Source organism: Streptomyces sp. CNT360 (genome assembly GCF_000424785.1).
On sequence record NZ_AUKO01000021.1, the window covers coordinates 57,672 to 111,583 of the forward strand.

Annotated in this window: 60 protein-coding genes and 1 pseudogene (2 of these 61 cut by a window edge); 10 read left to right on the top strand and 51 right to left on the bottom strand. The window is 71.4% G+C overall.

The window, feature by feature from the left end; genetic code table 11:
* A protein-coding gene (gene dprE1 / locus H297_RS0119040; RefSeq protein WP_027738360.1) for a decaprenylphosphoryl-beta-D-ribose oxidase crosses the window boundary here: on the bottom strand, window positions 1-78 show its start. It extends 1,374 nt beyond the left edge of the window; only the first 78 of its 1,452 coding nucleotides appear in the window; it begins with the start codon at window positions 76-78; the stop codon falls past the left edge of the window.
* A 168-nt stretch (window positions 79-246) separates the two neighbouring features.
* Here dprE1 and H297_RS0119045 point away from each other — a divergent pair, with 168 nt between their 5' ends.
* The 3 genes from H297_RS0119045 to H297_RS37200 are packed head-to-tail and all read left to right on the top strand — an operon-like array spanning window position 247 to window position 2,363.
* Window positions 247-729, top strand: coding sequence for a phosphatase PAP2 family protein (locus H297_RS0119045; RefSeq protein ID WP_037794717.1), 483 nt, complete (start codon window positions 247-249; stop codon window positions 727-729).
* Complete coding sequence (locus tag H297_RS37195; RefSeq protein WP_078514306.1) at window positions 722-1,753, top strand: decaprenyl-phosphate phosphoribosyltransferase; 1,032 nt, start codon at window positions 722-724, stop codon at window positions 1,751-1,753. Before H297_RS0119045 ends, H297_RS37195 begins: the two co-directional genes overlap by 8 nt.
* Window positions 1,754-1,757: 4 nt before the next feature.
* Window positions 1,758-2,363, top strand: a complete 606-nt coding sequence (locus H297_RS37200; protein WP_486589573.1) for a GtrA family protein — start codon at window positions 1,758-1,760, stop codon at window positions 2,361-2,363.
* Here H297_RS37200 and H297_RS0119060 read toward each other — a convergent pair.
* From H297_RS0119060 to H297_RS0119110, 11 genes are all read right to left on the bottom strand, one after another.
* On the bottom strand, window positions 2,341-3,303 hold the full coding sequence (locus tag H297_RS0119060; RefSeq protein WP_027738362.1) for a carbohydrate ABC transporter permease: 963 nt from the start codon (window positions 3,301-3,303) through the stop codon (window positions 2,341-2,343). The genes H297_RS37200 and H297_RS0119060 overlap by 23 nt on opposite strands.
* Window positions 3,300-4,835, bottom strand: coding sequence for a carbohydrate ABC transporter permease (locus H297_RS0119065; RefSeq protein ID WP_078514308.1), 1,536 nt, complete (start codon window positions 4,833-4,835; stop codon window positions 3,300-3,302). Before H297_RS0119065 ends, H297_RS0119060 begins: the two co-directional genes overlap by 4 nt.
* 140 nt (window positions 4,836-4,975) lie before the next feature.
* Entirely contained in the window at window positions 4,976-6,325 is a 1,350-nt protein-coding gene (locus H297_RS0119070; protein WP_027738364.1) for an ABC transporter substrate-binding protein, read from the bottom strand.
* A gap of 1,062 nt (window positions 6,326-7,387) precedes the next feature.
* Window positions 7,388-11,815 carry an FHA domain-containing protein gene (locus H297_RS37205; protein ID WP_051351986.1) on the bottom strand — a complete coding sequence of 1,476 codons (4,428 nt, stop codon included), beginning with the start codon at window positions 11,813-11,815 and terminating at the stop codon, window positions 7,388-7,390.
* Between the two features lie 1,166 nt (window positions 11,816-12,981).
* Window positions 12,982-13,413: an NUDIX domain-containing protein gene (locus H297_RS0119080; protein ID WP_027738365.1), complete on the bottom strand. Its 432-nt coding sequence runs from the start codon at window positions 13,411-13,413 to the stop codon at window positions 12,982-12,984.
* Window positions 13,410-14,609, bottom strand: a complete 1,200-nt coding sequence (gene tgmC, locus H297_RS0119085; RefSeq protein WP_027738366.1) for an ATP-grasp peptide maturase system methyltransferase — start codon at window positions 14,607-14,609, stop codon at window positions 13,410-13,412. The genes H297_RS0119080 and tgmC overlap by 4 nt, the downstream gene beginning before the upstream one ends.
* Window positions 14,606-15,544: an ATP-grasp ribosomal peptide maturase gene (tgmB, locus tag H297_RS0119090; RefSeq protein ID WP_486589574.1), complete on the bottom strand. Its 939-nt coding sequence runs from the start codon at window positions 15,542-15,544 to the stop codon at window positions 14,606-14,608. Before tgmB ends, tgmC begins: the two co-directional genes overlap by 4 nt.
* Window positions 15,545-15,567: 23 nt before the next feature.
* A complete protein-coding gene (gene tgmA / locus H297_RS0119095) occupies window positions 15,568-15,861 on the bottom strand; it encodes a putative ATP-grasp-modified RiPP (RefSeq protein ID WP_027738368.1) in 294 nt (97 codons plus the stop codon).
* An 86-nt stretch (window positions 15,862-15,947) separates the two neighbouring features.
* Window positions 15,948-16,409: a hypothetical protein gene (locus H297_RS37210; RefSeq protein WP_051351987.1), complete on the bottom strand. Its 462-nt coding sequence runs from the start codon at window positions 16,407-16,409 to the stop codon at window positions 15,948-15,950.
* A 111-nt stretch (window positions 16,410-16,520) separates the two neighbouring features.
* Window positions 16,521-16,925: a hypothetical protein gene (locus tag H297_RS0119105; protein ID WP_486589575.1), complete on the bottom strand. Its 405-nt coding sequence runs from the start codon at window positions 16,923-16,925 to the stop codon at window positions 16,521-16,523.
* Window positions 16,926-17,020: 95 nt separating this feature from the next.
* Window positions 17,021-17,452 (bottom strand): ATP-binding protein, encoded by a 432-nt coding sequence (locus H297_RS0119110; protein ID WP_037794718.1) that lies wholly within the window; start codon window positions 17,450-17,452, stop codon window positions 17,021-17,023.
* A gap of 158 nt (window positions 17,453-17,610) precedes the next feature.
* Between H297_RS0119110 and H297_RS37215 the strand changes: the two genes are divergently transcribed.
* Both H297_RS37215 and H297_RS0119120 read left to right on the top strand, forming a co-directional pair.
* Window positions 17,611-18,882 carry a helix-turn-helix domain-containing protein gene (locus H297_RS37215; protein ID WP_027738371.1) on the top strand — a complete coding sequence of 424 codons (1,272 nt, stop codon included), beginning with the start codon at window positions 17,611-17,613 and terminating at the stop codon, window positions 18,880-18,882.
* 18 nt (window positions 18,883-18,900) lie between these two features.
* A complete protein-coding gene (locus H297_RS0119120; RefSeq protein WP_027738372.1) occupies window positions 18,901-19,377 on the top strand; it encodes a hypothetical protein in 477 nt (158 codons plus the stop codon).
* A gap of 182 nt (window positions 19,378-19,559) precedes the next feature.
* Here the strand turns inward: H297_RS0119120 and H297_RS41835 are convergent, their stop codons facing one another.
* Together H297_RS41835 and H297_RS0119125 are read right to left on the bottom strand one after the other, a co-directional pair.
* A complete protein-coding gene (locus H297_RS41835; RefSeq protein WP_078514310.1) occupies window positions 19,560-20,261 on the bottom strand; it encodes a very short patch repair endonuclease in 702 nt (233 codons plus the stop codon).
* A gap of 74 nt (window positions 20,262-20,335) precedes the next feature.
* A complete protein-coding gene (locus H297_RS0119125) occupies window positions 20,336-21,628 on the bottom strand; it encodes a DNA cytosine methyltransferase (protein WP_027738373.1) in 1,293 nt (430 codons plus the stop codon).
* A gap of 88 nt (window positions 21,629-21,716) precedes the next feature.
* Here H297_RS0119125 and H297_RS37220 point away from each other — a divergent pair, with 88 nt between their 5' ends.
* Window positions 21,717-22,508, top strand: a complete 792-nt coding sequence (locus H297_RS37220; RefSeq protein ID WP_051351988.1) for a GIY-YIG nuclease family protein — start codon at window positions 21,717-21,719, stop codon at window positions 22,506-22,508.
* A 72-nt stretch (window positions 22,509-22,580) separates the two neighbouring features.
* On the opposite strand, the gene H297_RS0119135 is transcribed toward H297_RS37220, so the two are convergent.
* The 25 genes from H297_RS0119135 to H297_RS0119255 all read right to left on the bottom strand — a co-directional run bounded on the left by H297_RS0119135 (window position 22,581) and on the right by H297_RS0119255 (window position 44,128).
* The gene (locus tag H297_RS0119135; protein WP_027738374.1) at window positions 22,581-23,243 is read right to left on the bottom strand and encodes a hypothetical protein; all 663 of its coding nucleotides are present in this window, start codon (window positions 23,241-23,243) and stop codon (window positions 22,581-22,583) included.
* Window positions 23,240-23,572 (bottom strand): hypothetical protein, encoded by a 333-nt coding sequence (locus tag H297_RS0119140; protein ID WP_027738375.1) that lies wholly within the window; start codon window positions 23,570-23,572, stop codon window positions 23,240-23,242. The genes H297_RS0119135 and H297_RS0119140 overlap by 4 nt, the downstream gene beginning before the upstream one ends.
* A gap of 35 nt (window positions 23,573-23,607) precedes the next feature.
* Complete coding sequence (locus H297_RS37225) at window positions 23,608-23,859, bottom strand: holin (RefSeq protein WP_037794722.1); 252 nt, start codon at window positions 23,857-23,859, stop codon at window positions 23,608-23,610.
* A 46-nt stretch (window positions 23,860-23,905) separates the two neighbouring features.
* Window positions 23,906-24,733 (bottom strand): N-acetylmuramoyl-L-alanine amidase, encoded by an 828-nt coding sequence (locus tag H297_RS0119150; protein WP_027738376.1) that lies wholly within the window; start codon window positions 24,731-24,733, stop codon window positions 23,906-23,908.
* A gap of 79 nt (window positions 24,734-24,812) precedes the next feature.
* The gene (locus tag H297_RS40335; protein ID WP_051351989.1) at window positions 24,813-26,837 is read right to left on the bottom strand and encodes a right-handed parallel beta-helix repeat-containing protein; all 2,025 of its coding nucleotides are present in this window, start codon (window positions 26,835-26,837) and stop codon (window positions 24,813-24,815) included.
* Window positions 26,838-26,846: 9 nt separating this feature from the next.
* Window positions 26,847-27,464: a hypothetical protein gene (locus H297_RS0119160; protein ID WP_486589576.1), complete on the bottom strand. Its 618-nt coding sequence runs from the start codon at window positions 27,462-27,464 to the stop codon at window positions 26,847-26,849.
* Between the two features lie 13 nt (window positions 27,465-27,477).
* A complete protein-coding gene (locus tag H297_RS0119165; protein ID WP_027738378.1) occupies window positions 27,478-28,404 on the bottom strand; it encodes a hypothetical protein in 927 nt (308 codons plus the stop codon).
* A gap of 1 nt (window position 28,405) precedes the next feature.
* Entirely contained in the window at window positions 28,406-29,551 is a 1,146-nt protein-coding gene (locus H297_RS0119170) for a hypothetical protein (RefSeq protein ID WP_027738379.1), read from the bottom strand.
* The gene (locus H297_RS0119175; RefSeq protein ID WP_027738380.1) at window positions 29,551-30,441 is read right to left on the bottom strand and encodes a hypothetical protein; all 891 of its coding nucleotides are present in this window, start codon (window positions 30,439-30,441) and stop codon (window positions 29,551-29,553) included. Before H297_RS0119175 ends, H297_RS0119170 begins: the two co-directional genes overlap by 1 nt.
* A gap of 4 nt (window positions 30,442-30,445) precedes the next feature.
* Complete coding sequence (locus tag H297_RS0119180) at window positions 30,446-34,006, bottom strand: phage tail tape measure protein (protein ID WP_027738381.1); 3,561 nt, start codon at window positions 34,004-34,006, stop codon at window positions 30,446-30,448.
* Window positions 34,007-34,012: 6 nt separating this feature from the next.
* The gene (locus H297_RS0119185) at window positions 34,013-34,441 is read right to left on the bottom strand and encodes a hypothetical protein (protein ID WP_027738382.1); all 429 of its coding nucleotides are present in this window, start codon (window positions 34,439-34,441) and stop codon (window positions 34,013-34,015) included.
* Window positions 34,442-34,485: 44 nt separating this feature from the next.
* A complete protein-coding gene (locus H297_RS0119190; protein ID WP_027738383.1) occupies window positions 34,486-34,809 on the bottom strand; it encodes a hypothetical protein in 324 nt (107 codons plus the stop codon).
* A 103-nt stretch (window positions 34,810-34,912) separates the two neighbouring features.
* Window positions 34,913-35,584, bottom strand: a complete 672-nt coding sequence (locus H297_RS0119195; protein ID WP_027738384.1) for a phage tail tube protein — start codon at window positions 35,582-35,584, stop codon at window positions 34,913-34,915.
* Between the two features lie 71 nt (window positions 35,585-35,655).
* Window positions 35,656-36,057, bottom strand: coding sequence for a hypothetical protein (locus tag H297_RS0119200; protein ID WP_027738385.1), 402 nt, complete (start codon window positions 36,055-36,057; stop codon window positions 35,656-35,658).
* Entirely contained in the window at window positions 36,057-36,335 is a 279-nt protein-coding gene (locus H297_RS0119205) for a hypothetical protein (RefSeq protein ID WP_037794725.1), read from the bottom strand. The genes H297_RS0119200 and H297_RS0119205 overlap by 1 nt, the downstream gene beginning before the upstream one ends.
* Window positions 36,336-36,337: 2 nt before the next feature.
* Window positions 36,338-36,691: a hypothetical protein gene (locus tag H297_RS0119210; protein WP_027738387.1), complete on the bottom strand. Its 354-nt coding sequence runs from the start codon at window positions 36,689-36,691 to the stop codon at window positions 36,338-36,340.
* Window positions 36,688-37,131 carry a hypothetical protein gene (locus H297_RS37235; RefSeq protein ID WP_037794726.1) on the bottom strand — a complete coding sequence of 148 codons (444 nt, stop codon included), beginning with the start codon at window positions 37,129-37,131 and terminating at the stop codon, window positions 36,688-36,690. Before H297_RS37235 ends, H297_RS0119210 begins: the two co-directional genes overlap by 4 nt.
* Before the next feature lie 5 nt (window positions 37,132-37,136).
* The gene (locus H297_RS0119220) at window positions 37,137-37,457 is read right to left on the bottom strand and encodes a hypothetical protein (protein WP_027738389.1); all 321 of its coding nucleotides are present in this window, start codon (window positions 37,455-37,457) and stop codon (window positions 37,137-37,139) included.
* The gene (locus H297_RS0119225; RefSeq protein ID WP_027738390.1) at window positions 37,454-38,500 is read right to left on the bottom strand and encodes a major capsid protein; all 1,047 of its coding nucleotides are present in this window, start codon (window positions 38,498-38,500) and stop codon (window positions 37,454-37,456) included. Before H297_RS0119225 ends, H297_RS0119220 begins: the two co-directional genes overlap by 4 nt.
* Window positions 38,501-38,514: 14 nt before the next feature.
* Window positions 38,515-38,904 (bottom strand): head decoration protein, encoded by a 390-nt coding sequence (locus H297_RS0119230; RefSeq protein ID WP_027738391.1) that lies wholly within the window; start codon window positions 38,902-38,904, stop codon window positions 38,515-38,517.
* Window positions 38,905-38,924: 20 nt separating this feature from the next.
* Window positions 38,925-39,659 carry a hypothetical protein gene (locus H297_RS0119235; RefSeq protein WP_027738392.1) on the bottom strand — a complete coding sequence of 245 codons (735 nt, stop codon included), beginning with the start codon at window positions 39,657-39,659 and terminating at the stop codon, window positions 38,925-38,927.
* A 62-nt stretch (window positions 39,660-39,721) separates the two neighbouring features.
* Window positions 39,722-40,522: a hypothetical protein gene (locus H297_RS0119240; RefSeq protein ID WP_027738393.1), complete on the bottom strand. Its 801-nt coding sequence runs from the start codon at window positions 40,520-40,522 to the stop codon at window positions 39,722-39,724.
* Complete coding sequence (locus H297_RS0119245) at window positions 40,515-41,942, bottom strand: phage portal protein (RefSeq protein WP_078514312.1); 1,428 nt, start codon at window positions 41,940-41,942, stop codon at window positions 40,515-40,517. Before H297_RS0119245 ends, H297_RS0119240 begins: the two co-directional genes overlap by 8 nt.
* 24 nt (window positions 41,943-41,966) lie before the next feature.
* Window positions 41,967-43,625 (bottom strand): terminase, encoded by a 1,659-nt coding sequence (locus tag H297_RS0119250; protein ID WP_027738395.1) that lies wholly within the window; start codon window positions 43,623-43,625, stop codon window positions 41,967-41,969.
* Between the two features lie 14 nt (window positions 43,626-43,639).
* Window positions 43,640-44,128, bottom strand: a complete 489-nt coding sequence (locus tag H297_RS0119255) for a phage terminase small subunit (protein WP_027738396.1) — start codon at window positions 44,126-44,128, stop codon at window positions 43,640-43,642.
* A gap of 175 nt (window positions 44,129-44,303) precedes the next feature.
* Here H297_RS0119255 and H297_RS44385 point away from each other — a divergent pair.
* Window positions 44,304-44,465 (top strand): annotated as a pseudogene (locus H297_RS44385) (HNH endonuclease); the annotation flags it as partial.
* A gap of 69 nt (window positions 44,466-44,534) precedes the next feature.
* The gene (locus H297_RS44390; protein ID WP_051351990.1) at window positions 44,535-44,828 is read left to right on the top strand and encodes a hypothetical protein; all 294 of its coding nucleotides are present in this window, start codon (window positions 44,535-44,537) and stop codon (window positions 44,826-44,828) included.
* A gap of 3 nt (window positions 44,829-44,831) precedes the next feature.
* Here H297_RS44390 and H297_RS0119265 read toward each other — a convergent pair whose 3' ends face one another.
* From H297_RS0119265 to H297_RS0119280, 4 genes are all read right to left on the bottom strand, one after another.
* Window positions 44,832-45,422, bottom strand: a complete 591-nt coding sequence (locus H297_RS0119265) for a bifunctional DNA primase/polymerase (RefSeq protein ID WP_027738397.1) — start codon at window positions 45,420-45,422, stop codon at window positions 44,832-44,834.
* A gap of 294 nt (window positions 45,423-45,716) precedes the next feature.
* A complete protein-coding gene (locus H297_RS0119270; protein ID WP_027738398.1) occupies window positions 45,717-46,016 on the bottom strand; it encodes an HNH endonuclease signature motif containing protein in 300 nt (99 codons plus the stop codon).
* Window positions 46,013-46,228: a hypothetical protein gene (locus tag H297_RS37245; protein WP_037794728.1), complete on the bottom strand. Its 216-nt coding sequence runs from the start codon at window positions 46,226-46,228 to the stop codon at window positions 46,013-46,015. The genes H297_RS0119270 and H297_RS37245 overlap by 4 nt, the downstream gene beginning before the upstream one ends.
* Entirely contained in the window at window positions 46,225-46,485 is a 261-nt protein-coding gene (locus H297_RS0119280) for a hypothetical protein (protein ID WP_027738399.1), read from the bottom strand. The genes H297_RS37245 and H297_RS0119280 overlap by 4 nt, the downstream gene beginning before the upstream one ends.
* Before the next feature lie 707 nt (window positions 46,486-47,192).
* On the opposite strand from H297_RS0119280, the gene H297_RS0119285 reads away from it, so the two are divergent.
* Window positions 47,193-47,540: a hypothetical protein gene (locus H297_RS0119285; RefSeq protein ID WP_027738400.1), complete on the top strand. Its 348-nt coding sequence runs from the start codon at window positions 47,193-47,195 to the stop codon at window positions 47,538-47,540.
* 79 nt (window positions 47,541-47,619) lie between these two features.
* Here H297_RS0119285 and H297_RS0119290 read toward each other — a convergent pair whose 3' ends face one another.
* The 7 genes from H297_RS0119290 to H297_RS0119320 all read right to left on the bottom strand — a co-directional run bounded on the left by H297_RS0119290 (window position 47,620) and on the right by H297_RS0119320 (window position 52,669).
* Window positions 47,620-48,006 (bottom strand): tyrosine-type recombinase/integrase, encoded by a 387-nt coding sequence (locus tag H297_RS0119290; RefSeq protein WP_027738401.1) that lies wholly within the window; start codon window positions 48,004-48,006, stop codon window positions 47,620-47,622.
* Between the two features lie 77 nt (window positions 48,007-48,083).
* A complete protein-coding gene (locus H297_RS43300) occupies window positions 48,084-48,260 on the bottom strand; it encodes a hypothetical protein (RefSeq protein ID WP_158693709.1) in 177 nt (58 codons plus the stop codon).
* A 97-nt stretch (window positions 48,261-48,357) separates the two neighbouring features.
* On the bottom strand, window positions 48,358-49,608 hold the full coding sequence (locus H297_RS40345) for a DUF2637 domain-containing protein (RefSeq protein ID WP_027738402.1): 1,251 nt from the start codon (window positions 49,606-49,608) through the stop codon (window positions 48,358-48,360).
* 140 nt (window positions 49,609-49,748) lie between these two features.
* Window positions 49,749-50,375 (bottom strand): hypothetical protein, encoded by a 627-nt coding sequence (locus H297_RS44395; protein WP_486589577.1) that lies wholly within the window; start codon window positions 50,373-50,375, stop codon window positions 49,749-49,751.
* Window positions 50,376-50,416: 41 nt separating this feature from the next.
* Window positions 50,417-51,103 (bottom strand): hypothetical protein, encoded by a 687-nt coding sequence (locus H297_RS0119310; protein WP_027738404.1) that lies wholly within the window; start codon window positions 51,101-51,103, stop codon window positions 50,417-50,419.
* Window positions 51,104-51,182: 79 nt separating this feature from the next.
* A complete protein-coding gene (locus H297_RS44400) occupies window positions 51,183-51,881 on the bottom strand; it encodes a hypothetical protein (protein ID WP_486589578.1) in 699 nt (232 codons plus the stop codon).
* Between the two features lie 74 nt (window positions 51,882-51,955).
* Window positions 51,956-52,669, bottom strand: a complete 714-nt coding sequence (locus H297_RS0119320) for a hypothetical protein (RefSeq protein ID WP_027738406.1) — start codon at window positions 52,667-52,669, stop codon at window positions 51,956-51,958.
* A gap of 117 nt (window positions 52,670-52,786) precedes the next feature.
* On the opposite strand from H297_RS0119320, the gene H297_RS0119325 reads away from it, so the two are divergent.
* The gene (locus tag H297_RS0119325) at window positions 52,787-53,077 is read left to right on the top strand and encodes a sigma-70 family RNA polymerase sigma factor (RefSeq protein ID WP_027738407.1); all 291 of its coding nucleotides are present in this window, start codon (window positions 52,787-52,789) and stop codon (window positions 53,075-53,077) included.
* 63 nt (window positions 53,078-53,140) lie between these two features.
* Here H297_RS0119325 and H297_RS0119330 read toward each other — a convergent pair whose 3' ends face one another.
* Window positions 53,141-53,912, bottom strand: the 3' portion of a protein-coding gene (locus H297_RS0119330; protein WP_051351991.1) for a hypothetical protein. It continues 74 nt past the right edge of the window; 772 of the gene's 846 nt are visible here — the last part of the coding sequence; its start codon lies beyond the right edge, outside the window — the gene reads right to left on this strand; the stop codon is at window positions 53,141-53,143.

Sequence of the window (53,912 nt, forward strand, 5' to 3'; positions counted from 1 at the left end):
GGGCCGGGCCGGTGCCGGGGGAGCAGCGTAGGGGGCCCGGTGCGGGTGCGGGGTCTGCTGGAGGTGCTGAGCGGACATGTTCGTGACCGTAAGTGCCCGCAATTGTCCGCAACGGGAGGCTGCGCCGTCGGTGTCGCTGAAAGAGTGAAAGGCGGAGTGTCGGATCGTATGGTCACCGGGCGCCGCCGCCCCGCGCGCGAGAGTCGGCACGTGGCAGCACGAGCGGTACATCGGTGGGAACGGCAGATGCTGTGCGCCCTGGGCGACTGCGCGGCCGACGCCCGGGTGGCGGGCGCCGCCCGGGCGCTGTCCTGGTGCGGGGAGCACGGCGCCGTCTGGATCCTCGCCGGGCTCGCCGGAGCGGCCACCGACCGTACGCAGCGGGAGCGCTGGCTGCGGGGCACGGGGCTCGTGGCCGCCGCGCACCTGGCCAGCATGGGGCTCAAGCGGGTCGTGCGCCGCCCGCGCCCCGAGCCGGCGGGCCGCGCCCCGCTCGTACGGACAGCGGGGCGCCACTCCTTCCCCAGCTCCCACGCCGCCTCCGCCGGTGCGGCCGCCCTCGCCCTCGGCGGGCTGCGGCACGGCAGCGCCTTCGCCACGCTGGCCGCGCTCGTGTGCGTCTCCCGGCTGGTCGCCGGCGTCCACTACCCCTCCGACGTCCTCGCCGGCGCCGCGCTGGGCGCCGCCACCGCACAGTTCGGCACCCGACGGGGGGCCCGCCGTGGCTGAGCGCTTCACCCTCACCGGCACCCCCGCGGGCGGACAGGCACCGGCCCGTACCCGCACGGGGGAACCGCCGCGCGTCCCCGAGGCCGCCGCGGGCCCGCCCGCACCGACCCGCCCCGCCCCCGGCCCCGGCTTCGCCGGCACCCTGGCCGGCGGTCTGCTGCTGACCGTGCGGCCCCGGCAGTGGGTCAAGAACCTGCTCGTCGTCGCCGCGCCCGCCGCCGCCGGGCAGCTCGCCTCCTGGCACACGGTGCTGCGGCTGGGGCTCGTCTTCGTCCTGTTCACCGCGGCGGCCTCGGCCGTCTACCTGCTCAACGACGCCCGCGACGTCGAGGCCGACCGGGCGCACCCCGACAAGTGCCGCCGCCCCGTGGCCGCCGGTACCGTCCCGGTGCCGCTCGCCTACGCCCTCGGCGCCGCCCTCGCCGTGGCCGCCACCACGGCGGCCGCCCTGCTGTGCAACCCGGCGACGGCCACGCTGCTCGCCGGGTACGTCGTCATGCAGATCGCCTACTGCCTGCTGCTCAAGCGCATCCTGGTCGTCGACCTGGCCGTGGTCACCGCCGGGTTCGTGATGCGGGCGATGTCCGGCGGGCTGGCACTGGAGATCCCCCTCTCCCGCTGGTTCCTGATCACCGCCGGATTCGGCGCCCTGTTCATGGTCGCCGGCAAGCGCTACTCCGAGGCGGTCCTGATGGGGGAGGGCGAGGGCGGCACCCGCGCCCTGCTGCGCGACTACTCGGTCGGCTACCTGCGCTTCGTGTGGCAACTCGCCGCCGGGGTCGCCGTCCTCGCCTACTGCCTGTGGGCTTTGGAGGCCGACGGCGGCGGCCACGCCGGTGCCGCCGGCGCGCTGTGGCGGCAACTGTCCATGGTGCCGCTGATCCTGGCCGTACTGCGCTACGCCGTCTTCGCCGACCGCGGGGCGGCCGGCTCCCCCGAGGACGTCCTGCTGCGCGACCGCCCGCTCGCCGTGACCGCGCTGTGCTGGGGCCTGCTGTACGGGCTGTCCGTCGCGGGCCTGTAGCGCCGTGACTTGCAGGACGCCCCGGCACGGCGGCCCGGAGCCGGACGCGACTACGGCCGGGCGGTGGATTCCCGCGCGGGCCCGCGCGTTCTGCGCGGAACTGGCCGGGTTCGCGTGCGTCGGCGTCTTCGCGTTCGGCGCGGACATCGGCAGCTTCCTGTGGCTGCGCGGGCCCGTGGGGATCGACCCCATGGCGGCGAAGGCGCTCTCGTTCGTCGCCGGTGCCGCCGTGGCGTACGCCGGGAACGCACTGGGCCCCTACCGGCTGCGGGACCGCAAGGTGGCGGGCAGCCTGCGGCGGTTCAGCGTCTTCGTCCTGGTCAACGCGGCCGGTGGAGTCGTCCAGTTGGGGTGTTTGGGGGTGTCCCGGTACGGGCTGGGGCTGACGTCCACCCTGGCGGACGTGGTCTCCGGCGGCGGCGTCGGACTCGTCCTGGGCACGGCGGTCCGCTTCTGGGGCACCCGCACCCTGGTCTTCTCCACCGTGCCCGACCCCCACCAGGCGCCACCCCCGGCCCCGCAGGGCGGCGCCCCCCTCCCGGACGCGGTGCCGGAAGGAGGGCGGGGGTGGGCAGGAGAGGGCCGGGCTATTTCACGGCGCCGGCCATGACGCCGGAGACGAACTGCCGCTGGAACGCGAAGAAGACCGCCAGCGGTACCAGCATGGAGATGAAGGCGCCGGGCGCCAGCACATCGATGTTGTTGCCGAACTGCCGCATCTGCTGCTGGAGCGCCACGGTGATCGGCGGGTTCGTCGAGTCGGCGAAGATCAGGGCGACCAGCATGTCGTTCCACACCCACAGGAACTGGAAGATGCCCAACGAGGCGATGGCGGGCCCGCCCAGCGGCATGATGACCCGGGTGAACAGCCGCAGCTCACCGGCGCCGTCCAGCCGCGCGGCCTCGAGGAGTTCGCGGGGGATCTCCGCGAAGAAGTTGCGGAGCAGGAAGATCGCGAACGGCAGTCCGAAGGCCGTGTGGAACAGGACGACGCCCGTGGTCGTCTCGAAGATCCCCAGCGTGTTGAACAGCTTGGCGACGGGCACCAGCGCCACCTGCACCGGCACCACCAGCAGCCCGACCACCAGCAGGAACCACCAGTCGCGGCCGGGGAAGTCCATCCAGGCGAAGGCGTAGCCGGCCAGTGCGCCGACCACCACGACCAGCACCGTCGCCGGCACGGTGATCAGCACGGTCGTCCACAGCGACTCCATGACCTGCTCGTTGGCGAACAGCGCGTCGTAGTTGGACCACGTCAACTGGTCGGTGTCCAGGATCCAGGGGAAGCTGCCGTTCAGGTCGAAGATGTTCCACCAGCCGGAGATGGAGATGTCGGCCGGGTCACGCAGCGACGAGCTGAGCAGACCGGCGGTCGGCAGCAGCCAGAACAGCCCGATGACGACCAGCGCGAAGCGCACCGCCCAGTGGCCGGTCAGCGCGGCCACCCGCGAGGCGACCGTGGTCCTGGGACGCGCGGCCTCCTGCGGGGCCGTCGGCTCGGAGGGGGCGCCGGAGGCGTCCGGGGCGCCGTTGGCGGTGAGCGTGGTCATCGGCGGGACTCCCTGCGCAGACGACGGATGTTGAGGACCATGACCGGCACCACGAGCAGCAGCAGGACCACCGCGATCGCGCTGCCCGCCCCCTGGTCGGGCTTGCCACCGAACGACTTCAGATAGAGCTGGAGCGCCAGCACGTTGGCCTCCCGCTGGGTGGCTCCGGGCGAGATGATGTAGACGAGGTCGAAGATCTTCAGCACGTTGATCATCAGGGTGACCGTGACCACGCCGAGCACCGGCGCCAGCAGCGGCACCGTCACCTTGCGGAAGACCGCCCATTCGCTCGCGCCGTCCACCCGCGCCTGCTCCAGCAGTTCGCGCGGCACCCCGGCCAGGCCCGCGGCGATGAGCACCATCGCGAAGCCCGCCCACATCCACACGTACGAACCGATGATGGCCGGCGTCACCAGCGTCGGGCCGAGCCAGTCGACCCCGTTGTAGGGCTCAGCGAAGTTGCTCGCGGGCAGCCGCAGCGTGGCGCCGTCCGCGGCGGCCGGGAGGGTGAAGGTGCCGTCCTCGCCGGTGGTGGCCGTCGCGACCGTCCTGCCGTCCTTGACCGCCTCCACCTTCAGGTGCGCCAGCGCCTTCTCCTGCCGGTCGATGACGCCGTGCTCGCTGCGCCCGCCCTTGACGAAGTCCAGCCACACGGTGCCGGTGACCTTCCCGTCCGGGCTCTGCGCGGGCTTCTTCGCGGGGGCGGCGCCGCTCGCCTCCTTCGGCGGGATGCCCACCAGCGGGAGGGAGACGGGGCTCGCCGCGTCGACGGTCCGCCGGGTGCTGTAGGCACCGCCGCCGGAGGCCTTGAGCGGGGCGTCGGTGCGGGGCCGGGCGTCCGGCCAGGGCGCGGTGTCGGCGAACGTGTCGTGGACGGTGGTCCACATGGCGTTGGCGATGCCGCGCTCGGGGTCCTGCTCGTAGACGAGCCGGAAGATGATGCCCGAGGCCAGCATGGAGATCGCCATCGGCATGAAGACGAGCAACTTGAAGGCCGTACCCCAGCGCACCCGTTCGGTCAGCACCGCGAAGATCAGGCCCAGCGCCGTGCAGACGGCGGGGGCCACGATGACCCACACCAGGTTGTTGCGGAAGGCGATCAGCGTGCCGTCGTCGGTGAAGATCTCCGCGAAGTTGTCCAGTCCGACGAAGGAGGAGCCGTCGGCGTCCATGAAGCTGCGGTAGATCGAGTACGCGATCGGGTAGACGACCAGCGCGCCGAGGATCACCAGCGCAGGCAGCAGGAACAGGGCGGCGATCCCGGGGCGGCTGCGCAGCGCGGCGGCTCCGGCGGCGACTTTCCTGCCGCTGCCGCTGCCGCTGCCGCTGCCGCTGCCGCTGCCGCGCCCGGATCCGGTGCCGGAGCCCGGCGTCGCGCCGGTGCTCGTCGCTGTGCCGGTGCGTGCCGTGGTGCTGGTGCTGGTGCTGGTGCTGGTGCTGGTCGCGGCGCCGGTGACGGGCGCGTCGGGGGCCCCGGCGTCGTCCGGTATGCCTCCGGTCGCGCCGCTCGATGGGTTGCTCGGGGTCGGCATGACGGTGGTCTCCCCTGTCCTGGTCCGTCAGTGGGGCGTGGCGGCCGCGGCGGCCGTGCGGGACGCGCCGGGGCGCGTGCGGGACGTACGGGCCGCGACGGATGGCGAACGGGTCGCGGCGGGCGCGGTGGTGGAGCGGTTCACTTCTCGTACGCCTTGGCCGCGGCCTTCTCCAGCGCCCGCTGGGTGGACTCGATGCCCTCGGGATGGGCCAGGAAGTCCTGCAGCGCCTTCCACTCGCCCTCGCCCTTGGTCCCGCCGAAGGAGGCGGGGGCCTGGTCGGACATGTCGAAGCGGAAGTCGTCGCCCGCGTCGATCAGCGCCTCGGCGATCTCCCGCTGGGGCTGGTTCGGGTAGGCGGACAGGTCCAACTCCTTGTTGGGGGAGATGAATCCGCCCTCCGCCGCCCAGATGCCCGCCGCGTCCTGCGACGCCAGGAACGTGGCCAGCGCCTGCGCCCCCTTGCTGTCCTTGAGCACGGCCGCGGCGTCGCCGCCGGTCACCACCGGGGGCTGGGCGCCGACCTTCGGGAAGGGGTAGACCTGCGCGTCCTGGCCGATGCGGGCCTTGGTGTCGGTGGCGATGTTGACGCCGACGAAGTCCGCCTCGAAGACGAGCGCCGCCTGGGGCGAGCCCAGGTTGCCGTACGGCTTGGACACCGAGTCGGGGAAAGCCGTCTGCAAGGCGCCCTTGTTGCCGCCCGCCAGCAGGTGGTCCCGGCCCCACAGCTGGGCGAGTGTCTTCAGCGCCTTGGTGACCGAGGGGTCCGTCCACGGGATCCTGTGCGTGGCGAGCTCGTCGTACTTCTCCGGGCCCGCCTGGGAGAGATAGACGTTCTCGAACCAGTCGGTGAGCACCCAGCCGTCGGCACCGCCGATCGCCACCGGGTCGACGCCGGAGTCGGAGAGGGTCTGTGCGTCCTTGACGAACGACGGCCAGTCCTTGGCCTCACGCACCCCCGCGTCCTCGAACGCCTGCGCGTTGTACCAGATCAGGGACTTGTTGGCGGCCTTGAAGTAGACGCCGTACTGCTTGCCGCCGACGCTGCCCAGGTCGCGCCAGCCCTTGCCGAAGTTCTTCTTCGACTCGGCCAGCGCCTCCTTGCCCAGCGGCTTGAGCCAGCCCTTCTCGGCGAACTGCCGCAACACGCCCACCTGCGGCATCATCGCGACGTCCGGGGGCGCGCCGCCCTCGATCTTGGAACCGATGTAGGTGGCCACGTTGTCGCCGGTCGGTACGAACTCCACCTCGGCGCCGGTGCGTTTCTCGAACTCGTCCAGAACCTTGCGGAAGTTCTCCTGCTCCGCCCCGGTCCACACCGCCGCCACCTGGAGCTTCTTGCCGTGCAGGTCGGGGAGTTGGACGGTCGGCCGGTGGGCGGCCGCCCAAGCGCTCCCCTCGTCCTCCTTGGCGCAACCGGCGGCGGCCAGCGTGAGGGCGATGACGGAGGCGAGTGCGAGAGCCGAGCGTGGAGCACGCGAGTGACGCATGGTTCAAGCCGTCCCTTTCCCCCATGTCTCCCGCCGTCCCGGGTCGGCCGACGGGAGCCGAGCAGGGCACGGGCCGACCTCCGGGCACCGCGCCGTAACGTTCTGTGCGGAAGTTTGTACGCCCGGACCAGCACCTGTGGCAACACTGCGTGGACGTCCACCGGTATCTTGATCAGTCCGTGATCTGCTGGTCCGCGCCCGTGCGCCGGTCCGGGCGAACTCCTGGGGCCTACGCGGCAGTTGAGCCGTTGCCCACCCTCCTTGCGGGGGCGCGCCGCTCCGGCCCTTCCGGGGGAGCGCGCCCGCGCCTGCCGCGCCCGAGCCCCCCGAGGGAGCGCCCAGCCGCCCCGGCACGCCCGCGACGCACGCCCGGTGCGCCCCGCGCTTTACCCGGCGCTGCGCGCCGGGTGCGGCCCGTGCCCCACCTCGCGGTGTGCGCCGGATGCGGCCCGTGCCCGCTTGCGGTGTGTGCCGGGTGCGGCCCGCGCCTTACCTGGCGGTGTGTGCCGGTTACGGCCCGTGCCCGCTTGCGGTGTGTGCCGGGTGCGGCGCGTGTCTCGCCTCGCGGTGTGCGCTGGGTGCGGCCCGCGCCTTACCTGGCGGTGTGCGCCGGATATGGCCGGTGCTTCACCTGGCGGTGCGTGTCGAATGCGGCTCGTGCTTCACCTTGCGGTGTGTGCCGGTTACGGCCTGCCCTTTACCTGGCGGTGTGTGCCGGATGCGGCTCGTGCTTCACCTTGCGGTGTGTGCCGGTTACGGCCTGCCCTTTACCTGGCGGTGTGCGCGGGATATGGCCCGCCCCCCACCTCGCGCTGTGTGTCGGATGCGGCTCGTGCTTCACCTCGCCGTGTGTGCCGTACGCGGCCCGCGCCTCACCTCGCGGTGTGCATCCCGTCCCGCTCCGTGCCATGTCCCGTGGTGCAGCCGCCGATCGCCGGGCGGCCGGACGTGCGCGAGTCCGGCCGGAGGTACCCGGAGGTATCTGGAGGTATCTGGAGGTATGAGCCTCATTGAAAGCTCGTGGGCTGGCGGAAGTGCGGGGGACGGAGGTGCTTGTGGGGCCTACCGGGCGTCCGCTCGGGACGGGTCACGGGTCACCGGGGGGCGGGCTGCCTGGCGGGCGGCGCGCTCCATGGCGCTGGCGAGCAGCGCCAGATCCGTCGGCCCGTTGCCGAGCTCCCGCACCTGGCGCCGGGCGGGCGGATCACCCGCGCGCGCCCAGTCCAACGGCACGACGGTCGGTCGCACGGTCGCCGTCCGCGGGATACGGCCGGTGACCCGTCCCGCCTGGAAGGGGAGGGGCGTCCCACCGGAGGGGCCTGCGCCCCGGGCGACCAGCGTGCCGCGCCCTGGTGGTGCCGACGCGGCCCCGGCCCCCTCGCCGCCGCCCGTCAACTCCGCGAGCAGTGTGGCCTGTTGCGCCAGCACGGTGCCTGACGTGCGCTCCGGCCGCCCGGTCGCGGCGACGACGTGGACCCCCAGCCGGGCGCCCGTCCTGGCCACGGTCTCCAGCGCGCGGACGACCGAACCGGCCGCGGGCCGCCCCGGGTTGCCCAGGGCCGGGTCCACCAGCGTGTCGAAGTCATCGACGAGCACCACCAGCCGAGGCGGCACCCCGTTGGGCCCCAGCGGAGAGGGAGCACCGACCGGCGACCCCGAGGAAGCGGTTCCGGACGCGGCCCCTGACGCAGCAGTCCCCGACGCGGTCCCTGACGCAGCGGTCCCCGGCGTGGCGGCGGCCCGGGCGGTCGCATCCTGGCCGTGGGCGCCGCCCTGCCCGGACGTGCCATGGGTGCCGCCCCGCGCGGAGGTGCCCGGCCGGTCGGTGGACGTCTGGCGCAGGCGCAGCGTGCGTTGCGTACGGTCGGGCTCCTCGGCAGGCCCCTCGTACGCGGCGGAGGACCCCGCCTCCCCCGCCCCCGTGCCGGGCACCGCCCGCGCCGCGTCCGGGCCCGCCCCGGACAGTTGCGGGCCGGTCTCCTGCCTGCCCGGCCCCGCCGGGGAGCCGCTTTCGTCAGGGGAGCCGGAGTCACCACCGTGCCGTCCCGCGGGAATGCCGTGCCCACCCGCGGGAGGGGGGCCGCCCTCCGGTGCCTGCCGGGCGGACGGCGGTACCGGGGACGACAGGGCGGACCCGTGGCCGCCCCGCGCGGAGCGGCCCGCGCTCACCGTGGCCCGCTCGTCGGGTGCGGGCGCCGGCGCGGGCACCCGCACCCCCGCGTCGGAGGGGGACGACATCGCACGCTCGGGCGCCTGACGCGGCGCCACCACACGCTCACCGGGCCGGGTGGCCGAGCGTACGTACTCCTCGTAGGTGCTCTCGTCGCCGATCAGTTCCGCCCGGCGCTTCACCTCGGCGCTCAGCGCCTGCGCGAACTGCCGCATGCGCACCGGGTCCCCCGCGACGAGGTGCTCCGTGACGTGCGGCAGGTCCGTGCAGGGGCGCAGGCCCTCGCCCGCGCCCGCCCCCGCGCCGTCCACCAGCACGAGGGCCAGCCGGTCGGGCCGTTCCCCCGCGGCGAGCGAGGCCGACAGCGACCGCAGCAGCTCCGTCTTGCCGGCTCCGGCCGCCCCGCCGATCAGCGCGTGACCGGGTGCGACCGGGAGCCCGCCCGCACCCTCGTCCGCACCGTCTTCCGGCTCCACCCGGCCGGCGAGGTCCGCCTCCAGGGGCCCGTGCGGGCCGGCGCCGAAGACGAGACGGGCGCGGCCCGAGGGCGCGGCGAGCTGCTCCGACCAGCGGGCGAGCAGCGCGGCGGGGGTGGCGCGGGCCAGTCCGAGCTCGTCCAGCAGACGGCACTGCTCGGGAAGCGTCACCGTGGGGCGCGTGAGCCCCGCGCGGGCCGCCGCGTCGTCCGGTTCGCGCAGGGGCGCGAGGGCTCGTGCGAATCTCTCCGCCCAGGCCGCCGAGACGGCGTCGACGGTCGCGACGGGGCCGCCGGTCACCGACAGCACCTCAGTCGGAGCGGCGGCGTGCGGCTCGGCCGGGCGGCCCGGCGTACGGTGCAGCACCCGGACCGCCGTGGCGACGTCGCCGCTCAGCAGCGCGGCCGTCCCGCACTCCGGGAAGGCGGGGCACGCTCTGTTCGCCGCCTCGACAGTGGCCGTGACCGGCGACGACGGGCTGGCGGGAGGCGTCTCGGCGAGGCAGAGCAGATGGATACCGGCTGCCGCGCCCTCCCGCGCGAGCTGTTCCACGCCCGCGCGGACGGTCGCCGAGCCGGGGTCGCCGTCCACCACGACCACCACCGCGGGCCCCGCAGGGGCGTCCGCGGTGAGCGCCCCGGGCGCCGTGCGGTGGGCGTCGAGGCGTCGGAGGAGCTCGGCGGTACGGGCGGCCGCCTGCTCCCGGTCGTACGCCGTCAGCAGGCCGCAGTCCTGACCGTGCGCCGGGCGCAGGTGCGGCAGCCAGCCGAGCCACGACCACTCCTGACGGCGGGCCTCCGCGCTGCGGGAGCGGTCCGCGGACAGCAGGACGACCTCCAGACAGCTGGGCCCGTGCAGGGCCACCAGTTGGGCGAGCACCGCGCGGGCCAGCCCGGCCAGCCGCGCGCGGGGCCCTGCCAGACCGAGTGAGCCCGCCTGGCGCAGGTCCACGGTGACCGGGTCGCCGTCCCCGTCGCCGCGGTGGGTGACACCGAGCCGTACGGTCAGCGCGTCCGGATGGCCGGGCGGGCGCTCCCACAGCCGGGGCCCCGGGCCGAGAGCGCTGAGCAGGACGGCGGCCGGGTCCGGCCAGCGCGCCTCGGCTCGCTCCCCGCCCTGCTGCCCTGCCTGCGGTGCGAGTCGCGCCCCCGCCGGGCCCGCCGCCACGGACCGGCCCCAGGCTGCCGCCCCGGTCTCCTCGGGGTGCGCGGCGAGGCCCTCGGCGGTGCCGGCGCCGTACCGTGTCGGCCCGTCGGGCTGCCACGGGTGGATGTGGAGCCCACCGCCCGGCGCGGTCCCCGCCTCACCGGGCGCACCCGTCCCACCGACCGCACCCGTCGCGCCGGGCGCCCCGGCACCAGGCACCGCCCCGCCACCGGCAACCGCCCCCGCAGGGTGACCCGAACCGGGAACGGGACCCGAACCGGGAACGGGGGGCGCCCCGGCGCCGGGACCCGACCCGGGCGCGAAGGACGATCCGGCCGCCGGAGCCGACCCGGAAGAGGCGGTCGGACCGGGAGCGGAAGCTGTACCGGGGGCGGAAGCCGTTCCCGGAGCGGAGGCCGTCTCCGTGCGGTTGCCCGCGAACCGGCGGGCCCAGGCGCCCAGGCCGCCCCTGCCCTTGCGGGAGCCCGGGGCCTCGGCGTCCTGGCCGGGGGGCGGCACCGGGGGCGGGAAGCCCGCACCGTGCGTGCCGTCGGCCGTGGGGAAGGGCCCGCCGCCCGCGTACGCATGGCTGTCGGTCACGTCCGCGGGCACCCTGCCGGGCTCGGGCGCCCCTGCCGGTCCGGAGACCGCGGGTGCCCTCTCCGCCGCGGCTGGACCTGCTGTCCCCGCCGCCCCCGGCGCGACCGGCCCTCCTGATGTTCCCCGCGCTCCCGGGTCACCCGGCGCGGCGCCGACGCCCTCGCGGACCAGCCGTAGCCGTCCCTCCCCGTCCGGGACGGTGGGCAGAGCGAGCGGGGCACCCGACGCGCTGTCGTGCGGGGTCACCCCGGTGGGCCCGGCGGCCTCCAGCCGGAGGACCGTCTCGCCGAGGCGGAGCGTGGCGCCGGGGCGGAAGAGCACGGGCTGGGTGCCGACCGGGGCGCCGTCGAGGGTGGTGCCGTTGGTGGAGCCGAGGTCGGAGACGGTGACGGCACCGCCGTCGGTGACCGTCACCGCGCAGTGCAGTCGCGACACGTCGGGGTCGTCCAGCGGGACGTCGGCCTCCGCGGAGCGCCCGAGCAGCACCTTGCCGCCTTGCAGGAGATGGATACCGCCCGCGTCGGGGCCCGCCACCACGTGCAGCCGGGCCTTCGCCGAGCCGTACGCCCGCAGCGCGGTGACGGTGGCACCGTGCGCGGGCAGCGTGGCGGGGGCGACGGGCGCGTGGAGCGAGACGAGGGCGCCGTCCAGCAGGGGCGGTTCACCGATGATCTGGCGGTGCGGGTCGAGCCGCCGCGTCCCGGCGTAGACGACCACCGGCTCCGCATGGCTGTCCTCTTGCGCACCACGGCCCCCGCGGCCCGTCCCGGAACCGGCCGCTGCTCCGGCCCCCGGCTCGGCGTCCGACGTGTCCGACGACCCCGGCGTGCCCGAGACGCCGGAGGTGCCCGGCGACACCGCCACCGCTGCCGCCGCCGAGTTCGCCAGCGCGTTCGTCACGGTGGAGAGCACGGTGCCGGCGGGGGCGGTGACCAGCACGTTCGCGTACCCGACCACGTGGGCGTACCCGTCGGTGCGGGCCTGCGGCGTGCCGGGCCCGCCGGCCTGTGCGGTGCCTGCTGTGCTTCCGGCGCTTCCGGCGCTTCCCGCGCTTCGTGCGCCGCGCGGCGCCAGGGCGACAGTCAGCCGGATCTGCATCTGCCCCTCCAGGTCCCGTCCGCTTCCTGTCCGCGGTCTGTCGCTTGCTGCTGTCCGCGGTGACCCGCGGCCTCTGGCTGTCCGTCAGCGGGCCCCGCCCGCTTCTCCCTGCCCGCGACCCGCGGGCGTCATCCTGCCCCGACCGTGCCGCTCCGTGCCCCTGCCGCTCCGCGCTCCGTCCGTTCCCTCACGCTCCCGTGCTCGCCCGTCGTGCGATCGTGCTGCCCGTCGAGCGGTCGTGCTCCGCCGGCCCGTACGCCCAGTCGTTGCCGCATGCATACTCGCACCCGCGACTGACAACGGGGCCCGTCCTGGCCACCTCCATGATCGTGCCGAGCGGAACGATCTTGTCCGGGTAAGAGGCACGCCGCAACCATCGTGGTGCGACATGCGTCTCACGGGGGAACCGCCGGGCCCTGGGCCGACATGGGCGCCAGGGGCGCGGGCTTGGCCGTCGGCGCTCTCGCGGGCCCGGTACCGCCTTGCGGGACGGCACTATTGTGGGCGGGATAGCAGTACGAGACCAGGGAGCGCATGACGTGCGGCCGGTAGGCAGCAATTATCTTGCTCCGAGCGCTGTGCTGAGACCCGTTTGACCTGCTCACCCTTGAGCGTGGATACGGAAGTTATCTGCCCCATTGATCGCCGTTTCCGGCGGCCCGCGCTCGCACTCTGACCTGCGACGTTCTGTGGGGTTCCTACAGCGACCGAAACCGCCCCCGGGGCGGCCCGGGGGCGGCGTGGGTCACGGCCCCGCCGTCTGGACGAGGTGACGCGCCTCGCGTGTGGAGCGTCCAGCCGTGACCCCGGCTCCCGGACAGCGGCCCGGCAGTACACGAAGCACTTTAGCTGTAAATAAATGCAATCTGCATGTACTGGACATGCCACCCGGTACGGGTGGGCGCCGCAGGGTCGCAGCGGCCGGTGTCGGCGGTCGAAATGGTCCCGCTTTGAGCAATTGGCCGCGTGGTCAACATCTCGCGTTCTCGGCACCCGGCGCCCGCGCGGAGTATGACGCAAATCACTCGCTGTCGGCCTGCTGTGCGCACGTACGCCTCGGTCTCGGGGGAGAGCTGTGTACGCCCCGCTGTCCGCGCGCGGCCCGCTCCCGGGCGCACGGAAGGGCCCCGACCGTGCGGCCGGGGCCCTTCCAGGGGTGTGCGGGTCTACCAGCCGTGTTCCGTGAGCACGGTGCCCGCGAGGTAGCCGTGCAGACCGGCGGCCGGATACTCGATGACGTCCTCGGGCAGGTCGTGAACCGACTGCCACCGCAGGTCGAGACACTTCTCGGGCTCGCGGTTGGTCGGCTCTCCCTGCCATTCGGTCGCCAGGAAGAACACGCCGATGCGCTCGATCTCGTCCGACTGCCGGTGGTGCACGGTGTGCACCTGCCGCAGGTGATCCGGGTCGACGGTGACGCCAGTTTCTTCGTACAGCTCGCGGGCCGCGCCGACGGTGAGCGGTTCGCCAGCGTCGAGCTTGCCGCTTGGCAGGTGCCAGCGTCCGTATCCGTACGGGCCGCCGCGCTGCGACATGAGGATCTGGTCGCCGTCGCGCAGGATCACGTGCGTGTCGACGATGGGCGATGCGGTGCTCATACGCTCGGGACGACCGGCAGGCGCCAACTGGGCCCGTCGGCGGCGTTCTTCAGCCAAATTCGTTGTCGGTCCGGCTCGACGCTCACCCCGAACTCGGTCGCGGCCGGCGACCCCGCAGCGTGCCACAGCGCGAGGACCTGCTCGACCTCGCCCCACAGCGACACCGGGCCCCCCTCCCGGACCGTCCAGCCGTCGCCGTCCCGCGACAGCACCGCGAAGGACTCGTTCGCCGCGTCGAGGACGTACGTACGCATGGTGCCGTCGTCGGCCGGCATGTCGAAGGTGCGGGCGTTCGGCATCGCGAGCTGCGCCACGAACCCACTGTCGGGCATGCGCAGCACCTCGGGCCCGTGGGGCGTCTCGCGCGCCTTGCCGTCGTCGTCGCCCGGCAGCATGCCGAGGTTCGTCGGGGCCTCTTGCTGCCGGGCCATCATGAACGCCGAGCCCGCGAGGAACCGGCCCGTCGCGCGCTGCCCGTCCTCGACGACCAGGCGCACGAGGCCGAGCGATCGCAGCCACCCGCGCAGCGTCGCCACGATGAGCCCGCCGGGCTGCGTCTCGCGGAGCCATGCCCACGGGATGCCGCGCACGCCCATGGTGGCGATCGTGCGCGTGGCCTGGTCGCTGCGGTCGGCCCCGGCGAGTCCGTTGCCGACGACCAGCCGCGGGGCGTAGCCGCAGCGTTCGAGAGCGGCGCGGGCGCGGGCGGCGACACCCGGGTCGGTCTCGACCGAGGTGACGTGCTCGGCGCCGAACCGGTGGCACATGAGTGCGGATGAGTAGCCGGTGCCCGTGCCGTACTCGGTCACGGTCGCCTCGTCGTCGGCGTCGAGCGCTTCGAGCATCTGCACCACGAGCGAGGGCAGCGTCGAGGACGAGGTCGGCGAGGCGCCGCTGATCGGCTGCGGGTCCGACCAGTCGATATCGCGGCCGTCGAACTGCGTGATCAGCGTCTCGTCACTGTAGACCTTCCGCAGCCACGCCTCGGTACCAACGAGTTCGGGCGTGATCGGTACGTACGTCGTCATGCCGGGGGCGTCGCTCGTGAGGTAGAACCGCCGCGCGAACTCGTGCCGGGGCACGTCCTCGACGGCGGCGCGCCATGCGGGGGCGGTCACCTGTCCCTCGGCGGCGAGGTGTTCGGCAAGCTCGTGCCGCAGCCCGGCGGCCGTCTTGTCGAGATCGAGTTCGGTCATGGGTTGGTGCCTCGTTCCAAGAGATCAGCGAGCGCGGCGGTCATGGGCAGGCCGGTCGGGGGTTCCATCCATGCCCACTGCCCGGACGGGTTGCACTCAATGAACGTCCACTCGCCGTCGGCGGACAGGGTGAAGTCGAACGCGCCGAAGACGAGCCCGAAATGCCGCAGGTACGCGAACAGCGCGCGCTCGACGTCGGGCGGGGCCTCTACCGGGGTATAGGTGTGCGTGCGGTAGTCGGTGCGCCAGTCGAGCAGACCCGAGTCGATCCGCACCGCGAACACACGCTCGCCGATCACGGTCACGCGGACGTCGGCGACCTTGTCGACGCGGGCCTGCAACAGGTGCATGGTCCCGGCGATACCGTCGTCGATCTCGTCCTCGGTGACCTCGTCGACGAGCACGGTCTGCGCCCGGCCGTCGACGAGGTACAGCGGCACCGCGAGCGGTTTGTAGATCACGTGCCGGTGTTCCTTGACGAACGCGCGGGTGTCGTCGGGTCTGTTCGTGATCAGTGTCGGCGGCAGGGTGAACCCGCACTCGGCCGCGGCGGCGAGCCCGGCCGGCTTGTACTCGGCGTCGCCGATGCGGTTCGGGTGGTTGACGTAGAGGCAGTCGGGCAGCGAGACGAGCACACCGCCGAGCCCGTATCGGGCCTGCGCCGCGGCGAACCGCGCGTCTTGCTCGTCCAGGTGCGGGAAGGCGAACCCGGACGGGCGCCGGTAGTACAGCGCCCGCACGCCGTCGAGCTCGGCGACGCGGGTCGGGGTCGCGAAACTTCCCCGCCACCGTGCCGTGCCGCCGCCGATGTGGGCGGAGCACGACAGGGTGGCGGGGAAGTGACCGGAGTCGAGCCGCACGACCGGGACGCCCCGGCCGTGCAGCTCGCCAACCACAATGTCCGCGGTCGGATCGTCATCGTTCGTGACGACCACGACCGGTCGAACGTCGTCTTGTGTCACTGGTCGGTGTCGTTACCCGTGTCCGTGTCGCCGCCGCCGTGACCGTCGGGCGAGGTGCCGGTCGGCGGGTTGGTGCCGCTGCTCGTGCCGTGCCCCGGCGCCATGACCGGGACGCCGGCGGCGTTGAAGTAGCGGCCGGTCTGCGTCTCGGGGTCGAGCTCGACGCGGGTGTGCTGCGGTGCGTCGGCGGGCGGGTACTCGGCGAGGCGGCGCAGTCCCCACGGCTGCGGGGTGACGTGCCCCTGCGGGATCGGGGTTCCTGTGGGAATGCGTTCGGCATGGTTGAACATCGCTGGTCGTTCCTCTCGTTGGGTCGGTCGGATCGTGCGATGGAGCACCGCCCCCGCCGGCTGTCCATGTACAGCGGGGGCGGAGATCAGGGGACGGGGCGCAGTGTGCGCGGCCGTCGGTGTCGGCCCGTGCCCGTCGAGGGGTGGGTGTGCGGGGTGAACACGGGTGCCTGCGGGGCTCGTCTGATCGGCAGCGGATCGAGGCGCAGCTCGTACCGGGCGCCGTAGTCGGTTGCGGCGAAGACGTAGGCACGGCCCGCATCGAGGGTGTGCAGCACGCCCTCGTATAGCTCGGCGCTGTCCGCCCATGCTTGCAGCTTGACGTCGGGCCGGGGGGTGCCCGGCTCGAACTCGACCAGGGGCACCCCGGCGAGGTAGGGGGCGGTCGGCGTCGGGGCGAGCAGACCGGCGTACCGGCGGGCCTTGTCTCGGGCCCACCGGGCAGCGAGGCGAGGCGTTGCCGCACGGTACGTAGCGAGGATCGCCTCGTACGTGCCGTCGAGGGATTGGGCCATCAGCTCGCATCGGTAGGCGTGACGTCTGGCCACCGTGGCACCTCCGCGTCGGGGCGGGAATCGTGGGGGCGTGCGCATGGGCGGGGTAGTCGGGCCGCTCGGCGGGAGCCACGGGGGGAGACTCAACCGCCGAGCGACCCTGTCTCAGGGGCGCGGCCTGTCGGGCTGCGCGTACATGCGGCGCGCGGATTCGGCGACGCTCGCGGCTGCGAAGTACAGCCGGTTCGCCTTGACCGACGTAGTGATGTAGTCGTTCACCTCGACGCCGGTCGCCGAGGGCGACAGCGGGTCGAGGCCGACGGCGAGCAGCACGTGCCCTATCTCGCAGATGACGCGCCCCCAGTTCCCGGCACGCGTGGTGAGCGAGTGCGGGGTGCCGTCGAGGCGGACCAGGACGACGCCGTTCTGCACGGCGATCCGCTCGCCTGCGTCGGGCAACGTCTCGTGCGCCGGCGCCGCGCCGAGGGCCTGCGTTACGCGGAACATGCGGGACTCGATCACGGCCGCGGTGTCGACGTCACGGCGCGGCGTCGGGTGCGTGATCAGCATGGGTGCGAACCCTTGGTCACCGATGCGGTCAACCCACGGGCGGACGGACAGGGACGCGATATCGCCAGCGCCCGGAGCGAGTTGCTCGGTGGCCGTCACTTCGAGATCACCTCGGCCCAAACGACCTTTCCGAACTCGACCTCGTCAACGCCCCAATGGCACAGTCCGTCGAGGATCAGCAGACCGCGGCCGCGGTCACGCTTGTGCGACTCGGGCCGCGGCTGCGGGCGCCGACGGACCGGGTCGCGTACCTCGACCCGCGTGCGGCTGCCGCGGGTGTGGAGGGTGAGCGCCAACGCGTCTCCCGGCTCGGTCCCGTACCGAATCGAGTTGGTGACGAGCTCGCACGTAACCAGCACGACCGTGTCGACGTAGTCGTCGGGTGCGTCCGGCTCGGCGTGCAGCACGTGCTCGCGGGCGAACTTCCGCGCCGCGCTTGCCGATTGCGGCTCGCCCGCCAGCACCAGTTTCCGCGGCTGGTCAGGTCTCGGGGGGAGCAGCCCCGCGCCCTGTCGCTTGTCGACCATGAGTGTCCTCCCGGTGACGGGTAGTGCGGTCACTCAACCCCGGGGCATCCTGTAGGGGCCACGAACTACCCGCAGACTGCATACGACGATTCGCGCAGCGCATAGCGGTGCCGCACTCCGGGCCCATGCCGCGTAGCAAGAGGGGGAGAACGAATCCCGTGAATTGGTCCGCGCAAGCGATCCGCGATGCTGCACGAGCAGGCGACTACGGCCGGGTGGTGAAACTGGCCCGGGTCGCAGCCACCCTTTCGCAAGGGCAGCTCGGGGAAGCCTGCGGGATGAGCCAATCCGCGATCTCGCGCCTTGAGGGGAGGGGCGCGGATTCGTACGAAACGGCTCAACTGTCACGGGTGGCAAGCCATCTTCAGATTCCCCCGCACCTCGTCGGCTTGGCCGACCACACGGCGGCGATCGTCGCGCGGGGGGACGGAAACGGAACCGATGTGGAACGGCGCAACTTCCTCGGTGGGGTCGCGGCGGTCGCCGCAGCGCCGGCGCTCTCCATGGCGCCCACGCAGCAAGCGCACGCAGCCGAGACCGGACAAGCGGCTACCCTTCGCGTGGCCACCACCGCATTCCGGCGCCTCGACGGCACAACCCCGTCGCGGCAGCTCGTCGACACGGTGTTGTCGCACCTCAAGTTGACGCAGTCGATCGCGCAGGATGCCGAGGGCGAAGACGAGCGGGCGAGACTCGCGGCCGTCGGCAGCGAAGTCGCCAGCCTCGCCGGGTGGTTGCACTGGGACATGGGCGACAACGGGTCGGCGCGCACGTGGTACGGCGCGTCGATTAAGGCTGCCCGGCGCGCGGCCAATCCCCTACTTGCTGCGTATCAGGTGGGGAGTCTCGCGCAGTTCGAGGCACACTCGGGGAACGCGGCACAGGGGCTCAGCCTGGCCCGGTCCGCGCGCAAGCAGCTCGGGCCGAACATGCCGGCCATTGCCGACGCGTGGCTGTCCGGCGTCGAGGCCCTCGCCCACGCTGCGGCCGGCGCCGAGGGCTCAGCCGACGAGGCGCTGCGAGCAGCAGCCCGTCGGGCGAAGCAGATCGAACGCGAGGACGCGCCACCGTGGCCGTGGGTGTTCTCATTCACCGAGGCCAAGGTCGCGGCGACCCGAGTCTCGTGCGGGGCGCGACTCGGGCTGCCCCGGTGGGTCGCCAGCGAGCAGGACTCGACCGCCTCGGTCATGAGCTCGGGGCACGACAAGCAACGTGCGTTGCTCATGCTCGATATGGCCTCGGGGCATCTTGCAGCGGGCCGCCTTGACGGTGCATTCACCATGGCAGCGCGGGCACTCGAAGTGGGGTTGCGCTACAAGTCGGGGCGAATCGTGGAACGGGCACGCGCTGTGCGCCGCTCGTACTCCGGGCCCACGCCCCCTAAAGTCGTGCGCGACTTCGATGACCGCCTGCATGGCGTGTTCCTGTAACGGAGAAGGGTAGGAACTGTGCGTTTGGGGATCACCGGGCACCGTGGACTGTCCGCCCAGGTTGAACGGACGGTTCGCGACGCCCTCGACACGGAGCTGCGAAAGTACGACCCGGCCGAGCTGCTCGGAGTGAGTTGCATCGCGGACGGTCCCGACACGTGGTTCGCCGAGGCCGTGCTCGACAACGGCGGCCGGATCGAGGTCGTCGTGCCTGCCGAGCAGTACCGCGAGGGCCTGCCCGGGTCGCACCACGCCACCTACGACAAACTGCTCGCGCGAGCGGCCGAGGTGCATCACACGGGCATGCGCGAGTCGACGTCGCAGGCCCACATGACCGGAAGCGAGATTCTCGTCGGCCTGGTCGACCGGCTCGTCGCGGTGTGGGACGAGCAGCCGGCCCGCGGCTACGGCGGGACGGCCGATGTCGTGGCCTACGCCCGACGTACCGGCGTGCCGGTCGACGTAGTGTGGCCCGAGGGAGCCACCCGCGACTAGCCAGTTACGCAGACGCGACGAAAGCGCCCCTGCTGGCTCTTGGGCTCTCGTGGTCATCGCGAAAGGGGCGCGAGGAATGTCACGACGCGGGTGAGCCCGGGAGAACTTCGCGTTGAGAGTGCGAACTTGCCAGCGGCACGGAAGCCCTTACCAAGGAGGAAGAATCACGTCGTGACGCTGGATCAAGTCACCTTCCGCCGCTCTCTCACGAGTTCGTTGACTCGTTCGGCCGCTTGCGCGGGGTCTTCGTGCTCCCAGAAGCGGACGACCTCCCACCCGCGCTCTTGCAGAGTGGTCGTTGTCTCCTCGTCACGATCTTGATTGGCTGCGATCTTCTCTGCCCAGAACTCAGCCCGCTTGCTGGCCGGGCGATGGTGTTCGGGGCAACCGTGCCAAAAGCATCCGTCGACGAACACGGCCACACGGGCTTTGGGGAACACGACGTCCGCCGTCCTGCGGAGATCGGGGAGCGGCCTGGCCGACACGCGATAGCGGAGCCCTTTACGGTGCAGAGCTGAGCGGAGGAGGCGTTCCGGTTTCGTATCCCGCCCCTTGTTGGCTCGCATCACCGCACGGGATGCCGGCGATGACGCCCAGGAGTCGGCTGGCACTTCCTCGGTGACGACATATCCGGCGGCTCGCGCTATCGACCACGCTGCCTTGAGGTTGGCGGCGCGGGTCGCCGCGTCCACCTCACCCACGTAGCGTTCGCGGGTCCCGCCGTCCTGGGACCACCGCAAGTAGGCGCGGATACGACGACGCTTCTTGTAGAGACGCAGCGCGATGGAACCGTGTGCGTATCGTCCATCGCCGACGCTTACCGCACGCATTCGGGAGCCGCCAGCCGCCCGGTCCTGCTCGGCTGTGCGAGTGCGCTTGTTCATCCCGGGTCTCGGCTTCCAGGCTCGGTCAGCGGGAACGTGGTCTTTCCAGTGTTGCCGATCCCTCGCCGCTTCTGTCACTGGCGTGTCTCCGCGTCCGCGAGCGCCGCCGCCACCGCCTTCGCGAAAGCTGCTCCGAGCTTGACGGGGACAGCGTTGCCCAGCTGTCGCATCTTCTCGCCGCGCGGGCCCTCAAGGGTCCAGCGGTCGGGGAAAGTCATGACTCGCGCGGTCTCACGCACTGTCATGTACCGGTAGCCGGTTCCGTCGTATTCAACGTCGTCCAGCCGCATGACAGATTCGCCACCAGGCACACCATGCACGCCAGCCTTCACGGTTTTCGCCGGCCGGTCCAAGTAGTTCGGCGTGTGCCCTTGGTACATGCGCGCCCCCGGCCATCCGAAATGATCCGAGATATCGCCAATCTGCCGCTTCGGCTTGAGTGCATCCACTGGAATCTCCGGAAGCGGTTTCCCTTCATTCTCGTCGATGCCTGTGATGGCGTCCCGAAGCGTACGCCATGGCCTCATCTGCACCTTGTGCTTGACTTTATCGTCCTCAAGGTCGAGTTTGGGGAGGTTCTCGATTACGCGCTTCTTCACCTCATCCGAAACTTCCTTGTGGCGTTCCCAGTACGGCCCACCGTCTCGCATTGAGTGAATCAGAGCCTCATCGGAATATTGCTTTTTGGGTCGGTGCTTCTCCCAATCGACATTGAGATCAGCGCGGAACGCAACAATGATCACTCGTTGCCGGACCTGTGGAACGCCGTAGTCGGCGGCATTCACGGGCATGTGAGTGACTACATACCGCTCGGACGGGTCTGCCTCGTCGTTCGCGATGGCTTTCGCGAGTACCTCATCGTGTTCTTCCCACGTCGCACCTTCGGCTCTAGTGAGGAAGGGAAGCGTCAATTCGCGTTTGATGTACTCGAAGTACGGTGAGAAGGAAGGTCGCAAAAGCCCGCGGACGTTCTCACAGATGACCGCCTTCGGCCTGAGCTCCCGGATGGCACGAAACATCTGGGGGAACATGTTGCGCTCGTCATCGTCGCCCTTGTGTACCCCCCCGAGGCTGAACGGCTGGCAGGGTGGGCCTCCGGCGATGACGTCAACAGGTTCCTTGACTCTCTCGGTGAAGTCGATGCCCCGGACGTCCCCCTCGATGAGCGGCCACGGTTGCGCGGGCTTGTCACCCTCCGCGGGCTCCGCTGGGTTGGCACGGAGGGTCTCGCACGCGCGCTTGACGTACTCGTTGACCAGTAGCGGACGGAAGCCCGCCGAGTGCACGGCCATCGCCAGCCCTCCACCGCCAGCGAACAACTCAACGCAGGTCCCAACGCTTTCGCGGGATTCTCGCAGCTCAGACATGTGCGAAGCGTACCGCGGACTTGGTGATCATTGTGTCAACCCCAGCAACTTCCTGCTCACTCGCGGCGGATCACCGGCTAGGGTGGCGGTGATCACGAAGCTGAAGGGGGCCGCTCGCATGATGAACAACCACGCCGAGTTCAAGCTGAGCATCACGAAGGCTCTTGGTGATCAGCTCGCGGAGGACTTGCAAGCGTTGACCCCCGCCCCTTTGACCGAAGAGGAAATCAAGAGGCTTCCGCCGACCACGGGCGTTTACCAGCTGTACCGCTACGGTGAGCTGGTCTATATCGGTAAGGCCGAGGTGACGCTGGCCCAGCGGCTGAGGAAGCATCTACGCAAACTGAGTGGCCGGGTTGGTGTCCACTTGGAAGAAATCAGTTTCACCGCTCTCTCGGTCGCAGAAGATTTCTCGGCAGTCGCGCCGGAAAAACTTCTTATCGACAAGCATCAAGGGGACGGTGAAGCGCCGTGGAACTATAACGGGTTCGGAATCAATGATCCGGGCAGGGAGCGCGATACCACCGTATTCAATCCCGGTCACTTCGATCAGATGTACCCGGCGAACCTCGACTGGGTGATCGAGGATATTCCACCGGGCGGGTGCAACCTGAAAGACCTGCTCAAAATAATGAAGGATTCCCTTCCTTATACATTCCGCTACGCCAGGAAGCAACACGAGAAGACGTATGCGGCCATTGACGTCGAGTTGAGTGTGACGGAGATGGCAGCCGACGACTTGTTCCGCCTCGTGAGTTCACTCCTTCCCGAACCATGGCAGATAACTGTTCTTCCGGGGTATGTCGTAATGTATCCCGAAAGGCTCAGGTCCGAGAGTGCCCGCAGATATTACCGCAGAGGCGAAGTGGTCACCGCGTAATCAGATACCTGCACGGCAGACACGACGAAAGCGCCCCTGCCCGGCCGTGAGGCCAGACAGGGGCGCAAGTCGTCATGAGCGGCGACGTTCCGCGGGCAGCCCGAGGACGTTCGGGCTCGGCGCGGGGTCGTCGGGTGGTGGTGCGGAATCCTTCCTGCATATCAGGGCGTCGGGGTCGTACTCGGGTGCCTGTAGCGAGTAGCCGTCAGGGCATGTCTGCCCGTCCTCGCCGTCACGGCCGTCGGCCCCGTTCTTGCCGTACTTCCCGGCCTCGCCGGGCGGACCAGCGGGACCAGGCGGGCCGGGCCCGCCTGCCGGGCCGTCAGCGCCGTCCGAGCCCGCGGCCCCGTCGTCGCCGTTGGCGCCGTTGCGCCCGTCCTCGCCGTCCTTGCCGGGCGGTCCCTTCGGGCCACGGTCGCCCGGCTTGCCGGGTGCGCCCGGCACCGACTCGACGCGGTCCGGCAGATCCTCGACCGCCCGCGAGGGGTCCGGCGCCGCTGGGGTGCCGCCCTCGGCCTTGACTTGCTCGCGCAGCACCCGCACGTCGGTCGCGAGCGTGGTCACCGCGTCGCCGCGCCGAGCCGCCTCGGCGCCGAGCCGGTCAGCCCTGCGTGCCTCGGCATCGATCCGCAGCCACACGAGCAGTACCGCGCCCGCCAGGACGAGCAGCACCGCGGCGAGCATGAGCGAGCGCCACCGCCGCGCGAGCAACGGCTGCGTATGGCGTCTGGTCACGTCGGGGCCCCTCCGAGTTCCGTGATCCGTGCACGCAGCCGCTCGTTCTCGGCCCGGAGAATCGTGATCTCGGCCCGCTTCTCCGTGTTGTCCGTGTGCGCGGCAGACAGCTCGCGGTACGCCTCGGCGAGCCGCTGCTCGTTCTCCGCGAGCTTCGCCTGCGCCTTGTCCCGCTCCTCTTGCAGGTTGTCGACGAGCGCCCCGTATCCGCCGATGACCGCGCCGGACTGCGCGGCCCTGTTCTCGCCCCGCTTGCCGACGAGGGCACCGACGGCCGTTGCGAGCCCGACGAGGATCGTGCCGACCGCGCCGAGCGTCGCGACGTCCACGTGCGCCCCTTATGGTCAGTGCATGAGCGGTCGCGTCAGATCGACGGAAGAGTCGGGGTGTCCGAGGCGGCGACCTTCTCTGTGATGCCGGGGCCGTCGGTGCCGCCGCTCGTCACGATCGCGGTGAGCAGCGCGAGCACGGCGGCGAGACCGCCGACCGAGAACGCGCCGCCCCAATCGACGTCGACGATCCCGAGCCCGTCGCCGCCGGCCACGCCGAGCACGGCCTGCGCGAAGGTGCGGATCATGCGCTCGACGGTCGCCTTCCAGAATGCTCCGGTGAACATGCGTGTTCCCCTTCGGTGTTGTGGGCGTGCGCCCGTGGATGACCGCCTACTTGGCGGGGATCTTGAGCTTCTGGCCGGGGGTGATCGCGGCGGGGTCCTTGAGCCCGTTGAGCTTGGCGATCTCGGCGTTCCGGGAGTCGGCGCCGAGCTTGGCTGCGGCGATCGACCACAGGGTGTCGCCCTTGCGCACGGTGTAGGTGCCGCCGGTGTTCCCGCCGCCGGTTCCGCCGGGCGACCAGGTCGCCGGGTGCTTGAGCCGCTCGGCGACGCGCTTGCGGATCGCGTCCATCGTGAGCGCGGTGCCGCCCTTCTTCCCGATCGGGCCGCGCGGGTCGATCTTGCCCGGCTGCCACTCCTTGTGGCCGATGACCGAGGTCGACCCGTCCTTGCCCCACCCGTGGCGGCGCAGGATGCCCGCCGTCGCCCGCACGATCGCCTCGACCTGCACCTCGGGCCACGGGTCCGAGTTGTTGCCGAGGTTCACGCACTCGAACCCGTAGAACCTCGAATTGCCGTCGGTGTTGGCTTCGTTGACCTTCGGCAGCGCGTTCTCGGCGATCACGGCGCGCAGCACGTCGTCGTCGCCCAACCCGGCATGATTCGCGCGCCCGTACCCGACGACGTGCACGACGCCCGCCTTGTCGATCACGCCGTGACACAGCGGGCCGGGCAGCGTCATGTACCCGTTGCGGCGGATGTTGATCGAGTTCTGCGTGCCCTCGGTGACCGTGTGATGCACCATCACGCCGTGCACCGGCCCCCACGAGCCGTGGCCGGCTCGGTTGTGGTGCTTGGCGTCGCCGACGACCTTGACGGTCACGCCCTCGTCGCGCATCGCGTCGAGGAACGCCTCGAACGACAGCGGTTTTGCCATGGTGAGCCCCTTTCCGGGCATGAAGAAACGCCCGGCGCGGTGCTGCGCGGGGCGTGCGGTGAGCGGGTACGGGCGGCGCCTACGGGGTGCCGGCGTCGTAGGGCGACAGGTTCTCGTTCGCGGCTGTCGAGGTGACGGTGCCTTGTCCGAGCCAGTCGTTACCCCAACGGCGGATGTTGGTTGGCGCGGCCGTGCACGTGTAGACCGAGGCGGCCTCGGTGCCGCTGCCCCACTTGCGGTAGGTGTTGTTCGTGATCGTGATCCGGTCCCCGCTCGTCGAGAGCCGGATGCCCTGCGCGGTGCTGTCACCGCGTCCGGCGCCCCGCAGGTAGTTGCCGGTCAGCTTGAGATCGGTGTTCGACCAGGCCCAGAATCCATGCGACTTGCAGTCGCTCGCGTTGTTGTCGGCGACGGTGAGCCGGGCGCCGCCGTTGCTCGTGAAGAACGAGCCGCCGCAGGTCGTGATGTGGTTGCCGGACAGCACGCCGTCGGCGCAGTTCTCGGTCGACAGCGCCGTTCCGCCGATGTCCGTGAACGTGTTCGCCGTCGCGGTGAACCGCTCGGTGTGCACGGCGCGAAGGCCGTTCTCCGAACCGCCCACGGTGGCGACGGTGTTGCCGGTGATCGTGACGTGCCGCCACTTCCCGGACGCCTCGCCTTCGACAAAGATCGCGTCGTTGAACGCGCCGATGTTGCGGAAGGTGTTGCCCGCGACCACGAGGCCCGAACCGGTCTGCGACGAGGCGCGGTCGACGCCGCCCATGTCCCGGCGGTCCGCGGTCTTCGAGCTGTCGAGGGTGCGGGCCCAGACTCCGGCGCCCATGTTCACGACCGTGTTGCCGGACACGATCGAGTCATCCCAGATGTACGGCTTCACGGCGTACTGCGCGCCGCCCTCGAAGGTGTTGTTCGCGACCTTGATGCGGCGGTGCCATACGCCCCACGCCGCCGAGTGCGAGCCGACCCCGGCCGGCCACGCCACGGTGCCCGCCGTGCCCGAGGCGCCGACGTAGCAGTCGCGCATGACGACGTCTTCGCACGGGGTGCCGTCGTACGGGCCGAACCCGCCGAACACCGACACACGAAACGCGCCGTCGATCTGCACCGCCTCGGAGAAGTCGCGGCCGCCGGTGTCGAGGTAGCCGCGGAACGCGCAGCCGATCACGCGCCCGGCCTTCGTGCTGTTGAGCTCGATCGCGTGGTACCCGCCCACGTCCCGGATCTCAAGATCGCGGATCGTGACGTTCCTGGCGTGCCCGATGCTGATGCACATGTCGGGGTCGGCCGGGTTGGCGGTGGCGCGCATGTCCCACACGCCGCCCTCGATGACGAGGTCGCCGTGCCCGGTGTATCCGCCGAACTGCTGTGTCGAGTCGCCGTTGAGCAGGAACGTGTTCGGGGCTCCCCGGCGGAACACGGCGCCCTGCATGAGGGTGAGCCGCGTACCGTGCCGGATGCGCAGCGGCAGCGTGGCGCACCGGTAGGTGCCGGGCGGCACCAGGACCCACCCGCCGCCCGCGTTGTACGCGGCGTCGAGCGCGGCCTGTACGGCGGGGGCGTCGTCGACGACGCCGTCGCCCTTGGCGCCGTACGCCTGCGGTGCGTACATGCCGGGGAGCGAGCCGCCGTCGCCCGTGATCGGCTTTCCGTTCACGGTGAGCGAGTCGACGGCGAGACTGTCGACGTGGCCGTCGCCGTCGACGGTGAACCCGTTCTTCACGGTGAGCCCGCCCGCGGCGGTGAGCGGACCGGCGACGGTCCCGCCGGCGGACCGTGAGAGCGCGCCGCGTGCCGCTTCGAGGGCCTCGACCGGCACCTCGCGGCCCGACTCGAACCAGCGGACCGGCCCCGAGAGCCCGTTGTACTCGTATTCGATCGCGGTGATATCCGCGGCCCGGAAGGTACGGATCGCACCGGGCGAGTCGCTGTCGGCCGAGTTGCTGCGCAGCTCGCCGATAGGCGTCGTTCCGTCGGCCTCGTACAGGGCCGTAACCGGCTGTCCGGTCCCGGCGACCCGCACGGTCACGGGGTAGTCGGGGATGACGTTTCCGGCGGCGTCGGTGAGCACGGCGGCGCCGTTCCCGCCGTAGGTGTAGAGCGGCATCGGTCCCTCTCAGTCCATCCAGTAATCGCCGGAAATGTCGACCCACGAGGTACCGGCCTCGCCCTGGTACCACCACAGGACGTCGCCGGGCTGTCCGTACGCCGACGCGGTGTTCCGCGCGAGGACTTCGAGGCGCCCCGCGGCATGCGTCGTCGCGCCGCCCATCGAGCACGTGCCCGCCCACGTCCGTAGCCCGGACGGAATGCAGTCCTCCGGGACGCTGCCGAGGTTCACGGCGTTCGGGTTGACGATCAGGGCGCCGTCGCTGCGGGTGATCCGCCCCTTGAGTGAGACCCGCACCTCGTCCCGGCGGCGGATGCCGAGCCCGACGTCGCCCACAGTGAACCCGCTCTTGAGCGTGACCGGCCGCCAGTCGGGCAACGGCTGCCACAGCGTGAGCCACGTGTTCGCCGTCGCCGACGACTTGAGCCATGTCGCCCCGTTGGCGGCGACTGCGAGGGTCTGCGCCGGGGCGTCCGACAGCCTGTTGTCGCGGTCGGCCTGGTCGACGACGAGGTGCAGCAGATGAGGGTCGACCGCCTCGGCGAGCTCGGCGATATCGGCCGGCACGGTTGGGCTGTCACCACCTGCGGGCACGGGGAGTTGGGCGTATCCGATGGTCGCCACGCGGGGCGCCTCCTTACACAGAGAACGTGATCGTGATCGTGCCGCCGGTGAACGCGGCATAGTCGGTACGGCCGTTGGCGTAGATCGCCAGTCCGCGCGCCGAGCCCGACGCGAGCGCGTTGCGCCACGACGCGGGGAGCGTTGCCGTGCCCTTCGCGCCGACGCTGAGCGAGAGCAGTTCCTCGGGGCCCGAGCCGAGGCTGAGCTGCCCGCCGGGCGCCGAGGTGTAGTCGTGCAGGTACAGGTGCATCGGCCGCTTCGCGTTCACGCCCGTGCCGCGGCGGCGGGTGAAGGCGACGGTCATCTTCGCGACGGTCTTGCCCGCGCACGCGGCCGCGATCTTCGAGCCGTAGAACCAGGCGCCGCGCCGGTTGCCGCCGCCGGTCCAATCGCCCTGTGTCGGTGTCGAGGCGTAGTCGTCGGGCCGGCCGCCTCGCCACGAGCCCGAGTCGTTCGGGGTGACCTTGACGGCCTTCGGCGCGTGCCCGGCCGGGTCGTCCGGCGGGGTGTCCGTAGGGCTGTCGACCTGCGCGTACAGCTCGACTTTCCCCTGCGCGGTCTTCCGCATGAACATCGCGTTCACGGACTGCCACCCGGACCCCGGCGGCGCCCCGGTGCCCCACGACACCGCGCGCACGACCTGCACATCGTGCGCGACGTCGTCGGCGATCTCGCGTATCCGGTCCTCGTCGACGTCCGTCGGGTCGTCGCCGAGCCGCCACATGACGACCGGCTGCGTCCCGGGCCGCATCGCGACCCAATCGCCCGCCTGCCGGTTGCGATAGGCGTCGGTGCACGGCACGTCGAGCAGCAGCGCGCCGCCGTAGTCGACGTTCACCGCGCCCGTGTCCGTGACGTCGACGACCTGCACCGTGACCGTCTTCGAGGCGGCCGCCGTGCTGCGCGCGAGATCCTTGCCGAGTTCCTCGCGAACACCCATGTCACAGCCTCCGTGCGGCAGTTCGTGTCTGGCAGCTCATCGAGGCGGCGCCGAGCTTCCGCGAGACCGAGTCGATGATGTGGCGCTGCCACACGCCGGGGTCGACCTCGACCTCGACGACGTCGCCCGGCTCGATCCCGGGATGGCTGTAAGCGTCGAACGAGAGCGAGCTCTGCACGCCGAGGCTGTCGGCGAGCTTCGCCTCGCCGACGGTCTGCGCCTGCGCCGCGCCGGTGATCAGCGCCGACGAGTACCGCTCGACGCGCAGCCGCACACCGTGCAGCCCGAGCCGCTGCGGCGCGAGAGGGTCGTTCACCGGGTCCGGCCCGGCGTACGTGAGCGAGTTCGGGTTGTCGTCCCACACCGCGACGGGGCCGACGGCCGGTTGCCCGTCGCCGGAATCCCCCGAGATCACCCAGCAGTTCACGAGCCCCTCGGCGGACTGCTCGCGCGCCGGGTACGCCCGGCCCTGCCCGTACGGCAGCCGCCAGACGACCGGGTCGTCGATCGTGGGGACCGGGGCGAACGTGATGACGCCGCAGGCGTCGGCGTACACCTCGGCGCCGAGGGCCGGCGCGATGCCGGTCGAGGTGCCCGAGCTGTCCGTGCCGCCGCTGATCGCCTGCCACCGGTCCTCGTCGACGAGGAACGCAGGCACTCGGGCATCGGCGTCGACCCGCGGCCGCCACGACACGGCAGTCTGCGGCAGCGCCTCGGCAACCAGGGTCGCCGCGATGGCGCGGGCGCTGTCGGACTCGACCGAGCGGGCGACCGGCAGCGATGCCCCGCGAACCACATCTTCGAGCCCGAGCAGACTCACCGACGCGGCGGTGCGCCCCTCGCGCACCTGGTCGACGACGTACCACCCCGCGGGCACCCAATACGTGTCGCTGCGCGGTGCGGCGATCCCTTCCCACAACCGCACGTGCGTCGCCGCGACGTTCACGCCGTCGCGGCCGGTCGGAACGCCGATCAGGTCGGCCGAGCCCGACCAGCGACATTCCGCGGTCCGGTCCGGCTTCACCTCGGCCGAGGCGACCTTGCACTGCTGCCACGTCTGCCCGCCGTCGTTGGACCACTCGGCCCGCGCGGTGCGACGTGTCGCCTTCGGCAGCGCGGCGAGCACCTGCGGCGGCAGCCGCATCATCAGGTGACCCCGTCGGTCGACAGCGCCGCGTACGACGGGTACGAGGCGGCGACGCTGTCGTACGTGTCGAACCGGTCCGCGACGGCGTCGTACGACCACCCGGGCATGCGCATCGGCTGCCGGTCGGTGTCGGGCCGCTCGATCGGCTCGATCGTCCACGCGAATTGGTAGCCCTCGGACGAGCCGAGCTTGCCGGTCGGCGTCGGCCCGGTGATATCGGCCGGCACATGGAAGGCGTCCGGCGACCGGTAACCGGGCCGTACCTGTGCGAGCAGCACACCCGAGCGCAGCAGCTCGCGCACCTGGTCGACACGCTCGGGTGGCACGTCGACCTTGACCTGTACGGTCTCGGCGCCGTGCTCGTCGAAGGCGACGACTCGGTACGGGCTGCCCTCGACGTCGAGGGCATCCTGCCTGCCCGCCGCAGTCGGCCCGGACCACTCGACGACCATGACGCGCAGGGACAGCCCCGGCTCGTCGAGGCTCTTGACCCACAGGTCGAGGTCGTCGCCTGCGGCCGGGGCCGGCACCGTGACCGACAGGCTCGACGAGGGCCCCTCGGTGCCGTCGTCGTAGATCGGCGTCGCGGTGTAGATCACGGCGACACCGAGCGGCGCCTCGTGGTCGTAGGCGGTGCCGATGCCCTCGACGGCCCACGCCGCGTCGCCCGAGCGGACCGGCACCGGCGCGGCCGCGCGCGGGTCCTGCCGCACGATCCGCACCTTCCGGATATCGGCGGCCTGCGGCGCGGCGGGGGCGGTCGTCGCGTTGTACGACAGCACCACCCCCGCCCACTGCGCGTCGACGAGCGCGGCGAGCCACCCGTCGGGCGAGGTCACCCGCTCCGGCGGCGTCACCTGCGGCGCCGTCGGGTCGACGATCATCGGCATCGGGTTACCTCCCCTTCACGCCCGCGCGGCTGCGCTGCCGGGCGGTGGTCAGTCCGGCGTCGACGCGGGTGTCGACGTAGGCGTCGAGCTGTGTGCCGTCGGCGAGGACGAGCGCGAGCTGCTGCCCGTCACGCAGACCGGCCGGGTCCGTCTGCTGCCCGGCGGCAACCGGGGTGACGGCTGCGGCCGTGCTGCGCAGTGCTGCGGCGTCGGGCTGCGAGAGCGTCGCCCGGATGCCGCCGACCCGCGCGGCGCCGATCTCGTCGGCGAGCCGGGTGAGCGCCTGCATGCCGCCGAGCGACGAGCGGCTGTCGAAGATGCGAGACCCGCCGCCGAACTGGAGTAGCTCAGGGCCCCGTTCACCGACCCACGCGACCTCGCCCGGCCGCGGCCGGCCGCCCGAGGCGTAGCCGCCCGGCCGGTTGTACGCCCGCGACAGCGAGCCGTATCTCGACATGGCGTAGCGCATGCTCGCGTAGATGTTGGCCAGCGGGTCCCAGATGCCGCGACCGCGCAGCCTGCCCGCGTACGCGGCGAACGTCGGCGGGATCACCTGCATGAGGCCCCGACTCGCCACCCCGTTACGGGCGTTGATGTCCCAATTGTTGATCGCCTTGGGGTTGCCGCCCGATTCCTGATTCATGCGGCGCAGCACGGTCGGCAGCAGACTCGCGGGCTGCCCGACCATCTTGAGCGCGGCGAGTACGACCGACGACCAGCGCTTGACGCCCGAGCCGCCGATGCTGCCCCCGCCGCCGAAGTCGAACGCCGACTTGGCCGCGTTGACGACCTTGTCCTTCAACCCCGTGAGCATCTTGAGCGGGATCTTCCCGGCGACCTGCGCCCACTTCGATTGGCCGATAGCCGCGATCTTCTTGCGGATAAAGCCTGTCGCCTTGTCCCACAGCTTCCCGGGGTTCGAGAGGAAGTCGACGCCGTCCATCACGACGCCGCCGACCTTCTTCGCCTTGTCGACGGTCCAGTCGACCGCCGACGAGCCCCACCCCTTGAGCGTGTCGACGACCCCGCCGCCCGCGAACCGCTGCACAGGCAACTCGCCTGTCTCGTTCATGTAGTTGAGCGCGCTGAACCCGATTTTCCGGGCGCTGCTGCGCTTCACGACGAACTCGTCGGCCATCATCAGGGCAGGGATCGAGTCCCTGCCCGGGGTACCGCCGCGGGTGCGGCCGCCGTCGGCGAGCAGCTTCGGCGCCTTCGGCAGCTTGCCGAGCCCGACGAATCCCGCAACTTTGTCCCAAACGGCTTTAATGCCCTTTGTGTAGACAAATTCGATGATGAAGTTCACGGGCTTCGCGGCGATCTTCGAGACCTGCGACCATGCCTTGCTGATCGCGTCTCGCGCGGTGCGGAACGCCCCGCCGAAGAGCGAGACGCCGCGCTTCCCGGCGTCGAACACCGGCTTGAGCGCCTTGTTCCACAGCCACGAACCGGCCGCGCCGATCCCGCGGAACGCCGGTTGAACGGCGTTGCGGTACAGCCACGTTGCGACCGAGCCGACCGCGCGAATCCCGGCCTTGATCAAGTTGAAATAGACCTTGACCCCGGCCCACCACCACGAGGCGACAGAAACGATTCCCCTGAATGCCGGTTGGATCGCGTTGCGGTACAGCCACATCGCGACCGCGCCGACCGCCTGCACGCCGGCCTTCGCGAGACCGAAGTACACCTTCACGCCGGCCCACCACCACGAGGCGAGCGCGACGATCCCGCGGAACGCCGGGCCGATCGCGTTGTTCCACAGCCACCCCGCGACGGCGCCGAGCGCCTTGAACGCGAGGACGATCGGCGTCACGACCGCGACGACGACGATCGCGAAGAGCACCTTCGCCGCCGTGCCGATGAACCCGAACACGGGCGACAGCACGGTCGACCACAGCCACGAGGCGGCCGAGCCGACCGCCTGTAGCCCGGCCCAAATCCCGTCGAGCGCGGGCTTCAGGAATCCGGTCCACGCCACCGTGGCGGCCGTTTGGATCGCCTGCCAGGCGCCTTGAACGATCGCCCGGAACGTCTCGCTCTTCTGGTAGGCGACGACCAGGGCGGCGCCGAGCGCGAGAATCCCGACGATGATCAACCCGACCGGGTTCGCGCTCATGACCGCGTTCAAGATGCCCTGCGCGACCGCCCACCCGCGCGTGACCGCGGTCGTCGCGAGGATGACGCCCCGGTACACCGAGAACGCGGCGGTCATGCCCCATGTGGCGATCGTTGACGCACCGGCCACGACCGCGATGCCGCCGATCGCGATGCCGACCGGCAGCAGCCATGCGCCGTAATCCTTGATCCACTGCGCCCCGCCGGCGAACGCCGAACCGGTGGCCTTGACCGCGGGCACGAGGACGTCGACGAGCTCGCCGCCGACCACCTTCGCGGGCGGCAGCACGTAGTCGTTGAGGAACCCGCCGAACGCCGACAGCGCCGGTAGCGCGTACTTGTCCGCGAAGTTGGCGAGCCCCTGCAACGCCTGCCGCTTGAACACCTCGATGTTCTGCGACGCCGTGTTGTGCAGGGTCTTGCCCATCTTGTCGGCAGCGCCGCCGACTTGGCCGAGCGCGGCCGTCGCCTTGCTCGGGTCCATCGAGAACAACGCGTCGCCGAGGTCTTCGGCCTGCGTCCCGAACAGCGCGACCGCAGCCTGCCCACGCTTCACGGGGTCCTCGATCCCGCGCAGCCGGTCGAGGGTGAGGTCGAGCGCGGACGACGCCGAGGTGCCGCCCTTGCCGATCCGCGCGGCCATGTCGGACGCCGACAGCCCGAGCATCTTGAACCCGTCGGCGGTCGTCGTGCTGCCGTCAACGGCCCTGATCGAGAACTCTTTCAGCGCGTCCGCGGCGACGTCCGAGTCGCGCGCGCCCTCCTTGATCGCCTGTGAGACGAGGCCGAGGGCCTGCGATCCGTCGAGCCCGAGCTTCTTGAACTGAACGCCGTACTCGTTGACGGTGTCGGCGAGGTCGCCGGCCTTGTCGGCGCCCGACTGGTAGCCCCGGGTCAGCAGATCGAACGCGCCCTTCGCGTCCTTCGCCATGCCCGTACGGATCATCTGGCCCGCAGCGCGCGCCGAGTCGCTGACGTCGACGCCGAACGTCTCGGACAGGTTGAGCGCGGCCTTCGACAGCCCGGCGAGATCCTTCTTCGGGGCGTTGACCGCGGCGACGCCGTTCTGCGCGAGCGCCCTCAACGCGTCGTTGACCTGGTCGACGCTCTCGCCGTAGCCCTTCGCGTAGACCGAGCCCGCGACCTTGCCGAGGCGGGCCGACTGCTGCTCGTTGAGACCGAGCTGCGCCGCGAGCTTCGCGTTCGACTTGTCGTTCTCGACGGCCTTCGAGAACCCGGCGGCGAACAGCGCACCGGCGCCCGCGGCGAGTCCCACGACGCCCGCTTTCAGGACCCCGCCCATGCCGCCGAGGAACCCCTGCCCCGACGACCGGCCCGCCGCCTGCCCCGCGCGGGCCGTCTGGCCTGCGAGCTGCTGATCGAGCAGCCGGCCGAACCCGCGCATCTCGGGAACGATGGACACGTACCCGACGCCGACCTCGACCGGCACGACGGATCACCCCTTTCCGGGGAGTACCTGCGAGGTGATGCGGTCGTACGCCGCTCGCGCCTTCGCTCTCTTCTCTTGTGCGGTGGCCTCGACCTCGTCGGGCAGCGGGTCGCCCGGCCGCCACCCGGGCTCGGGCATCGGGGCCGCCGGTTTCTTCGGGTCGCGGTGGGCGTTCGCGAACTGCGTGACGAGCAGCGCGAGCAGATCGACCGTGTCGGCCGCCGCGTAGTCGAGGTGCGCCCAGTGGTGCCCGGTGTGCGCGCGGCCGGTCGCCGAGTCGGGCGGCAGCGCCTCGACCAGGACCCGCAGCAGCCGCAGCGTGATCTCGCCGCGCCAGAAAGCGGCGAGGGGGCCGCCTGGTCCGTGGGCGTGCCCGTAGTACCTGATCAGGTCCGCCTCGACGGCCTCGGGGTGATCGCCGAGGACGTCGAGCACGGTGTAAGCGGTGTCGGCCGGCTCGTCGTCGGCCTCGTCTCCGCTTACCTCTTCGTAGGGCGGTGCTTGGTGAGCGTGTCCTGCATCTCAGAGCGGGCCGCGACGTAGACGAGGACGAGCCCGTTCGCGTCGCCGCCGGACTTCACGAACTCTGACCACTGGTCGCCGAGCAGGATGCGGGCGCGCATCTCGTCTCCGTCCGCGGCGTCGATCTCCTTCGCGAGCGAGTCGGCGGTGAACAGCGGGTGCGGGAACGTGTACGTCTTGCCGTCGTCGGTCTCGACCTCGACGCTCTCGCCGCCGACCGCCTCGGCGTAACTCGCCTTGACGGCCGACAGCTTGTACCGGGCCTTGCCGGGCTTCGACATGATCGTGCCTTTCTCGGGTGAGCAGCGGGTGAGCAGTCGAGGGCGAGGGGCGGTCGGGGCTCACCCAGAACCGCCGCCCCCCGCCCGATCAGGGGGCGGGGGTTCAGCCCTCGGCTGGCGGCGGCGTCGTCGGAGCGAGCGCGCGCCACCCGGGCCCGTCGACCCAGTTGCGGCACGAGGTGTTCAGCACAGAGTCGCGGAAGGCGTTGAAGGTGACCGGCCTCTGCGTTTCCGTCGAGCGGGCCCACTGCTCGTCGTCTCGCGAGGTGAGCCGGGCGCGCGGGAAGAACTTGACGACGTAGATCTCTTCACCGGCGTCGCTGTAGTCGAGGCCGATGAACAGCAGGCGCCGGTAAGGGTTCTTCGGCGTCGCGGCCCGGTCCCACTGCCACGCGGTCCCGACGGCGGGCAGTGCGCCCGGACCCGACAGCGGCAGCCCTTCGAACATGGCGACCGTCGCCTGATTCGTTTCCTGCGGCGCGAACTGCGCGCTCAGCACGTCCGACTCGACGTCGGACCGTGTCGGCTCGACCGACTGCGACGAGGTGACGTCGGCCATCGAGAGATCACCGGTGTACGTGATGCCGTCATCGGTGGTGTAACCGACCGGCACGTACTCATCGGGGATCGCGGCGAGCGCGCCGTCGGTGCCGACCGGCGACTCGATCACGGGAGCGGTGTAGTCCGCGGCGAACACCGCCTGCATGAGCTGCTTGCGGATGTACTCGTTGTGAAGCCCCGCTTCGAGCGGCGACACCGGGGTCGGTGTGGACATGAGTCCTCCATGAAGAAACCCCGGCCGTGACCCGGTCCGGGGGGATGGGTCAGGGGAGGGTGAGCCCCGATTCAGGCGAGGCGCTTGCCCCGCAGCGCGATCTCGACGGCGAGGGCGACCCGGTCCTGCCCCGACGTCGCGTCGGGCATGGTGTTCGGGCCGCCGACCTCGGCGACGTCGTACGCGGCGGCGCCGCGCCATCCGGGGATCGCGAGCAGCAACGCCCGCACGAGCTGCGCGAGGTCGTGCGCGTCTTCCTCGCTCGCGCCCCAACAGTGGACGTCCAACCGCGGCCGGTCGGTGACGAGGTCGAGCCGCGGGCCGCCGATCCGCTCGACCCGGACGAACCGCGCCGGTCGCGGCGACGGCACCCGAGTGCCGACCGGCACCTGCACCTTGCGGGCGACGAGCTGCTCGCGCAGATACGTGCAGACGAGCGCCGCAGCGTCCGGGAAGACGATCGGCGCCGCCATCACTCGGCGCCCCGAGCAGCGTCGAGCGCGCGCAGCAGCGCCCGCCGCGATACTTCCGGGTACGGGGTCGAGTAGTCGCCGATCACGGCGCCGCGGGCCCGCTTGTCGCCGGTCTCGACGTCCGTACGGAACTGTCCGCCCCACCCGTCCGACTTCGCGGCCGCCGACGCGGCCGACTCGGCGGCGCGGGTCTTCCGCTCGATCAGTGCGTGCGTCGCGGGCGCCTTGAGGAACCCGGCGATGTTCCGCCGGTTCGGCCGGAACGACTGCCGTGCCATGGTCACCCCTCCACTACTCGCAGCCTGATCTCGTAGTGATGCAGCTCGGTCGGGGCGTATGCCGGGCCTGCCGGTCCGATCACTTCGAACACGGCGCCCTGCCAGTGCACGCGGTCCTCGCCGTGCACCGTGAGCGGGTTGCCGTCGACGTCGACGGGGTTGCAGAGCATGAGCCATTCGCCGATCTGCGCGTTCCGCTGGTCGGTTTCCTCGGCCCCGGTGTTCTGCTGCAACCACGCCCGTACCGGCGCGCGGGTCGAGGCCGACCAGTCGTCGACCTCGTTGCCGTACCGGTCGGTCCGCCGGCCCGGGTGCTCGACCTGGACGACGTGCAGCAGCAGATCGGCCCCGATCACAGCCGCCCCCGTGTCCAGCCGAGCGGCTGCCAGTCGCAAGGATCGGGCCGCCACCCGGGCAGCCCCTCGTCGCGGCCGCCGAGGGTGTATGCGGCGTCGGCGTCCGGGTCGGTGTTGTCCTCGGGCTGCAACATGTCGATCTCGTCCTCGGTGAGGTAGAGACCGCCGTTCTCGCCGAGCGTCTCGGAATACTGGCCGATCGTCCGCTGCCGGTAGCCGCCCGGGTTCGCCATGACCCGGCGGACCACGGCGACCGCGATCGCCCTCGTGGTCGCCGGGTCCGGCGTGAACCCGGCCGGGATGTGCCGCCGCATGAGCGCCGACGCGTCGTCGAGGTACGCCTCGACCTGCGAGCGCTGCGGCTCGACGAGCGTGACGCCGGCGCGGGCCTCGTAGTCCTCGACCGTTGCGAACGGCGGCGCGGGCGTCGGCGTGCTCATGGCTGCTACTCCTCCGGGTCGATGACGCCGGACGCCTCGCACGCGGCGATCACGTCCTCGCGGGTGGCGTCCGCAGGAACCTCGACGTCGTGCTGCTCGGCGAACTTCCGCCACGCCTCGACGCCGGACCCGCGGCCCGAGCGGGGCGGCGCCGCGCTCGGGGCCGGCGCCTGCTCGCCGAGCTGCTGCTCGCCGCCCGTGCCCTGGTCGCCGGTCGCCCACGCGTGGGCGCCGATCCGGCGCGCGGCCTCGGGCGGCACGTCGTCGCCGGGGCCGTAGACAGCCCCGGCGACGTGTATGTACGCGATCAGGCGCCGCCCGCTCATGCGAGTACCTGCGCCTTGAACGTGAGGTTCGGCTCGCGCAGGATCGGCAGACCGATCGCCGCGGCGTGCGTCCACAGCCGGATCGGGTCCTTCGACTTGTACGTCGCAGACACGATGCCGGGCTGGTCGCCGCCGGTGAGTTCGTACTCGGCTTCGAGCGCCTCAGCGGTCGTGCCGAGCAGCGTCGCGCCGAGGTCGGTCGGCTGCGCCGCGGTCGTCGCGCCCGGCTCGGACAGCAGCACGAGCGCGTTGCCCGGCGTGGTCCGGGTCGCGGTGCCCTCGACCCGCACCTGTGCGTCGTACACCTCGATCGGCGGCAGCCTCATGCCTTCGATCACGGTCGACACCTGGTCGGCCGAGATGAGCGGCGTCTGCCCGGCGGGCGCGAGCGGGAACGCGAGGCGCTGCACCTGCTCGCACTGCCGCAGATTTTGGAGCACCTGCCGCGACATGAGGATCACAGCCGGTGCCGACCCGTTGGTGTCGGAATAGGTCTGCACCCACGATTCGAGATCGTCGATCGGGGTCGCGTTCGCGTGATCCGACCACAGCACCGCGGCGACGACCGAGTGCTCAGGCGACCGGCCGAAGTCGACGGTCTGCTTCAGCTCGGGAATCGGGGCCTGCGCGTTGACGAGCGCCTGCCCCCGCCCGCGCTCGAACCGCGCAGCGATGTTCGTCGCGAGACGCTGCGCGTCGCGAGCGATGAACGGCAGCGCGTCGTCGCGGGTCAGCTTCCGCAGCCGCAGCCGGTCGTACTCGTTGAGCAGCATCTTCTCGGAGATCGGGGGCAGTTCGCCCATGACCTTGCCGAGACCCTCGCGACGGCCGATCTTGCTCTCGGCGTCCCACGAGCGGTACGACGCCGACTCGGACAGCCCGCCGCCACCGCGTACGAACTCGTACGCGATGTCGTCGACCTCGACGTTCGGCAGCCACCGCGACAGCGTGAACTTGTTCACCTGGAGATCGGCGAGGGCGGCACGAATGAGACCGGTGAGCTCAGTCGGCTCGATGAATTCGGTGTCGAGAGTCCAGCTCATATCAGCGTCTCCTCTCAGACGAACCGGATCGAGCCGGCGACGTCGGTCTTACCGTCGGCGTCGACGGGAACGGGCAGCCGCGACTCGCGCACCTTGCCGTGCGTGAGCAGCGCGGCCGCGGGGTCGAGGGTGTTGTCGGCCGGGGCCTTGACCGCGGCGAACAGGAACCCGACGAGCGTGCCGCGGCCGTCCTCGGCCGCCGCGTCGTACGGGCCGTACTTGCCGTCGGCCGTGATCAGGCCGAGCGGAACGCCGCTCTTGAAATACCCGTCGGGGTAGTGCGTCGCGGCGGTGAAAGTGGAGGTGTCCAGAACGATCGTCTCGGTCGAGTCCGTGCCGTGCGCGGACCCGAGCCACGACTGATCGTCAGACCCGAACTGCTCGGTTACCTGAGCAAGGATCATGATCCGTTTCCTTCGTGTGGTCAGCTCTTGTCGGCGCCCTTGCCGAGCAGCTCGCGGTACAGATCGCGACCGGCAGCCACGCCGCCGCCCGATCCCTTGCCGCTGCCCCGGCGGGCGCCCTGGTCGAATCCGCGACCACGGCGGCGGCGCGTGTCGCGTCCGGCCTCGCGGTCGTCGTCCTCGTCGTTCCTGTCCTTGCCGGACTTCGGGGCGAGCCGGTCGACGAGCTCGGCGATCCCGTCCTCGTCGACCTCGCCCTCGTCGTCGACGTAACGGCGCAGATTGACGTCGTCGGCGACGTCCTTCGCGTGGTCGAGCCGTCCCTTCGCCGCAGCCAGGAACGCGGAGCGGGCGACCCGCTCGCCGGACTTCACGCGCTCTTGCGCCACGGCGGCCGCGACCGCCTCGTCGACCTTCTTGTCGGCCTCGCTCATGCCCTCGCGCTTGAGCTTCGCGAGCTCCTTCGCCGAGCCCGCGTTCGCCTTCGCCCTCGCCTCGTGCTTCTTGGCGAGCGCCCGCCACTTCTCGGCCTCGGCCTTGTGGTCGACCGTGTCGTCGCCCCCGTCGCCGTCGGCGTCGTCGTCCTGGTCGCCGTCGTCGTCCGTGTCGGACTCGTCGCCGTCGCCGTCCTCGGCGCCGCCGAGGATCGGCCACACCGGGTACAGCTCGGTCGGGTCCTCGCCGCGGCGAGGCTTGCGCCAGCCGAGGGCGAGCTGCCCGGTCCGGGCATGGCGGGGCAGAGTGCGCGTGCGCATGGTGGTGTCTCCCGTGTCGGGTCAGGGTGAGCTAGTGGGGTGCGCCGTGTCGGCGCCCGGGGTCACGACGAGACGTCGCTCGGCCCCGTGAACTCGTGCCGGCGGACGGCGAGCAGCGGCCCGTACTCGCCGTGCTCGCGGGTGATGATCACCTGCCGGTAATCCGGGGTGCGGCCGCCGCCGTCGGACTGCCCGACGGCCGTCGCGACGGCGTCGTGCGCCTCGCGCAGCAGCCGCTCGTCGATGATCTGCCCGGGGTCCTTGTTGCCGACGATCGGCTCGGGCTTGCAGTTGCAGCCCGGGTGAATCGGCATGAGGTTCTCGACCCGGTACCGCTGCGTGCTTGCGATGGTGCAGAGCGCGCAGTTCCCCGGGCCACGCAGCGCACGCCGGAAGTACCGGACGCCGCCGCGCTGCATGGACTGCCGGGCCGCGTGCGTCCGCGCGAGCTGCATGTCGGTCTCGGTGATCGACAGCAGCCGCGTACGGCCCTCGTCGACGGCCTGCGCGTACGCCCTGCCCTTGCTAAGGGCCGTCCACGTAGTGACGAACGGGCGCCGGTAGACCTCGGCCGGGTCGACGCCGCGCAGTGCCTCGTCGAGGGCGACGCCGGTCGGCGCGGCCGCGCCGCCGAGCATGTCGGCGATCATCGCGGACAGATAGGCGTCGGTGATCTGTCCCATCTGCGCCTGTGCGGCGAGGACGGTCGGCAGCACGTGCTCGACGAACACCGCGGCGTCGGCGTCGCGGTACCCGCCGAGGCTGTCGAACGCGTCGAGCACGAACTGCACGACCCTCGACCGCAGCGACGTCGACAGCGCGTCGTACCGGTCGCTGAGCGCGTGCTGCAACGCCTCACCCATCGGTCGCCCCGGAGTCGTCCGGGAGGTTGCCGGCCGTCGGCGCGGTGGGCGCCGGCAGCAGCGACGCGGCGAGCAGCTTCTCGGACGCGGACGCCGCCGCAATGCGCTGCACGCGCTGCGGCGTCTCGCCCATGTCCTCGGCGATCACCGCGAGCGGGTAGCCGATGCTCGCCAACTTCGTTGCGGCGTCAGCCTGTACGGCTGGGCTGAGGTACTGCGGGTTCTGCCACCGCACCGTGGCCTCGGTGTAATCCTCGGGCACCCCGGCCTGCGCCGCCGCGAGGCTCATCACGTCTTCGAGCCCCTCGCCGAAACTCGCGATGTGCTCGCGGCACTTGGCGACGTGCATGAGGTCGAGGGCGCTCACGGTGTCCGCGCTGATGTTGATCAGGTCACCCGCGTAGTAGTACGCGGGAGTCTGCGACACGATCAGCATGTCGCGCACGTCGGCGGCGTGTTCGTCGAGGAACGGCCGCAGGTCGGTCGCGTCGAGCTGCCCGAACTGCGCGTTCTCTCCCTCGGACGCCCAAACCGTGTTCGGGCCCGGCGTGAACGGCTGCTCAACGACAGTCAGGCCGGTCGCCGGGTCGACGCGCTTCGCGAACTTGTGACCCTTGATCCACTTCTGCCGGAACCCCGAGTACCGCGACGCCGCCATGCGGTTCAAGATCCCCATGTTCACGCGGTCCTGAATGTCCAGCACGCCCGCGAACTCGGGCTCGGGGTCCTCGCCGAGGTCGGGCATACGCGCGAACTCGACCAGGGGCAGCCCGCCGAGGTCGTGCGGCTCGCCCTCGTCACTGCCGCCGACGTACACCCACGAGTCGGGCCCCCACGGCAGGCGCGCGCTCGTGCGTTCCTTCGTCCGGTACGGGAAGGACCGGTCGTCATACAGGACGCGCGCGTACCCGTAGCCGTCGACGTCGTTGTGAAACGCCTTGAGCCCGACGTACGGCTCGCCGGTCTCCGGGTCGTACTCGACGATGCACTCGCGCGGGTGCTCCGGCGTGATCAGCGGGCTCGGCCGGCCGTTGTCCTCGACCCGCGTCGGGTGCGGGCCGACGAGCATGTACCCGGCCGACTGCCCCATCGCGACCCGCCATACGAGTTTCTGCCGGGAGTCCAGCCGGTTCGCCTGCCACCACCGCGCCGCCCCGGCGTCCGGCTCCCCGTCCGGGCCGGTCACGCCGAGCGCGCGCAGCCGGTGAACCGTGGCACCGACGATCATGCCGCAGAAGTTCGTGCGGCTCTTCCGCTGAAAGTCGATGAACGCCTGCTCGGCGTTCTTCGGCAACTGGGGAAGGTCGGGCCGCCCGCGGTAGTACCGCCACCACTCGTCGAGCTGCCCCTGCCGCTTGCGCAGCTTTCGCCCGAGCCGCAACAGCCACCAATCCGGCGAGTCCGGGGTGTCGTCGAGCACGTCGTCGCCCCCTCTCCGGGCTCGTCAGAAAGTGCCGCCCCACATCTCGGGCTCTTCGATCTCGACACCGGCCGCGATCGCGTCGAGGCGGCACTGCCACGCCAGTACGGCGGCGACCGTGGCGTCGATCTTGTTCGCCGAGTCGGGGTGTTCCTTCGTGATCTGTAGGCCCGAACGCGTCTTGCGGCGCCGGGCGTTGAGCAGATGACGCACGAGCGCCGACGACCCGTCGTGCGTCAACTCGCCCTCGGTCAAAGCGGTGTGGAACTTCTCCAGCGCCCGGACGATCAACACGCTCCGGCCGCCGGTCATCCACCACTCGACGGGGTGCGCCCTGGTCGCCTGCACCTTGAGCCGCCGCCCGTAGGCCGCTTCCCAGTCGGCGACGTGGCTTTCCCACTTCGCCGGGTCGGCGTACATGCCGACCACGTCGTACCGGTCGAACGCCTCGTGCACGGTGGCGAGCACCTCGACGACCGGCACCTGCCAGTCACGGCCGGCCGCGCCGTCGGGCTGCTCCCATACGCCGATGGGGAAGACGTGCCCGTCGCTGAGCCTGCACCCGACGAGCGCGGTCGCGTCGGTGACCTTGCGGTTCCGCTTCCGCGACCCGTCGAACCCGAGCACGATGCGCTCGCCCGGCTCGACGACCTTGCCGAGGTCGGACGCCGCGCGCACCTCGGGCTCGGACAGCCACGAGTCGGCGGCGTGCGTGATCTGGTTCAAGTAGTCGGCCCGCAGCTCTTGCGGGTCGTTCGAGGTGTCCCAGAAATCGGCGGCGAGCCGCTCGATCGGCGACCAACCCGGCGCGCACGGCGGATCGTGCAGCACGCACCCGTCGGGGTGATCGCTGCTGTCGCCGTACGCGACCCGCAGCCCGTACACGAGCGACTGCTCGTCGGTCATGTCGGTCTCGGCCGGCGCCTCGCGGTGGTCGTACAGCAGACCCGAGCCGCGCGACCGGCCCTCGCGTATCGCTCTCCAGTCGGCGGCGGACTGCTCGGCGACCGAGTCCTCGCCCGGCGTGAACGCGTTCGGGGTCTCGATCAAGCTGCCGCCGATCTTGCCCGCGTTGAACCGCATGGTCTTCGCGAGCTTCCGGCCCCCGTTCGCAGGCAGCCAATCCTCGGTTTGATCGAGGCTCGCGAAGCATGCCTTCGCGCCCTTCGCCGACGTCGCCGAGGCGGTGATCGGCTCGATCTTCCCGCGCCGCAGATAGACGACCGTGTCGAGCGGTTCGAGCCCGTACTCGTCGACGACCGGCCCCGACCGCGCCATCTCCAACAGCGGCAGCCACGAGTTCTCGGCCTGCTTCTCCGTCGCCGCGGCGAGCTGCACGAGCGGCGTACGGACCCGGTCCCAACCCATGCCGACCGGCTCGCCGTCCGCGTCCCATCCGTCCGGGACGACCGGCCCGCACGCCTCGGCGAGCGCGACCGCCGAAACGAACGGCGACTTGCCCCAGCCACGCGGCCGCGAGAGCACCCCGCGCCGGATCATGCGCTTGCCGGTGATGGGATTGAGCTCGTAGTACCGCAGCACGAACTCGGCTTGCTCGGCGCTCGGCACGTACGGCTCGTACTCGGGGCGGTCCGGCGCGGCGAGGTACGCCGTCATCCAGTCGAGCACCTGCCACCCGAGGGTGGGCAGCTCGCCCTCGTACTCAGGACCCCGCCACGGCATGACGGACCCCCGAATCACTCACCCTTGCCCGTGCCGGTCTTCCCGCCGGGCAGCGACCGCAGTTGGCCGTAACGTTCCTTCGCCGACGGGCCGCCGGACGCGCCGCGGCCCTCGTCGGCCCCGTCCGCCTCGGCGAACACCATGCGCAGCCGGGCCCGGTCAGCCGGGGTCGCGCCGAACGCAGCGACCCGCAAGCGCAGTTCGGCCGCCGCCGACAGCTCGCCGCGCCACAGCCGGGCGTGAATCAGGGCGGTGTCGAGTAGGTACTGCCAGTCGGACGAGCCGAAGTGGTCGGCCTGCGGCGAGTCGATCCACATCTGCCACCACTCGCGCGTGCGCTCGGGCCACACGAACTCGACGAGGTCGCCGTCGCGCTCGACCCGGAAGTCGGGGAGCTCGGGGGGTTCGGCACGCTCCCACCGCAAGACGGTCTGCGGGATCGCGTCCTTGTTGCGCCGGGCCCGACGGCTCGGGTCCTTCGGCGCCGGTCCCATGCCGGCCATGGCTGTACCTCCCGTGTCGGGTACGCCGCAGCACACCCGTGTCGGGCGACTGCTACGGCAGAGATTGAGTGCTGCTGCGCCGAATCGGACAAAATGCTTGCCAACTCGGGGCAACAGCGGAGGGGACACAGTGAGGGACCGACGCCGGAGGGAAGAGTGGGTTTGCGACAGGTTGATGGTCCTGTTCGCGAACGGGGGTCGCTGCGTCTACTGCGGCTGTGAGTCCGAGACAGCCGATCACGTCATCCCCTGGGCACGGGGAGGCCACGACAGCACGGCAAATATGGTCCCTGCGTGCAACGCGTGCAATCGGTCCAAGAACGACCGCACGCCAGCCGAGTTCGTTATGGCGCGGTCTCATCCGTACGTCTGGCCTACCCCTGGTAAACCCACAGGCGGCAGCCTCATGACGTACTACGAGGAAGCCGACAAGGCATGCCGTAGGACGCTCACCTTGATAGACGGCGTCCTCGCGGAGATCGCGAACGAAGCCCGTGAGAAGTGGTTCGTCGACCGCTTCGTCGTCTTCGGCACCGTCCGGTCGAGGGGACTCGAATCAGTCGCTATGACCCGCGCGTTCATGACCGCGAGCGTGGAACAAGCCCGCCAAGCCGGATGGCCCGAGAGGAAGAAGCCTCGGCACCGGATCGTGCGCGACCAACTCGGGAAGGTCTTGGAGGAGATACCCGAGGGCGAGTAACCCTCACTGACAGCCGAGTTCGGCGAGCACCGGCTGCAAGTCGCCCAGCCGCAGGGGCGCCCCGTTGTACGCCTTACCCGTGACCGCGATGTACCGACCGATGCCGTACGCCTCAACCGAGCCGCCGCCGTCGACCGTGATGCGGCGGCCGCGCGGCAGCGAGCCCGTGCCCCACACGTGCAGCCCGTCGCCGGACACCGACCGCTCGACCCACGTTGGACCGGCCGTGTCGAGGATGCGCTGCGCCCACGGAAGCGGGGCGCCCTGGTCGTCGAGGGCGTGATCGAGGTCAAGGCACGTGACCCCGTCGCCGTCGAGGACGAACCCGAGCCCGACGCCGACCGGCGAGGCGGCCGCGTCGCGGTACCTCGACCACGTCGCCGGGTCCGTGCTGCTCGCGACCGCGCCGTCGACGGCGACCGGCACCTTCGCCGAGGTGCGCCGGACCCACCGCGGGCGGCTCGTGAGTTCGGCCGGGATCGTGCGGCGTGCTCGCGACCGGGCCTTGCGGCACCGCGGCGAGCACGTCACCGCGTGGGCCCGAGCCATGACCGGCATGGGCCCGGCGCACTGCTCGCACGTCCGGTTCGTCATGTGTCCAGTGTACCGCGATGTCACGCTTTTAGCGCTGTGACCTGCATATTTAGCCTTCATATAGTGAGGGCGGCAGGCTGAGAGGCGATCTGCGGCCCCTCGGCCGCGCGCCATCAAATCAGCCTGCCGCCCCGCCGCTCGCCCGCCAGCGAGCCGCCCACGCCCCGCAGCGTGGCCGTTTTGGTCAGACCCGTACGGAACCCGAGCCGCAGCACCTCCCGAGGCCCCGATCGGGTGGGGGAGGGGAGTCGCCCCCCAGGGGGCGCGCTCAGATTCCGGGGCCAGTCTTGCCGGTCAGATCAGTCCGGGGTGCCGCTCGGCCGGTCGCTGCCGTCGTACCGCCCACCGTGCCGCGTTGCCTTCGCGTGAGCTCTTGATCGCGTGATGGTCGGCACACAGCGCTTGCACGTTCTCGGGTCGGTGGTCGTTGCCCGGCTTGATGTGGTCGACCTCGGTCGCGTGGTTGCTGCATGCGACGCCGTGCTCGTGCCATCGGCAACGGTGACCGTCACGGTCGAGGACGAGCGCACGTCGCTGTGGCCAGTCCGCGGGCAGCTCGCTACGCCGGTTGCTGCCCGCCCATCCGCCGCTCACGGTTCGCTCTCCTCGACCTGGTCGCCGTCGGTGCCGTGCTCGATCACGCCAGCCACGTCCCGGAGGAACGCCGCGAGGTCGTGTCGGTAGTGGTCGCCGTCGGTGGTGAGGTCCCCGAGGTGTACCTCGCTGCCGCCGACGCGCAGGTGCACGGGTGTCGGGGTGGGGGTGGGTACCTCGGGGGTGGGGTGCGTGCCGGGGGGTGTGGTCATGGGGTGGGGTCCTCGTCGTCGAGGCCGGGGTCGTCGTCCTGGTCGGCGAGGTCGATCTGCGAGCCGAGGGCGACGCCGTCGAGGTCGAGGTGCCGGCCGAACCCGAACGGGCTGCTGCTCGGGGCGGGTTCGGTGGGCAGTGCGGCGTACAGACGGCGTGCGGTGCGCTCGATCTGCCGCAGCAGTGCGGGGTCGTCGGTGGTGCCGTCGGTCCTGATCTCGACCTCGCGGTGCCCGTCGGTGAGGCGTACGCGCATCGGCGGTGTGCCTCCCGTCGGCGGGTTGGGCCGCGCAGGGCGGGCAGCAGCACCCGCTATTTGATCTCGTAGGTTCCGCCCTGCGCGGGCGTGAGGGCCGCCGCCCCTCGGGGGGACGTGGGGCGGCGGCGCCGACCGGAGGTGGGGAGTACCGGCCGGGGCTGTGGGTGAGGGCATGAGAAAACCCCCGGCGGTGTGTCCGCTCCGGGGGCTCATCGGGGCAGTTGCGGCGTTTGGGCAGCCGTCGTCTGCGGTCCCAGAGTGCGACACGTGATCACCCTGGTCAAGCGGGGTGGCGACAGAGAGAGCGCAGGTCACGCGCGCCCGTCGCTACCGGTAGTAGCTCTCTCTACCGCCACCACAAGGGGTATGGGAGGGGAGGGGAACGCGCGCGCGTGAGGTCCCCGGGCTGTCCCCCGGGGACAGAAGACTATGACCTGCGGGAACGGATTTTTTCGGCGTTCTTTTCGTCGACGAATTGCGAACGATTCGCGTGTGATTCGTCTTCGATTCGCTCTCGAATCGCGCGCGGAAGGCGCCCCGCTCGGTGTGCCGGTGTCGTACTGAAACGTCCCTTCGGGTGGCGCCGGGGAGGCGTGAAATTTTGCCGAGACTTTGCCTGTTGGGGTGGAGTGCGACACGGACAGGGACGCCGGCCGTTGGCCGGACCAGGCCCGGAAATCTGGCCGGTCTGCCAGACTCCGGGCATGTCCGTACGCATCTACCGTCACGTTCACCGGCTGCGCACGCACCGCGAGTTGTGCCTGCCGGACCAGCGGATGCCGGACGCCGACGCCGAGTACGTACGCGGACTGATCGAGGCGGCCGCGATCGTGAAGGGGCGGACACCGGCGGACGGAGAAGCGCTGTACGCGAAGTGGCTCGCGAACGCCGAAGAGCCGCCGTGCGACTGCGAGGTGTGCGAGGTCGTGCGGAAGGGCATCGAGGGCGCGCGAAGGTGGGAAGCGGCCGGTGCGTACTTGGACGCGGAAGGGTTCCGGGTGGTCCCCACGAGTGTGGAACGCGGACCGCTGCCGTCCTCGCAAGAGGAGTAGAGCGGCCCTCAACGCGGCGGCGCCCCGCCCGGCGGATGCCGAACGGGGCGCGGTGGGCGATCAGCGCGTTACGAGAGGCTCACCGAGGGATGCCTCGGTGAGCCTGCCCACCGGTGCGGAAGGCGTGGATACTGGCCGCGCCGGCCGACCGTGCGCGGCGTGCCGCGGCCTCGCGGCCGATCGGCTGCCCGCCGGTGTGCAGGGCCGGCCCGTCGGTGTGGCCGCTGACGGCTTGGTGCAGCAGCGCGACGGCGCGTTCGCCGAGCGGTACGGACACCGGCCCGGGGGCGCTGCGCTTGCCGTACTCGACGCGGGCCGTTCCTGCGGCGAGGTCGAGATCGCGAACGTCGAGCGAAAGGGCGTCGCCGAGGCGTAGTTCGCCCTCCCACAGCAGCGCCCACAGGGCGCGGTGCGCGATGGGGATCGTGTCGTCGGCGAGCAGCTCGTCGACCTGTCGCTCGGTCATGGTGGGAGCTTGCGGCATGGGCCTGTCCGCCTTACATGATTCCGCCCCCGCACGGGCAGGGGCTCCGGGCCGGTGGGTCAGCGACGGTAGGTGCCGTGCCTGTCGTGCGCCTCGTACGCCTCGCTCTCGGTCATCGAACCGGACCCGACGGCTCGGTCGATTCCGGCGGCCGTGGCCTCGAAACACGCCTCGCACTCGCCGCACTCTTCTTCGGGCGTGACGGCCCCGCAGTCGGGGGCGAACTCGTTGCTCATGCTTGGATCATCCTTCCGATAGAGGCGCCCCGTCCGGCGGTTCCGGACGGGGCGCCTGTACGGCGTCAGCGGTCGTACGGTTCGGCGTGGTCGGCGATCAGAGGTAGGGGCCGTTCGGCTCGGGCCGGGGCCGCGCGGTCGGCTCGGGCGCCGCGGCGGGCTTCGGGGCGGGCCGGTTGCGGTCACGCGAGTTGACCGTGCGCACGTAGCCGTCGGTCACCTTGTCGAACCCGCAGCGGGTGAGCTGTTCGGCGACCTGCGCCGAGGTGAGGCGGGGCAGCGCCTCACGGACGCGCCGCACCGCGTCAGCCTTCGACAGACCGGCACCGGCGACGGCCTCGTCGACGATGCGGTCGGCCCGACGCTGTTCGTCGGGGTCGAGGCTCGGGCCGCCCCCCGGGGCCGGCGCATCCTCGGCGGGCCGTTCGGGAGATGCGGGCGGGGGCGGCGCCGCGGCGGTGAGCGCCTCGGGCTGCTGCACGGTGATGACGAGCTGCTGCGGCTGCGGCGCCCCGTAGTGATGCGGCGGCGCATCCTCGCGCGTGAGGGTGTAACCGGACGGCCGCGGGACGCGGTCGAGGACGATCGCGACGTCGAGTTCGGTCACGTCCTGGCCGTACTGCCGCAGTACGTCCACGAGTTGCGCGAGCGTGAGCTCGGGCCGGGCCTCGTGCATGATGCGGATCGCCTTGCGCGGCGTCATGGCGGACAGCTCGGACGCAATCAGCTCGGGCGCCTCGCGGCCGCCCGCCGGTGCGGCCTCGGCCTCGTCGGCTGCCGTGCCCGTGACGTGCGCGACGGCGCGTGCCTTCGTCTGGCTCCACGCTTGTTCACCCGCGAGCAGCCACCCGAGCCACCCGAACACCGGCCACCGCATCGGGTGTTCGCCGCGCGCGATCCGGTGCCGCGCGCGGGTCGCGGCCCACGACTGGTCGAAGAGCAGCAGCAGACCGGCAGTCGGCGCGGCGAACATCAGGGTCGCGCCGATCCCGCCGTCGATGTGCTCGGCGTGCAAGTGGTTGAGGTACATCGAGATTCCGGCTTGCAGCAGCGTCACGAGCCGTGGCCCGAGCGCGCTGCGGCCCTCGCGGACCGCTTCGCTCGCGAGATGCAGGCAGGCGATCGCGATGCCGTCGAAGCACGCGGCGACCAGGGCGGCGAGGAACGAGGGGACGCCGTACATGTCGTGCGCGACGACGTACAGGGACCACGCGACGAGGCCGGCGGCGGCCGGTGCGATGATGCCGATCCCGATGCGCCACCCGAGCCGGTTGCGCCATGCGGGCGGCTCCGTGCGATCTGCGGCTTCGGCGGAGCGGGCGGGGTGTGCCCGGCTACGATTTTTCACTGTCTGACTCCTGCTTGCTCAGGTTGTCGGACGGGCTCCGGCCGGTCTCTCACCACCGACCGGGGCCCTTCTGTCTGTTGGGTACCTTGGGCGCGGGGCGTCCCCGCCACTTGCCTTGGCGGGGACGCCTCGTCATGCCGTCAGGCGGGCACGATCAGCACGAGGCGGTCGGCGGGCCACGGGTCGCAGGTCAGCGACGGACCGTACGAGGTGCTGTCGGTGCAGAGCACGACGGTCTCGCCGTCGGCGAGCCCGCAGGCGCCGCACTGGCACGTCGGGTCGAACGGCTGCGGGTCGGCGGTGTACGGCTCTTCGAACCAGTCGGGTTCGAACCCGCCCTCGCGGCTGTCGACGGCGGCGAGGATCGTGTCGCCCGCCTTCACCTCGTCGGCGCGCACGATGCGGGCGTCGGTGGTGTCGACGTGCAGCGGTGCGTACTGCTCGTCGGCGGGGCGCGAGGCGACCATCGAGGCGACGTCGTCGAGGTTGCTGCGGTCGTTCAGCACGAGCAGGTTGTGCAGCTTCGGGTGCAGCGCGACGTGCCAGCGGTCGCGCAGGTGCTCGGTGTACTGCGCCATCACTCCCGCGATTCGCGCCCGCTGCTCGTCGCCCGTGAGTTGGCGGTTCAGCTTGTCGCCGCACGTGTAGTGCACGAACACCGAGCCCGGATCGTCGCCCGCACAGACGCTGAATCCTTCCTCGGACTCTCGACGGCTGCGTGTGAACTGCCTGCCCATGTGCCGACTGACGGCGTTTGCCGATGCCATGGCGTTACTCCTCGTCTTGTTGTGGGGGCTCGGGTGTGTGGTCAGCGGCGGCGCAGGATCGGGCGCCCGATCCACCCGTCGGCGAACACGGGATAGGCGGCGAACTGATAGATCGAGCGGCGCCTCTCCTTGCCCGACAGGCGGGAGCGGCGGACCGCCGACTTCATGCCGTCCGTGAGCGCGACGGCCGCCTCGGGGCTCGGCACGTGCAGGCGCCCGAGTTCGTCGGCCTCGGGGTGCGTCATGCGCAGCTCGTGAACGCTGCTGTCCTGCGCCTCGACGAGGTACTCGGCGGCGCCGCCGTCGATCTGCCGCAGGGCGGTCACGGCGTCGACCGTGGCGGACATGGCCGACTCGTGGCTGCGCTGCTCGCGCATGACGACGGTGCGGGTTCCGTCCTCGGCGACGTGCTCGACAGTGCAGCCGCCCGTGCCGTCCGCCCACATGCTGTGAACGCGGTACTCGCGGCCGCCGTACCAGAACAGTCGGTCGTTCTCGTGGCGGGCGGTGCCGTCGGTGACGGCGAGCAGTACGGGCAGGGCGGGCATCGAGCGGTCGTCGTCGAGGTCGGCGGCGGCGATCCATGCCTGCGAGCCGTCGCTGTGGTTGTAGACGAACACCGACTCGGGCGCGTCGGCGGGGGCGGTGCGGGTGTGCAGGACGCGGCAGGGGGCGCCCGTGGCGGCGAGCTTGACGTGCATGTCGGGGGTGATCTCGTGCTGCTGCATGGGGTGTTGTCCTTCGGTGGTTGGGGCGGTCGCCCCCGCCACTTGCCTTGGCGGGGGCGCAACGCGGTTGCGGAAAGGGTCAGTTGAGGTGCCGCGCGGGAACGACGAGGACGAGGTCGGCGGCGGGCCACGGGTCGCAGACTTCCCACGGGTTGTCGTCGCCGAGGTCGACGACGGGGCCCTCGTGGTCGGCCATCGTGGCGCAGGACCCGCAGCCGCACGTCGGGTCGTACGACTTGGGGCGGGCGGTGTACTGGTCGTTGAAGTAGTCGGCGACGGGCATGCGGTCGCGGGGTGTCTCGAACGACGCGAGGACCGTGTCGCCGTCGCATACCTGCGCAGCGCGCACGATGCGGGCGGCGACGGGGTCGACGAGCAGCGGGGCGTGATCCTCGTCGTTCGGGAGTTCGGTCACGGTCACGGGGAAGAACTCGACGGTGTCGTCGGCGGGTACGGGCGCGGCCTCGCGGCGGTGCTCGCCGTCGCAGTCGACGCCGCGCTCGGCGCAGTCGCACGGGCAGGTGCAGCCCTCGACGGGCCTGATCCAGAACTCGAACGCGTCGACACGGTGCGTACGGACGAGGTCGGTCTCGGCGAGGGCGTCTAGGCGGTCGAGGAAGGTGTCGAACTCGCTCGTGTCCTCGACGTCCTCGGCGACGTTCTCGACGTCGGCGGCGAGCCACTCGCGGGCCCCGTCGGGGTCGCCGAAGCACTCGATCCGGTACTCGGGCGCGAGGCCGATCTCGTTGAATCCGACGTGAAAGCGGGTGCGGGTCATGGCGGGGCGTGTCCTTTCGGGAGGGGCGGCGCCCCCGTCACTTGCCTTGACGGGGACGCCTGCGGGGGAGCGGTTCAGCGGTTCAGCCATGCCCCGCGGACGGCGAGCACGGCAGCCTCGAAGTACGGCCACGAGCCGTCGAGGTCGACCGACTTGCCGTCGCGGTACACGCGCGCCTCGATGGGCTTTCCGGGCCAGACCATGCCGCGCTCGCGCCCGTCCTCGAACACGATCAGGAACCCGTCGGTGTGCCATGCGGCGACCCACCCCGTGAGGTCGCTGCCGCGCAGCTCGGGCTCGGCGTAGAGGTCTTGGTCTTCCTGACTCATGGTGATCTCGCGGTACCGCCGAGGCTTGATCGTGACGACCTTTCGCGCCTTCAACTTGCCGAGGGCGGTCTCGAAGGCGGCCTTGCGGGTGGCGGCGCCCGTCACGACCTGCGCGTCGCTGGGGTGAGCGTCGCCGCCATCGGGGGTGCGGATGCATGCCCAGTAGCCGCGCACGTCACCGAGGTTCGTCGAGTTGTAGACCATGTACATGTGGCCGCCGATCCAGAAGGTCGAGCGGCCCTTGTACGAGCGGGACAGCTTCGGCTCGGGCGCGACCTCGTCGAGCGGGTCGAGCTGCTCGGGGTAGTTGTAGCCCTCGCCGCCGCCGTCGAACTTGATGCGAACGACGGGGCGGTCTTCGCCGAAGCCGTCGGGGCGCTTGCTGAGCACCGTTCCCTTGATCTCGCCGCGCGAGTGGCAGGTGACGCGGGTGTCGGGCTGTACCTCGTCGTAGTGCATGGCTGCTCGTTCCTTTCCGGTGCGGTGTCGTGCTGACACCTCATTTATAGGGGGCTAGAAATACTCTCGTCAAGCCCTCTATAAATCGATCTTTCGCGGGGCCTAGAATCTGGCCCCATGGAGAACACAGAGAGCGCAGCGCCGGGCCCCCCGACCGGCGACCGGCCGAGCCCCGCAGACCTCTTCGAGCTCGCCGCCGAGCGCGCCCTCGATGACTCGGCGGGACCGGCGGAGCGCGCCGCGATGATCACCGAGCTACTCAAGGCGGTGGAGCGGTGGCAGCGGGAACTCACCGAGACCCGGCGGACCGACGTGCTCACGCTGCGGGAGACGATGACGCTCGCGAAGGTGGGCGCGGCCATCGGGCTATCGGTCCCCCGCGTCGACCAGATCGCCAAGGGGAAGTAGCCGGCCCGCTCAGCGCCGGCCGCCGCCGTGCACCGGCCGAGAGGAGACAGCGGCGGCCGCACGTCATGCCGCCGCTCGTGCGCGGGCCCGCTCGGCGCGCTTCGCGTCCCGACGACGACGGCGTCGCTCGGCCTCGCCGAGGGCCTTTTCGAGGCCGACGAGTTCGTGCGGCGCCGCCCACGTGCGGCGCCCCTCGACGACCGGCACCGGGGCGCCGCAGTCGTAACCGTTCTCGCAGGTCACGGTGTCCGCCTCACTGCCGCCGCGGTGCATCGTGAGCGTGGCGCCGCACCATGGGCACGGCCGGTCGTCCATCGGGTACGCGCGGCGCCGCTCGATGCCGACCGTCCGCTCGACGCGCCGCGCCGCCTCACGGGCAACGCGGCCGATGCGGCTTCGCTGCGCCTCATCGAGCGGCAGGAACGGACCGGCCTCGTCATGCAGCCGGGCGAGCAGCCACTCAGCGGCCCGCGGCGCGGTGCGCTGCTCGCTCAGGTTGTAGCGCCACCGCCGCCGGTCGGCAGCGTCGCGTGTGGCGAGCAGTTCGAGACCGAGCGCGGTCTCGTCTCCGGCGACCGCGCGGCGCGGCGGCGCGATGGGGGAGCGCTGTACCTCGGCGGCGATCTCGTCGGCGAGCGAGCACAACGCGGCCTCGACCGCGCGGCACGCGTCGACCACGTGCAGCCGCAGCGGGGCAGGCTGCTCGGCGAGCACGAGGTGCTCGCGCTCGGCCGGTCGCGTGCGGTCGAGCGCGACCTCGGCGGCGTCGTGCACGTCGAGGGCGCGCAGGTACTCGGCGCCGGTGCGGGGTGTGGCGGTGTCGATCAGGTCTCGC

What these genes read in the sequence shown, in the direction of transcription:
- H297_RS0119320 (WP_027738406.1), bottom strand. Translation starts at nt 52,669, where the DNA reads ATGCACTACGACGAGGTACAGCCCGACACCCGCGTCACCTGCCACTCG.
- H297_RS0119265 (WP_027738397.1), bottom strand. Translation starts at nt 45,422, where the DNA reads ATGACGAACCGGACGTGCGAGCAGTGCGCCGGGCCCATGCCGGTCATG.
- H297_RS37205 (WP_051351986.1), bottom strand. Translation starts at nt 11,815, where the DNA reads ATGCAGATCCGGCTGACTGTCGCCCTGGCGCCGCGCGGCGCACGAAGC.
- H297_RS37245 (WP_037794728.1), bottom strand. Translation starts at nt 46,228, where the DNA reads ATGACCACACCCCCCGGCACGCACCCCACCCCCGAGGTACCCACCCCC.
- H297_RS40335 (WP_051351989.1), bottom strand. Translation starts at nt 26,837, where the DNA reads ATGCCGCTCTACACCTACGGCGGGAACGGCGCCGCCGTGCTCACCGAC.
- H297_RS0119310 (WP_027738404.1), bottom strand. Translation starts at nt 51,103, where the DNA reads ATGCAGCAGCACGAGATCACCCCCGACATGCACGTCAAGCTCGCCGCC.
- H297_RS0119165 (WP_027738378.1), bottom strand. Translation starts at nt 28,404, where the DNA reads ATGGGTGTTCGCGAGGAACTCGGCAAGGATCTCGCGCGCAGCACGGCG.
- H297_RS41835 (WP_078514310.1), bottom strand. Translation starts at nt 20,261, where the DNA reads ATGAACAAGCGCACTCGCACAGCCGAGCAGGACCGGGCGGCTGGCGGC.
- H297_RS0119205 (WP_037794725.1), bottom strand. Translation starts at nt 36,335, where the DNA reads ATGGCACGGCAGTCGTTCCGGCCGAACCGGCGGAACATCGCCGGGTTC.
- H297_RS0119080 (WP_027738365.1), bottom strand. Translation starts at nt 13,413, where the DNA reads ATGAGCACCGCATCGCCCATCGTCGACACGCACGTGATCCTGCGCGAC.
- H297_RS0119060 (WP_027738362.1), bottom strand. Translation starts at nt 3,303, where the DNA reads ATGACCACGCTCACCGCCAACGGCGCCCCGGACGCCTCCGGCGCCCCC.
- H297_RS0119110 (WP_037794718.1), bottom strand. Translation starts at nt 17,452, where the DNA reads ATGGTCGACAAGCGACAGGGCGCGGGGCTGCTCCCCCCGAGACCTGAC.
- H297_RS0119230 (WP_027738391.1), bottom strand. Translation starts at nt 38,904, where the DNA reads ATGATCCTTGCTCAGGTAACCGAGCAGTTCGGGTCTGACGATCAGTCG.
- H297_RS0119235 (WP_027738392.1), bottom strand. Translation starts at nt 39,659, where the DNA reads ATGCGCACGCGCACTCTGCCCCGCCATGCCCGGACCGGGCAGCTCGCC.
- H297_RS0119240 (WP_027738393.1), bottom strand. Translation starts at nt 40,522, where the DNA reads ATGGGTGAGGCGTTGCAGCACGCGCTCAGCGACCGGTACGACGCGCTG.
- H297_RS0119070 (WP_027738364.1), bottom strand. Translation starts at nt 6,325, where the DNA reads ATGCGTCACTCGCGTGCTCCACGCTCGGCTCTCGCACTCGCCTCCGTC.
- H297_RS0119280 (WP_027738399.1), bottom strand. Translation starts at nt 46,485, where the DNA reads ATGCGCGTACGCCTCACCGACGGGCACCGCGAGGTCGAGATCAGGACC.
- H297_RS0119290 (WP_027738401.1), bottom strand. Translation starts at nt 48,006, where the DNA reads ATGACCGAGCGACAGGTCGACGAGCTGCTCGCCGACGACACGATCCCC.
- tgmA (WP_027738368.1), bottom strand. Translation starts at nt 15,861, where the DNA reads ATGTTCAACCATGCCGAACGCATTCCCACAGGAACCCCGATCCCGCAG.
- H297_RS43300 (WP_158693709.1), bottom strand. Translation starts at nt 48,260, where the DNA reads ATGAGCAACGAGTTCGCCCCCGACTGCGGGGCCGTCACGCCCGAAGAA.
- H297_RS0119105 (WP_486589575.1), bottom strand. Translation starts at nt 16,925, where the DNA reads ATGCTGATCACGCACCCGACGCCGCGCCGTGACGTCGACACCGCGGCC.
- H297_RS0119150 (WP_027738376.1), bottom strand. Translation starts at nt 24,733, where the DNA reads ATGGCAAAACCGCTGTCGTTCGAGGCGTTCCTCGACGCGATGCGCGAC.
- tgmC (WP_027738366.1), bottom strand. Translation starts at nt 14,609, where the DNA reads ATGACCGAACTCGATCTCGACAAGACGGCCGCCGGGCTGCGGCACGAG.
- H297_RS0119225 (WP_027738390.1), bottom strand. Translation starts at nt 38,500, where the DNA reads ATGAGCTGGACTCTCGACACCGAATTCATCGAGCCGACTGAGCTCACC.
- H297_RS0119200 (WP_027738385.1), bottom strand. Translation starts at nt 36,057, where the DNA reads ATGGCGGCGCCGATCGTCTTCCCGGACGCTGCGGCGCTCGTCTGCACG.
- H297_RS0119195 (WP_027738384.1), bottom strand. Translation starts at nt 35,584, where the DNA reads ATGTCCACACCGACCCCGGTGTCGCCGCTCGAAGCGGGGCTTCACAAC.
- H297_RS0119220 (WP_027738389.1), bottom strand. Translation starts at nt 37,457, where the DNA reads ATGAGCGGGCGGCGCCTGATCGCGTACATACACGTCGCCGGGGCTGTC.
- H297_RS0119325 (WP_027738407.1), top strand. Translation starts at nt 52,787, where the DNA reads ATGGAGAACACAGAGAGCGCAGCGCCGGGCCCCCCGACCGGCGACCGG.
- H297_RS37235 (WP_037794726.1), bottom strand. Translation starts at nt 37,131, where the DNA reads ATGAGCACGCCGACGCCCGCGCCGCCGTTCGCAACGGTCGAGGACTAC.
- H297_RS0119065 (WP_078514308.1), bottom strand. Translation starts at nt 4,835, where the DNA reads ATGCCGACCCCGAGCAACCCATCGAGCGGCGCGACCGGAGGCATACCG.
- H297_RS0119285 (WP_027738400.1), top strand. Translation starts at nt 47,193, where the DNA reads ATGTCCGTACGCATCTACCGTCACGTTCACCGGCTGCGCACGCACCGC.
- H297_RS44395 (WP_486589577.1), bottom strand. Translation starts at nt 50,375, where the DNA reads ATGGCATCGGCAAACGCCGTCAGTCGGCACATGGGCAGGCAGTTCACA.
- H297_RS0119255 (WP_027738396.1), bottom strand. Translation starts at nt 44,128, where the DNA reads ATGGCCGGCATGGGACCGGCGCCGAAGGACCCGAGCCGTCGGGCCCGG.
- H297_RS0119190 (WP_027738383.1), bottom strand. Translation starts at nt 34,809, where the DNA reads ATGTCGAAGCCCGGCAAGGCCCGGTACAAGCTGTCGGCCGTCAAGGCG.
- H297_RS44390 (WP_051351990.1), top strand. Translation starts at nt 44,535, where the DNA reads ATGACGTACTACGAGGAAGCCGACAAGGCATGCCGTAGGACGCTCACC.
- H297_RS0119045 (WP_037794717.1), top strand. Translation starts at nt 247, where the DNA reads ATGCTGTGCGCCCTGGGCGACTGCGCGGCCGACGCCCGGGTGGCGGGC.
- H297_RS44400 (WP_486589578.1), bottom strand. Translation starts at nt 51,881, where the DNA reads ATGACCCGCACCCGCTTTCACGTCGGATTCAACGAGATCGGCCTCGCG.
- H297_RS0119175 (WP_027738380.1), bottom strand. Translation starts at nt 30,441, where the DNA reads ATGCCGATGATCGTCGACCCGACGGCGCCGCAGGTGACGCCGCCGGAG.
- H297_RS37225 (WP_037794722.1), bottom strand. Translation starts at nt 23,859, where the DNA reads ATGTTCACCGGAGCATTCTGGAAGGCGACCGTCGAGCGCATGATCCGC.
- H297_RS0119170 (WP_027738379.1), bottom strand. Translation starts at nt 29,551, where the DNA reads ATGATGCGGCTGCCGCCGCAGGTGCTCGCCGCGCTGCCGAAGGCGACA.
- H297_RS0119250 (WP_027738395.1), bottom strand. Translation starts at nt 43,625, where the DNA reads ATGCCGTGGCGGGGTCCTGAGTACGAGGGCGAGCTGCCCACCCTCGGG.
- H297_RS0119125 (WP_027738373.1), bottom strand. Translation starts at nt 21,628, where the DNA reads ATGTCTGAGCTGCGAGAATCCCGCGAAAGCGTTGGGACCTGCGTTGAG.